Below are 57671 nucleotides of genomic sequence, written 5' to 3'. Positions count from 1 at the left end.
GCATCATCCAAAATAATAACATCATGATGGTCTTTTAACTGCTCAACGCCATCAACCCGCTTTTCGCAAACGGCCACATCAAGATCCGGGAATTTATGTTTGAACTGCGCAGGTTCGTCACCGATATCCGAGGCTTTGCTTTCGCCAGATGCCAGCAAAAAACCTTTGGTAATACGACCGTAGCCCCGGCTAAGCGTGGCAATTTTATAATTATCCTTCAACAGCCTGATCAGATATTCGGTCATGGGGCTTTTGCCGGCACCGCCAACATCCAGGTTGCCGACTACGATTAGCGGCATGTCAAAACCAGTGCTTTTGAAAATTCCCCGGTCATAACACCAGTTGCGAATAGCCGTAACCAGGCCATAGATCAGCGAAAATGGGATTAAAAGCCAGCGGAGAAATATCATATATAGCCTGTAAAGATATGTATATACGTATATAAATATAAACGTATATACGCAATTTGCTATACGCTGATAATAATTGGGCCAGGATTGAGCTTGTTCTTTTTAATTTGACTTTTTATCAGAGGGACAAGCTTTGATAATTCGGCATGGGTGTTAATTGGAGCTATTAACACGAAAACACTAATGGTGTACTTTTTAAAGTTTTGTTGATGTTGGAGGTTCTTATCAAAAGTCAACAAAGCATCAAAATTTTCCTGAAGCAAAAGTTTGAGCAACTCGCCATTTTTTATCCCGTTCCAGCTTTTATCTGTTACAGTATATACTTAGTGTTCAGGAAAATCAAGCTTTAGTTTTTTAGGTAGATTCTCATCAAGCAACAGCTTCATAAAGTTGTGTGACGTTTTTTGATGTTACAATCCTGCTGGCTATGTCTAAAAGTGCAATGGCCTGCTCTTTTTTTACAGATGGGAAATCATCCAAAAATTCGGCAAGTGATACACCCGCTTCCAGGTGATCAAAAAGTGTATCAATAGGTACGCGTGTTCCTTTAAACACTGGTTGGCCTCCCAAAATATCCTGATCTATATTAATCACTTCCTGGATTTCCATGGTTTGAAAATTATTGTTTTATAAGAGAGCCGGGTTTTACCCGCCATTTATTAATAGCTCTACGTGCTTTATTAAATAAGGCTATTTGTTCTTCAGAAAAAGTAGGAGCGTTTAATAAAACAATTCTACCTCTTTTAGCTCATCTTTACCAAGATCTTTCGCATGAACTTGCATACTCAAATTTACAAAATTTATTTAATTAGTATTCCAAGTGATGACAACGTTAGTCTATCACCCCAAACTGCTTTAAATGATGTGTAAAATGCTTTCCGTGCCATATGATCCACTCGTAATAATCCATAGGGCCAAAAGCGCCGTGGATCACTTTAAAATCGGGGGTGTTGAAATACCTGTCGAACGTGTCAAGCTCTTTCATTAGCTGATTAATAGCTGTTCCCAAATTGGGGTAGATTAAGATATCTGACAATTCTTCCAAAAAAATATTACGGGGTATTTCTGCATCGGTATAAACGGCGGCGTGTTTACGTGCATCTGTATTGTCATCCGGGCCATCCCAGGTTGGTATTTTTACACCGTTAGTATACTGAACCTGGTCAATAAGGTGTTCGATCATTTGCTGCGGTTTCATTTTGCCCCAAAGTGGCACTGCTTCGGGCTGAAGGTTGAGCATTAAGCGGTACAGCACTTTGCGGTTGGTAATATCAACAAAATGGTTCATGGGCTAACGGATGTTTTAGCAAATATAAACGAGTGATTGCCTGTTATATTAAAATTTGTATTTTCATTTTTTATATCGCCATTACATGAAACATAAACTTACCTTACTGTTGTTGACATTGTTAGCAGCACCGGCATTTGCACAAACCGACAGTAAACTCAGCGCTAAATTAAATGAAGCTATCAAAGGTTTTCAGGGCCAGGTTGGCATCTATGTACATAACCTAAAAAACGGCAAAACGGCGGAGATCAATGCAGATACGCTGTTCCCTACAGCCAGTATGATCAAAGTGAGCATTCAATGCGGGGTGATGGATAAGATAGAAAAAGGTGAGCTGAAGTATAATCAAAAATTAGTTTACCGCGATTCATTGCTTTATGCAGGTGAGGATTTGCTGGGCTCGTTCAAAGATAAAGACACTGTACAATTGAGTAAAGTGGCTATGCTCATGATCACCATGAGCGATAATACCGCAAGTTTGTGGCTGCAAAAGCTGGTGGGCGGCGAATATATCAACAACTGGCTCAATCAAAATGACTTTAAGGTAATGCGGGTAAATTCACGTGTGCCGGGCAGGGAAGCTATCCGCAGGATCTATGGTTGGGGAGTAAGTACCCCGCGCGAAATGTGCCGCCTGTTCGCCATGATCCGCGAAGGGAAGGCGGTAAGCCCGGCAGCCAGCGAGCGGATGTACCGTAACATGGGCCGCATTTACTGGGATGAACATGCGTTGTCGCAAATTCCGCCTTATGTACATACCATTTCCAAACAGGGGGCGGTTGATGAATCAAGGTCGGAAACTGTGCTGGTAAATGCCCCGCATGGAGATTATGTGTTTTCGATCATTACTAATCATAACAAGGATACCAGTTGGACCCCCGACAATGAAGCCGGATTGCTGATCAAAAAAGTATCGGCCCTGCTTTGGCATTATTTTGAACCTGGAGATAAATGGCAACCTGCACGAGGAGTTGACAAGTTTATGTTGAATGAGTAAATAAATTAAAAGGTCATTGCTGCTTCTCATAGCGTAAAGTCTTGAGAGAAAGCTGATAGATAGATGCAGGCCTCTATTGTGAATATACTGTTAAATTAAGGTGAAAAAAATATGAGATTTATATAAATGGATGTTATATGGTGCAAAAGAATTAAATTGTAACAAAGCCCATGAAATTATTAAAAATCATGTTTATATTTACAATTCAATTACGGGTATCCAAACCCGGATTTGTGATAAGGTTTAGGTTTAAAGCCCCATGCAGCGAGTGCTATGGGGCTTTTATTTTAGGGTATCATACTCAAAAACTTAAAAACTAAACTTCGTAAGTCTGCGCATTTGCACTGCTAACTGCCACTGTGCACTGCCGGCTTTCCTCATGGCGCTTCACTAAACTCTTCATCCACACTTTCGCGTAAATCATACAGTAACCATTGCTTACCGGCAATCGATCGTGTTTTTGACTGCAGTAGTTTAATGAAATCGTTAACGCCCACAGGTTCATTGCCGTTTCCATGTATCAATACAATGCTGCCATTTTGAGGCTGTTGGCCTTTAGCCAGCCATGCATCGGTGCCAACCGGGATCAAGCCGAAACCGGTAATCCGGTATACCAGTTGCTGATCAGATACCAGGCCGGGAAACCTGAAAAACACCGACGGCAACAGGCCATTACGCAGCATGACCTGTTCTGTTTCCAATACTTCATAACTAATATCTGTTCCTGGTTCAAGTAAAAAGTTTTCTTTAAGCGGAGCTTTCGGGCTAACCCGGTGATTGAAGGAATGATTAATCCAGGTGATGTAGATCTCACGGTTGGCCTGCATTTGTTTTAGCCAGGCCAGGTCCTGCGGGTGCTGGCGCATCCAGATGCCGGTTATGGAAAGCGCTATTGGTACAGGGCGCTCTACCTTTTTAAATTCAGTGAAAATATCAGTGAAAATGCGTTTATCCAGCGGGCGGTGCGATGGGCAAAGGTCGGCGGTAAGGCTGATGCCTGTTTGTTTGGGGATGCCGCTTTCGATGCCTGCGTCCTGAATGTTGACAGATTGTTTTTCGGCTTTACTGAGCGCCTTTTGATAAGGTGTACTTTTAAAAAACTCACGCGCCTGTTCCATCGTCATGGGTTTGATCTGATAAAAGCTGCTTTCGTTTATTTTGGTTTCCAGTGTTTGCGGGTTCACCATCAACAGATAATTGCGCCCTTCATTATCAAAGCGGCGAAGGATCATCCAGTCTTGCGGATAATTATGCGCCCAGCCATAGTAAACCTTGTAGTTCCCGATTTTGCGGTAAACGGTTTGTGCTGATGTTTGCTCAATAAAAATGGTAGAAGTGCAAAATAGCGCGAATATTAAATTACTGAATGTTTTGTTCATGAGGTTTTGCATCCCAGTTTTTGCCGGCAACAAAGGTACTGACAACTAATATCAGCATAAAAATGATAATAAAAGTCAGTACATAATGATCGAAATGCAGGCGTTCTGAAGGCAGTGGCCCCGGTTGTTGTCGGTCAAGCGCAGAAAGGGGAGGATAAACTGTCCATCCATCCCCGGTATGAGTTGTATGCTGTTCAAAAAACAGAACTGTTTTGTAAATATTAAAAGTTGAAATTATTAAAGACAAATTGCTTATTATCAGGATAATATTTATGTGTTGCTTTTTAAAACGACTGGTTAATGACCGGATCAAATAAACGATAGCTGTAAGCAATAGAAACGGAAATAAAGTAAAATCTATCCAGTTGAATGGAAGTGTGAAATAGGTGTCACGCAGCGCTATGTCGAAACTTGAATTTCCCCAAAAAATACCCAGCAAAAAGCGTATACCAAATGCAATAAATAAATACAGTATTATCAATACGATCAGCTCGGTGATAAATTGTTTAGGCTTCATGGTTTAAAGTTAAATATATCCGCCAATTTACCTAAATGATCTATAACTTTGAAGTATGACCCGTCTATCTGTCAACATCAACAAAATAGCCACTTTGCGTAATTCGCGGGGGGGCAATAATCCCGACCTGATCCAGGTTGCTAAAGACTGTGAACGTTTTGGCGCGCAGGGAATAACGGTGCACCCCCGGCCCGATGAGCGCCACATCCGTTATAACGATGTGTTTGAACTTAAGAAAATTGTTACTACCGAGTTTAATATTGAAGGCAATTGCCAGGAACAAAAATTTATCGACCTGGTGCTTGCCAATAAACCCGAGCAGGTTACCCTGGTACCTGATGTATTAGGGCAGATCACTTCAAATCATGGCTGGGATACCATCACTAACTATCATTATTTAAAAGATATGATAGCGGTATTTAAAGAAGCCGGCATCCGGGTATCTATTTTTGTTGACCCAATACCTGCAATGGTTGAGGGCGCCGCCAAAACCGGTACCGACCGTGTAGAACTTTATACCGAAGGCTATGCTACTCATTTTCCGCAGGGGAAAGAACTTGCTATTGCTCCATATATCGAGGCTGCAAAAGTTGCGCAACAGGCGGGATTAGGCCTTAACGCCGGGCACGATTTGGATTTACATAACCTGAAATATTTTGCAGAAAATATACCCGGCCTGCTCGAAGTAAGCATTGGCCACGCCCTGGTAAGCGATGCCTTGTATTATGGTTTGGAAAACACTATCCAAATGTACCTGAGGCAATTATCGCTAACGGATAATGCTTAAGCTGCCCGATAATAAGCCACAGCCCGAGCTGAGGTTAATGATATAATAATAGCTGCCCGCAGGTAATGGTTTGCCATTATAGGTGCCGTTAAACGGGTGGCTATATCCTATTGAGTTAAAAATATTTTTGCCATACCGGTTAAATATGTTTACGGTGGCCGCCGGATAGTTCTCCATGCCGGCTATTTGCCAGTAATCATTGATACCATCGTTATTGGGCGTAATGGTATTGGCGATATTAAGGTTTGAAAGGCCCACGCTTACATCAACCTTTGTGCGGGTGCTTTCACAAGCGTTGCTAAAATGGCTTATATAATAGCTTCGGTTGGCGGTAACGTTTACTTTAAATTTGCCATTAGGCTCTTCATCAAGCGGAGTAGTGCTGGTTTCACTATCATAAAGCCTGTAGGTTGACGTTGCTACGGGGTTTTTTACTGGTATTATTGTTTCGCCCGGGCCGCACAATTGAAAGCTGCTTATCACAGGCGGATCGATGACAAGCTCCTGGTTAAGCAGGGTAATGTGATAGGGCACAGCGCAGCCGTCCGGATCTATGGTTAGCGTATATGTTCCGCCGGGAAGCCCGTCGATATCCAGTGTGTTGCGTATTACATCTCCGGCTTCATTTGTCCACCTTAATGGTGGTGTACCGCCGTTTGTATTGATAAGCTTTAAATTACTGATGCTGCCATTTGCTGCATCGCAGGAAGCATTCACTTTTTGAAGCCCTGAATCATCAATGCCTGGATTTGAACTGGTTAAGGTGATGAGAATAGATTTGGCAAAACAATTTCCGTTATAGCATTTGGCGTAATAGGTGCCAACGCCAACGCCATCCAGTTTAGGGCCGCCGGACTGTACTAATTGATCCTGGTCATTATACCAGTCAACCCCGATAACGTTCTTTAAGTTTTGCAGGGTAATAGATCCGTTGTTTTTAAAACAAGTTGGATTAACCTTCACATAATCGGCGGCCGATGTCGAAATCACCGGTTGGGTAAATTCAGATGAGCTATTGTTAAGTGTAGCATTTGCCACCAGTTTTTTGTTATGCAGATCGCCGGTATACTTCCAATTACCCGCTGCATCTGCAACAACCGTAACCAGGTACTGTACCGGGTTACAAACCTGGCAATCAGTATTGTCATTATAAATATAAATAGCAGCTCCCGGCGATGCCGTTCCTGAAAATTCGGCGGCACTGTTTACAACTATATTAATGTTGGGAATGGCTGTGCCACTTGATATCAGGTATGGTGTTGTATTACATGAGATACTGTTTTTGGCTATAGTAATATTGGTTGATTCGACCGCATAGAAAGCGCCGCCGTCATTGCTAAAGATGTTGATATCGTTATCATTATCATCGCCAATAAAAGCATTATTGCATTTAAATAAGTACATACCCGAATTACCCGGTATACTGCTTTGCTTATTACGCATAAAAGTGAAGCTGTTTACCGATATAAACTGAAATTGTGTAGAACAAAAATCATTGTCGGCTACCTGCGTATTGTTTCCCTGAAACCGTACAAGTATGGATGCCCCGTTTACGCGGTTGTCCTGCCCGTTCACATCAAGTGAAAGCGAGTTGTTGATAAACTTATTATCAATTCCGTTCAGTGCTATCGCGGTAGCAAAATAGTTTCTTTCTTTGAAGATAGGGCCACCCACTAATGAGTTATCGGCGGTTATATCAAGTGCATACCCTAATTCAACAACATTTGTTCCCGATTCGTCATAACCAATAAAATTTGATTGGATATTGATATTATCATTATTCTTTGAGTCCGTTAGTGAGTTTGTGCCGCAATACACACCGTAGATGTTATCGCAAAAAACATTTCCTTTATCCGGTGCGCCTATGGTAATATTGGTACAATCATAAGCCGATATAGCGGTGAAAAGCAGGTTGCCGTTAAAGTTTGTGAGTTTGCTGCTGTAACCTTTTATGCATAAGCCATATATTTCCACATTGGTAACTTCGGTCATCAACAGGGCTGCTGCCTTAGTCCCCGGAAAAGTATAGCTTATATCGGGTATGATATAAACCCTGGCGTCACTTCTACCGAGTTTGGGTGTCGGCTGCGTGCTGCCGTCGATAATTAAATTAGAGGTAACCTCAGGGAGCTGCGTAAAAAGTGTGATGGTCACGCTGCCCGGCAGGTTAAATTTAATAATATCCTGCTGAATTGTGCCGTTGGCGGCTGCATTAGTAAGGGCCTCACGCAGTGTGCCTGTTCCCGCATCGGCATTACTCGTAACGGTAAATACCGTGGCCTCTGCATTTAAACAGGTCAGCAATAAAAATAGCGTAAACAGAAACAACTTGTGTTTCATGGCGGCAACACAATCTGGAATGTTAGTTTATAAATTGATTTGGGCAATAAACTGGTTCGTTAATATTGGTTGATATTGCCTGCCAGTAAGTTACGATTTTTGTTTAATATCCTTTATAAATAATATACCCGCCGCAAAAGGGAGCGGCAGGTTATTCATGATGTTGTTAAAAAATTACCTGATCAAGGTAAGGTTGCCCGATAGCAGCTTACAAGGAGTATTGAGGTTAATGATATAGTAATACACTCCCGAAGGCAGCAGCCAGCCATTAAACTGCCCTGAAAATGGTGTGGCGTATTCTTTTGACTCGAACACCCTTTTTCCGTAACGGTTAAAGATTTGAACTAAGGTGCCGGGGAATTTTTCAAGGCCTTCTATCTTCCAGTAATCATTTATACCATCGCCGTTGGGGGTTATGGTATTGGAGAATTTTACATCGACCAATACAACTTCAATATGTGTTTTGGTGCGCGGGCTTTCGCATGACCCAATGCTGTATGAGATATAATAATCACTGGTTTCGGTTATTAATACTTCAAAATTGCCGGTATTGCTGGTTTGAAGTGGCGTTGTTGATGTAGCATCGGCATATAAATTATACATGCCTGTAGTTTTGTTTAAAACAGACAGGCCCACCTTTCCGGGCAGGCAGATCCGTTGGTCGTTTAATACCGGTGCGTCTGGGATAAATTTTTGGTTGCCAACCTCCTTGCTGAATGGTAACGGAATTGCACAGGTAGTGTTATCGGTAACTGTCAATGAATAAGTGCCTTTGCCAACATTTATTAAATCTTTATCGTTCCCCACGGTATTGCCGGTGGCGTCGGTCCAGATAAATTTATATGGAGGTACACCGCCGGAAACATCAATGCCTGTAATGCTGCCCAATAGCTGGTCGCACTCATCGGGCTTGGCTACCGGGGCATTATTTGCCGAAAATTGTAGCAAAGGGGTTGCCTGTATTACCCAGGTGCCCAATACTGAAGCACATCCGTTTTTATCGGTTACATGAAGCGTATATGAACCGGGGGCGGCGTTTGGAACATCGGTACCATAACTTACCGTTGTACCGGCTGCATCAACCCATTGATAAGAACTTGGCTTTATAGTCCCCAAAAAATCAATATGCAAACTGCCATTATTGAGCCCGCAGGTAGTAGGTGTGTTAATAAGGTTTTTAATGGTAAATACCTCGGGTGCCAAACGGTTAACCGTAAAATAGGCGTCATTACTGCATTGCGTATGAGTATTTAATGCATTTAAACGGTATGTGCCGTCGGCGAGGGGAGAAATATCCAGGTTTGCAGGGTTGGTTGGTATTGGGTTACCTTGTGGGTCGTACCATTGAAATTTATCGGCGTTTGGTGCTGAAACCCCGGTTATAGCACCATTATTTTCACCGCATTTCGCGGGGGTTACAGCCCCGCCATAAAAGATTACCGAATTTGTTTCTGAAATAGGTATCGGCGGGGTAGAATAGGGACTGCACTCGCTTTGATCTGTCAGTACGAGGGTATAGGTACCGCCTTTAACTCCTATCAGATCTTTTGAAGTACTAACGGTTTTGCCCGTGGCATCCAGCCATTTGTAGGTAAGTGTACCTATCCCTGAGGGGATGGGTGTAATGTTTTTTATGCTGCCGTCGGCTACCCCGCATTGAGCAGATTTTACTGTCATGGTCGAGAGGTCATAATCAGGACCTGGTTTGGCTTTAATAGGTGGCGTAAGGGTTGATGTTGCCGAACAGCCGGCCTCGTCCTGAATAGTTACAGTAAATGAGCCTGCGGGTAGGTAGGGGGCCTGGGTATTGGCCACTACGTTGCCGTTCTTGTCCTTCCATGTAAAAGTGAGATTGCCTGCACCACCGGTAAAGTTTACATTAAAAGGGAACAGTTTTTGGCGGCATTCCGGAACCGGAACAATTACGTTTTGGATCTTGATCCGAAGATCTTTTATTTCAAAAAGTTGTGTTACCTTCTGGCAGCCACCCGGGTATTGAACCGTGAGCTGATAGGTGCCGGGTAAAAGGCCCGAAACATTCTGACCATCTTTTATTGCTGTAAGGCTGCCGTTCTGCTCCTTTTTATCCCAGTGAAATAATAACCCACTTCTGTCTTGCTTTATAGTGATGCTGCCGGGGGTACAGGTATAATGTTTAACAACTATATCATCATCACGTATTACTAATGATGAAAACGGAGAAGTGTTGTTACTGCCATCGGTAGCAGTGGCTATTACTGCTTTGGTGATACTCCCCGAATATGTCCATTTGCCGCTTGCATCCGACTGAACAGTGGTAATGTAGGTTTTGCCCTGACATATAGTTCCGCAATCGTCTGAGAAGAAAAGTTCGATAGCCGAGTTTGGTGTAGCTACTCCCGATACCGCTGTACTGCCAAAATTGAGCACCTGCACAAAAGGAACGGTGTAATAATTACTCATGACGCTTATGCCATAATCTTTATTACAAAAAATGCTGTTCCGGGTTATGAGTGTATGCCTGCTGTTAAGGGATTCAATGCCATACTGATTATAACCAATGTAGTTTTTATTTGCTGCATTCGGCCCTCCAATGGTGCCCGACGAACTTTCGCCAACCCTGATGCCTTCGCCGTTTCCCAGATCGGCCGTGCCGGTTATATCAGTACCTATCTTATTGCCTGTAATATTAAATGTAGCTTGCTCAATAGCAATCCCTGCAAAACGTTGCCCCGAAATAATATTGGCGCTGATATTCGCCGTAGTATTAGTAGCATTGATACTGATGCCATAAGCCTTCATAAACGCGTTCTGCTGAAATATCGGGATGTTTTTAAAATCTTTTTTGCCGGTATAATCAGTGCCTATTTTGTTATTTTGAATATTGATAGTCCCGGGCACCACAGTAAAATTGGACGTGTTGCCGATACCGATGTTTACAGCGTTGGCCGATATGATGTTGCCCATATTGGCATTTGCACCACCTATGTTAACAGTTTTGCTGATGAAAAGGTTCAATCCGTCAAAATTGCTGGCGGCTGTATAGCCGTCGTCAAGTAAACCGATTATATTGCTTTGAATGCTTGCATCGGCAAGGCCGTTAACGTTATAGTAGTTTGAATAATTAACAATACCATTAAGGTTTCCGCATATTACGTTGCCTTTGCCCGGCGCGCCTATTATGATATTTGAGGCATCACCTAAAATATAAATACCCGAACCCTGGTTAAAATCGGGATTGGAGAAATTGGTGATCTTGGCAAAGTTGCGGATATACAGGCCGTAGATCTCAATGCTTTTTGCTACCGCCCCTCCCGAGTTTGGATCGCCGTTAATAAAAAGACCGCTGAAATTTACAGGCGTTGTTTCAGGCTCAATGATAACCCGTGCATCAGATACGCCAAAAGCTATGCCAGCTTGACTTGTGCCATCAATAACAACGTTAGATGTAATGGCAGGCAACTGGCTTCTTAGCCTGATGGTTCTATCAGATACAAGCGTTCCCGGTAATTTAAACTGGATGATATCAGGCGTTGCAGCGCCATTAGCCGCGGCGTTGGTTAAAGCCTCGCGCAGCGTTCCCGGACCGGTATCGGCATTGCTGGTTACTATAAATGTAGCGCCTGAGGCTACATTGCAAAACAAGATCGATATTAGTAGTACTAAAAGTGATAATTTCTTAACAAACATTGATTTAGGTAATCAGCTGCAAAATACACTTTTTTGCTGTAAGTACACTGTGAATATTATATTGATCAGGTGGTGATTATACAATAAATAACATCAAAATGGTGAAATGCTGTATAGTTACCTGATGATTGACAAACTGCCTGAGAGCAAATTGCAGCTTTTACCGAGATTTAAAATATAATAGTACACTCCCGAAGGAAGTTTGGTGCCATTATAAGTCCCGTCAAATGGTACGCTATAACCTTTTGATTCAAATACTTTTTGCCCGTACCTGGTAAATATCTGGACTATTGCCTGCGGATAATTTTGAGCATTGTTTATTTTCCAGTAGTCATTTTTGCCGTCTCCATTAGGTGTGAACGCATTTGGGATATCAATAGCAGATAAGCTGATGGTTATTTGCGCCTGGGTTCGTTCGCTTTCGCACTGGCCGCTAACCTTGCTTATATAATAAGTGCTATTGGGATTTGCTTTGATTTTGAAGATGCCATTGGTTTGTTCATCCTGGTATTGAGTGCTTGTTTGCGAATCATAAAGACGATAGGTATTCCCGGCAGATGGAGAACTGACGGATAGCAAAGCTTCGCCCGGGGCGCATAATTGCAAGGGGGCAATTACCGGCGCATCTATGCTGCTGTTTTCATTTAAAACAGTATAAATGCGACTTGCCATAACGCCGCAACCACCGGCGTCCTGAACCTGCAGCGTGTAATCCCCGGCACCGACGTCTGTAAGATCTTGCGACGTAACCAAATGCTCACCGGCTACATTAAGCCATAAATAGGTGTAGGGTTGTGTGCCGCCTTTAACCTGAATGTTTTTTATACCCCCCGTATTTAATCCGCATTGATCATCGGTACGGGTTTCTGAGTTTGCCACTATTTGCAGGGGATCAATTTCGTTAACGGTAAAATCATGCGGATAAAGTGTTTCGCAGCCGCTGGCATCAGTAAAGTAAACTTTATAAGTGCCGGGTTTAAGGTTTGGGACATTTAACCCCGTACCTGCAGGTTGCCCTTCGGCGTCAATCCAGCGTGCTGTTTTAACAAGGTCATCTGTAGGTATTACGGTAATTGAGCCGTTGTTTTCACCTGTGCAACTGTTGTTAATATTAGTGTTATAATTTGGATAGACGGTTGCAGGAGTAGCATCAATAGTGTATTCCGGACTTTTCTCGCTACAGCTAAAATCATTGCTTGCAATCAGCTGATAAGTACCTGGTCCAACATCCCTAAGATCGCTTGAATTACTTGCAATTTGGTTGTTGATTTTATTTATCCACTGATAATGTGTTGCGTTTGATGCGGTTATGCCGGTAATTGAACCAGTAGATCCATTACAGCCCGCATTGGTTGTTTTTAAATTAGAAAGGTCAAGGTTGATAGTGAGTGATTGAAGCTGAATCGGTTTTGAAAATGCTGAGCCGCATCCACTTCCCTTAACCTCGAGCGTATAGGTGCCGCTTGGTACGCCGGTTAAATCAAGGTCGTGTCCTACCTCAGTGCCGCTTTCATTTGTCCAACTATAGCTATATGTATTGTTGGTATTAGCCAGGTCGTAAAGTTTTATATTTTTTATAGAACCATCAGACTGACCGCAATTCGCTGGGTTTTTAATAACCTCGCTGTCATCTACATTTAGAAAAAGGTATGGTTTAGTGAACTCGGAGGTGGATCCGTTAAATGTAGCTGATGCGATAACGCTCCCTTTAACTAAGCCGTTATAAGCCCAATTGCCGTTATTGTCTGTGTTTGCTGAAGCGAAATAAGTTTTTGGGGAGCAGGTATTGCAGTCATCGGTATAAAAAAGCTCAACCACCGAATTAGGCGTGGCTGTTCCAGTGATATTGCTGGCTGTTAAGTGCGTTATGTTGGCTACGGTTAAGGGTTGATAATCACTTTCGAAGTAAACAGGATAAATGTCATGTGTACAAAAAAAACTGTTTTTGTTGAATGAAACCTGGCCGCTGGTCGTGATTCTGAGAGGTTTACAATAGGCAATGACATTTGCATCTGCCGGATTATTGCTACCAATAAGCATTATGCCATGATCCTGAAAAATGGATATACCCCCTAAAGGACCCACTTCCAAAGGGTGAGACTTTGTTCTATCGACACCGATATAGTTTCTTAAAATTACCACTCGTTTTCCCGGACTGGTTATATCAAGAGGCGGATATGTTTTGCTTGATAATATATTGTCCTCTACATTATATGTATAATTATCATTGTTATCGCTGCTTGATAACATTAAACCGAATGCCGAATGGGTTGAGACTTGACTTGAATAATCAACTCCGATATTATTAAATTTGATATTGATAATAGCAGCAGGATTAATAACTCCTCCATTGCCCTCTCCAAATGCTAATCCCGTGGCAAATATATTGCGCTCAGCTTGGCTACCACCTATCGTTACAGCTCCTAAAACATTGCTAATTCCTACAAGATTTATTTTGAGCGGCGCTAAAGTCACACCGTCTGGCGCGATACCAAAAAAATTGCTTTTAATGACTAAATTTTCAATATGTTCGGTGTTGTCTTGAAGCGCATAGGTTCGCAATGGATTAAAAAAATTGTTGGCAACGTTACCCTTGCCTGCCTCTCCAATAGTAATATTATTGCTGTTTTCTATAAAAAAAGCAGACCAGTCATAAAACATAGAAGCACCTGATACATCAGTTAAATTGTTGAGATATAAACCCAATATGGTAATATCATGCTGCTGCGAGATTTTTAAACCTTGGAGATACTGTTCTACCGGGGTATGATAAAATAAGCCTACTTTAGCATCGCTCACTCCAAACTTGGCTCCCGGCTGCGTTGTTCCATCAATTACTAAATTTGATGAAACATCCGGCAATTGGGTTAACATTGTTATCGTCCTTCCCGCCTCGCTCAAATCCGGTAAATTAAAATAAATATAATCCTTCTCCGCACTGCCATTGGCTGCCGCCAGGGTGAGTGCTTCGCGCAAGGTACCCGGCCCCGAATCAGCATTACTGGTTACCGTGAAAACAGCCGAAAAGCTTTTAAAGCTGATGAAAAGAAAAATAGTGATAAAAAGTAAAACTCGCCTGCCCGTCATGTTTAGGTATTCAAGAGCCAAATTACATTTTTTTCCTGTAAATGCATTGTCAATATCATATTAGCTAATTGTTACTCATGTTGCAAAATCGTACCTTTGCGGTAAATTTAAGAGGGACGATTAATTCATGAAGTTGAATACAACCTATCAGGAGCAGTTTCAGTCGAGGCACATTGCTCCAAGCGCGGCCGACACGGCCAAAATGTTAAAAACCATCGGTGTAAGTACGCTTGATGAATTAATAGAGCAAACCATACCGCAAAAGATCAGGCTTGCCAAACCGCTTAACCTGCCCGCGGCAAAAAGCGAGTTCGATTACCTGAACACCTTAAAGCAAACAGCTTCAAAAAACAAAGTTTTCAAGTCATTCATCGGCAAAGGTTACTATGATGTGATTGTACCGGGCGTTATTCAGCGCAATATTCTTGAAAACCCCGGATGGTACACGCAGTACACCCCATACCAGGCCGAAATTGCACAGGGCCGCCTGCAGGCTTTGTTAAACTTCCAAACCATGGTTATTGACCTTACCGGTATGGAAATTGCCAATGCTTCATTGCTTGATGAAGGTACTGCCGCTGCCGAGGCTATGTTTATGCAATATACCTTGCGTAAAAACAACAGCGCCAACGTTTTCTTCGTTTCTGAAGAAGTGTTCCCGCAAACTATTGATATTTTAAAAACCCGTTCAGAGCCTTATGGCATTGAACTGAGAATAGGCGACCACCGTACCGTTGAATTAACCGACGATATGTTTGGCGCTATTGTACAATATCCTGCCGGCAATGGCGCGGTTTATAACTACGCCGATTTTGCTGCAAAAGGTCATGAAAAAGGTATTAAGCTTACCGTTGTTGCCGATATCATGAGTCTTGCGCTATTAACCCCTCCGGGCGAGTGGGGTGCCGATATCGTTGTTGGTTCATCGCAACGTTTTGGTGTACCGATGGGTTTTGGCGGCCCGCATGCTGCTTTCTTCGCTACTAAAGAAGAGTATAAACGTTCTATCCCGGGCCGTATCATCGGTGTTACTATCGACAGCGCCAATAATTATGCCCTGCGCATGGCCCTGCAAACCCGCGAGCAGCACATTCGCCGCGATAAAGCTACATCAAATATCTGCACCGCACAGGCACTGTTAGCTATTATGGCTGGTATGTATGCCGTATATCATGGTCCGGATGGTATTAAGCTTATAGCAGAGCGCATTCACGGCTTAGCAATATTATTAGCCAAAACCTTAGGGCAACTTGGCTATGAGCAATTGAACGATGCTTACTTTGATACCGTTAAGTTTGATGTGGGTAACCTTGTTGGTCCTATCCATTCGGAAGCATTAAATAACGAAATGAACCTTAACTACGAAGGTTCAATAGTAACTATAGCAATTGATGAAACCACTTCGGTTGAGGATATCAAAACCATGGTAAGGTTCTTTGCCAAAGTTAAGGGTAAAACATTTAACGATGTTGATTTCGATGGCGTTAATGCAAGCCTTGAAACGGTTATTCCTGCAGAACTTCAGCGTACCTCTGCATATTTAACGCACAGTCTGTTCAATACCCACCGGTCTGAACATGAAATGTTGCGTTATATCAAATCATTGGAGGCGAAAGATCTTTCGCTTTGCCACTCTATGATAGCTTTAGGCTCTTGTACCATGAAACTGAACGCTACCACCGAAATGGTACCTGTTACCTGGGCCGAGTTCAGTAAAATTCATCCATTTGCCCCAACCGACCAGGTTGGCGGTTATATGCAGCTGTTTGATGAGATCAACAATTGGCTAAGCGAAATCACCGGTTTTGCAGCCATGAGCCTGCAGCCAAATGCCGGTGCGCAAGGCGAATATGCCGGTTTAATGGTAATCCGCGCTTATCACAATGACAGGGGCGATAGCCACCGTAATATTGCTCTGATCCCTTCATCGGCACACGGTACCAACCCTGCATCTGCAGCTATGGCCGGTATGAAGATAGTGGTGGTTAAGTGCGATGATAACGGAAACATTGATGTTGCCGACATGCGCGCCAAAGCTGAGCAATACAAAAACGAGCTTTCATGCCTGATGGTTACTTACCCATCAACTCACGGCGTATTTGAAGAAAGCATCATTGAAATTTGCGAAATTATTCATGAAAACGGCGGCCAGGTTTATATGGACGGTGCTAACATGAACGCGCAGGTAGGTTTAACAAGTCCGGCCAATATCGGTGCCGACGTTTGTCACCTCAACCTGCATAAAACATTCTGTATCCCTCACGGTGGCGGTGGCCCCGGCATGGGCCCGATCGGTGTTGCAAAACATTTGGTTCCTTATTTGCCGGGTCATGCTGTGGTTGATATCGACAGAGGTAAATCAATCCATGCTGTTTCTGCAGCGCCATGGGGTTCTGCATCTATCCTCATCATATCACATGCTTACATTGCCATGATGGGTGCCGAAGGCTTGACTAACGCTACCCGTTATGCTATCCTGAATGCCAACTACATTAAAGCCAGGTTACAGGAACATTACCCTGTACTATATGCTGGTGCTAATGGCCGTTGCGCGCATGAAATGATCCTGGATTGCCGCTCATTTAAATCGGCAGGTATCGAGGTTACGGATATTGCTAAACGTTTAATGGATTATGGTTTCCATGCACCAACCGTATCATTCCCGGTTGCGGGTACGGTAATGGTTGAGCCGACTGAATCAGAGCCTAAGCATGAGCTCGACCGTTTTTGCGATGCCATGATCTCTATCCGTCATGAAATTGCCGATGTGGTTGATGGTTTATCTGATAAAACAAACAATCCGTTAAAAAATGCGCCACATACTGTAGCTGTAATTACCGGCAACGAGTGGGAGCATCCTTATACCCGTCAAAAAGCGGCATTCCCGCTGCCTTACGTGGCTGCCAATAAATTCTGGCCTTCGGTGGGCAGGGTTAATGACACTTATGGCGACAGAACGCTGATCTGCTCATGCCCCCCGCTGGAAGAGTATGAGTTTGAAGAAAGCGTGATTGAATAGCTTTTAAATCAACCCTCCCCTAAACAAGGAGGGTTTTTATTTTTCACACAAATATATATTATGAGTTCAGCTAATCACGAAGGTAATTCAAAAGTCTCTCCCTTCAAGGGAGATTTAGAGGGGCTTATCGCTCAAACACCACAGCCCCCTTATTATGCCGTAATATTCACATCGGTACGTACCGGTGTAGAGGAAGGCTATGGCGATATGGCTGTTGAAATGGTTGAACTCGCGCGGCAGCAGGAAGGTTTTCTGGGCGTTGAATCGGCGCGTAACAATGTTGGAATAACGGTGTCTTATTGGCAGTCGGTAGAAGCTATTAAGAATTGGAAAGCTAATGCCCGGCACATGTTTGCCCAGCAGCAAGGGCGCGATAAATGGTACCTGAATTATAAAGTACGCATTTGCCGGGTGGAGCATGACTACGCCTTTTAAATTCAATGGCTAATTCCTGTTCCGTGTTTTTTTGAACTTTATTTAATTGGCCAGATTAAATAAAATATTCACGTTGCGGAGCCGTTTTAATGTATTGTTTTTTATAATTTACAACTATAAGGAATATAACCTTTTGAATTGTGGTCTCGTATAAAACAACGCGCTTAAATTTTAGATATGAATGTTAACAATAAAGCCATAAGTGTATTGCTGGTTGATGATGATGAGATAAATAACTTTATCTCCATAAAACTGATAAAGAAAGCTTTACTTAATACAGAAATTATGGCCTGCCTGAACGGAAAATATGCGATTGAGCAACTTTCTGATATCCAGAGAAAAGACCCTAATAAACTACCCGATTATATTTTGCTTGATATTAATATGCCCATTATGAATGGCTGGGAATTTTTGGATGAGTATAAGCGCCTCAACCTTGATCCCCTGGGCAAAAGCAAGATCTATATTATTTCATCATCTGTTTTCAGCAACGATATTAACAAAGCGCGTTCATATCCGTTGGTGAGAGATTTTATCTCCAAGCCGCTCAACGTTGAAAAAATAAAAGAGCTTTTTGAGGTAACTGCCGAAAATTAAACCGGTTTAACCTTAAAATGGTCTCCTTCTGTTTCAACGGTTCCGATAGTGAATGATTTAGCATGGTAAAACAGGCATTTCCATCCTTCGGCGGCAGCTTTTTTACCATATTCTTCGCGCAGCATCATAGCCTTGCGGCCGTCCATATCGTATTTGGCTATGAATTTCCTCAACAGTTGCTCTGGTTCGGGAAGCTCATCACCGCCAAAAAATACTTTTTCGCTTTCTATATCAAACCAAAATACCTGATGCGCCGGGCAATGACCACCCGAATGTTCATACCTGATGCCTGGTTTAAACTCACCGCTGCCTTCAACGAAAGTTATCTTAGCTCCGGCCTGTAATGCTTCAAATATTTCAAGATGGTATGATGAGCCTTTCCCGCTGATCCCAAACTCCCATTCCTGTTTATTGATCACATGTTCGGCCTGCGGGAAGCTGGGTACTAATTTACCGTTCCGCTCAACTACCAAACCGCCAGAGTGGTCATAATGCAGGTGCGACATCATCACCAGGGTTACGTCATCCGGATCGAAACCCGCATTACGGATGTTTTGGTGCAGCATGAGCTCGTCGCGGGTATCTTTAAAGCCCAGACCGGTATCCAATACAATCAGATCGGTTTTTGTTTTGATGAGGAAGGGGTTAACGTGAATAAACAACGAAGCCGGGCGATCTTTGGGGTTATCGGTTTCGGGATTGAACGGGATAAATTTCTTGGTTGCATCAACCGAATATGAGCCCTCACCTAAAGCAAAAAATTCCATAGTAAACGTAGTATCAGATTTTGAATGTACCTTTGGCTCTTTAACAGAGCATAAGTATATTTACTGTTTCAAGCTGCAAAGATATGAATAAACGTTGGGCGCTAAAGGATAATACAAACCATGATGATGTAATAAAATTAGCCGCCCAACTCAACATTGATACCGTACTAAGCGCTATGCTTGTGCAGCGTGGTATTACCACCTTTGAAGATGCCCGCTATTTTTTTAGGCCCGATCACCGGCACCTGCATGACCCATTCCTGATGAAGGATATGGAAAAGGCCATCCTCCGTATAGAACGGGCCATGGCAGCAGGCGAAAAGATCATGATCTACGGTGATTACGATGTGGATGGCACCACAGCGGTGGCGCTAACCTACAGTTTTTTCAGAAAGTTGTATACCAATATTGAATATTATATCCCCGACCGTTATAAAGAAGGATATGGGATATCTACCCAGGGAATTGACTATGCTGCTGAGCACGGTATTACCCTGATCATAGCGCTGGACTGCGGCATTAAATCAGTTGATAAAATTGACTATGCCAATGAAAAAGGCATTGATTTTATCATCTGTGATCACCATTTACCCGGAGCATCTATCCCGAACGCGGTAGCGGTGCTTGACCCCAAACGCGAAGATTGCGAATATCCATATAAGGAATTATCCGGCTGCGGCATTGGCTTCAAGCTGATCCAGGCCTACGCCGAAAAGAATGATATCCCGGTTGAAGAAGTAAACTGCTATCTCGACCTGGTGGTGATCAGCATCTCATGTGATATAGTTCACATCACCGGCGAGAACAGGGTGCTGGCTCACTTCGGCCTGCAAAAAATAAATACCGATCCGTGTATAGGCGTTAAAGCTTTAATGGAGATAGCAGGCAAGACAGGGACATATACTATATCAGATGTAGTATTTTCGCTGGGTCCGCGCATTAATGCAGCCGGCAGGATAGACGACGCCAAACATGCGGTTGAATTGCTGATAGCTACCGATAAAGACGTTGCCAAAGAAAAAAGCGCCATGATCAACGTGCGCAATACCGAGCGAAAAGGGCACGATCTTAACATTACCGACGAAGCGCTTGGCATGATAGAAAGTGATGAGGTGTTGATTGCCCGTAAATCGACGGTGGTTTTTAATGAAGACTGGCACAAAGGTGTTATCGGTATTGTGGCTTCGCGACTAACCGAAAAATATTACCGACCAACCATTGTGCTTACCCGTTCAAACGGGCATGTAGCCGGGTCGGCTCGTTCTGTTTTAGGATATGATCTGTATGAAGCGCTTTGTGGCTGCAAGGACCTGCTGATCCAGTTTGGAGGGCATAAGTATGCGGCCGGCCTTACCATGGCCCCCGAAAACCTTGAAGCTTTTATTGAAAGGTTTGAAGAGGTGGTAAGCTCTACCATAAAACCCGAACAATTGATACAGCAAATACAAATTGACGCCGAATTACGTTTAAGCCAGATAGAACCAAAATTTTTCAGGATCCTGAGCCAATTTGCTCCTTTCGGGCCCGAAAATATGGCGCCGGTTTTCATAAGTAAAAATGTGTATGTTAGTGGTAACGCGGGTTTGGTTGGCGGCTCGCACATTAAAATGAGCGTAATGCAGGAAGGATCGGCAGCATTTGATTGCATAGCCTTTAACCACGGCCAGTACCTGGAACAATTAAGGCCGGGTGTTCCGTTCGAAATGTGCTATTCGATAGAAGAAAATGTTTGGCGCGAAAGAAGAACCATACAGTTGAATGTGAAGGGGATACGATTTGGAGATTAGAGGTTGGTGATTGGAGATTAGTTGGCTTGGTTCATGGTTGATAGATCATGGTTCATAGTCTGAAATTTTAATCAACAGAATCAGCAAAATCAAAATCATCAACGGTTAAATATCAGGGTAATCCATGAGTCCCATAAATCATGGTTCAGACAAAAAATGATACTAAGAGCAGATAATTTAGTTAAGAAATACAAGCAGCGTACCGTTGTTAACGACGTGTCTTTTGATGTGGCACAGGGCGAAATTGTTGGTTTACTTGGGCCTAACGGCGCGGGTAAAACCACATCATTTTATATGATAGTAGGTTTGATAAAACCTAACGAAGGCACTATTCACCTGGATAATGAAAACATAACCCAGGACCCCATGTACCGCCGTGCCCAAAAGGGCATAGGCTACCTGGCGCAGGAAGCGTCGGTATTCAGGAAGCTTTCGGTTGAGGATAACATCAAGGCCGTGCTGGAAATGGGCGATATGTCTAAAGAAAAGCAAAAAGATAAGCTGGAAGAACTGATCGATGAGTTTAGCTTGCACAAAGTGCGTAAAAACCGGGGCGACCTGCTATCGGGTGGTGAGCGCCGCCGTACAGAAATAGCCCGCGCGCTTGCTGCCGAGCCAAACTTTATCCTGTTGGATGAGCCTTTTGCCGGGGTTGACCCGATCGCGGTAGAGGAGATCCAGGCGATGGTGGCCAAACTGCGTACCCGCAACATCGGTATATTAATAACCGACCACAACGTGCAGGAAACGCTGTCGATTACCGACCGCGCATACCTGCTTTTTGAAGGTAAAATATTAGAATCAGGCGTGCCCGAGGTATTGGCTGAGAATGAAATGGTGAGGAAAGTGTATCTTGGGGCAAACTTTGTGCTTAAACGAAAGGTTTTTCCTCAATAATAACCCTATGACCCTCTTTAACTCCGTATTTACCTGGTTCATGAAAAAGCGTATCCACCAGATAGAGCTTTTTATGAAGTACCCTAATGAAGTGCAGGAAGAATGGTTTGAGCAACTGGTATCGGTTGCCGAAAATACAGAGTGGGGAAAAAAATACCAATATAAAAGTATCGAAAACCTGAACCAGTTCAAGGAACGGGTGCCTATACAAAATTACGATACGTTAAAGCCTTACATTGAGCGGATGCTTAAAGGTGAAAAAAATGTGCTGTGGCCTTCAGAGATCCGTTGGTTTGCCAAATCATCAGGTACTACCAGCGACAGGAGCAAATTTATCCCGGTAAGTGAAGAAGCGTTGGAAGAATGCCACTTTAAAGGCGGTAAGGACCTACTTACCATTTATTTCAATAATCAGCCTAACGCCCGTATGTTTACGGGGAAGATCCTAACACTTGGGGGCAGTCACCAGATCAGTCAGTTAAGTCCGGATACTTCCTTTGGAGATCTTTCGGCGGTGATCATGAAAAACCTGCCCATGTGGGCCGAATTTCACCGTACACCGCATTTAGACATCGCCCTGCTCGAAAACTTTGAGGAAAAAATTGAGAAGATAGCCCATGCTACCAAGGATGTTAATGTTACCAGTATCAGCGGCGTACCCACCTGGAACCTGGTGTTATTTAAACGCATCCTGGAGATCACCGGCAAAAATAACCTGCTTGAAATTTGGCCCAACCTGGAAATGTATTTCCATGGCGCGGTGAATTTTACACCTTACCGCGAGCAGTTTAAAAAGCTGATCCCTCATGAGGATATGTATTACCTCGAAAACTATAATGCATCTGAAGGTTTTTTTGGTATACAGGATACCAAAGAGCCCGGCGATATGCTGCTGATGCTTGATTACGGTGTTTTTTACGAGTTTTTACCGATCGAAAACCTTCACGATGAAAACCCTGAAACGCTTACTCTTGATGAGGTGGAACTGAACAAAAACTACGCGCTCATCATATCAACCAATGCAGGCCTGTGGCGCTACATGATAGGGGATACCATTAAGTTTTCGTCGCTTTCGCCATTCAGGATCCAGATCACCGGTCGTACAAAACATTTTATTAATGCTTTTGGCGAAGAAGTGATCATTGACAATGCCGAGCGCGCTTTGGAAGAGGCTTGTACACAAACCGGCGCCATTATCAGGGAATACACCGCTGCTCCCGTATATTTTAACGGCGATGAATGCGGTGCCCATGAGTGGATCATTGAGTTTGAAAAGAAGCCGGCCGAGTTTGAACGTTTTGTTGACCTGTTGGATGAAACCCTGCGCCGCATCAATTCAGACTACGATGCCAAGCGTTTTAAAGACCTTGCACTGCGCCGCCCGATAGTACGCCGCGCACCTGATGGTACTTTCTTTAACTGGATGAGAGAAAAAGGAAAATTGGGCGGTCAGCATAAGGTACCACGCCTGGCTAATGACAGGGAATATGTGGACGCTATTTTGAAAATGATGGAGGGGGCTTTTCAGAATCAGGACTTTAAGAATTAAGAAGCAAGAAAAATATAAAGTTGTTATAGTGAGTAGCAGGCCGGAGGCCTGGGGATAGTTACCACTCGGCTGGAGCCGAGCGGTGGCGGAATAATAAAAAAATATATAAAAAAAACACGCTGATGCTCGGCTCCAGCCGAGTATCGACTATCAAGCGGCCTCTGGCGGCCGTAGTCAAAGCCTAAAATCAAACCTAAATCATATCAGAATTCAGAAAAGCCAATACAGATCGCCCGTTTTTCGTAACCCTCACGATAGTTGGCTGGATAGATATTTTCACCCGGTCTGAATATTGCGAAGAGTTTTTAAATAACCTGGAATTTTGCAGAAAAAACAAGGGCTTAAAGGTGTATGCTTATTGTATAATGAGTAGCCATATTCATTTGATTATTGAATGGGAGGAAGCAAAACTTCCGCAAATTATAAGAGACCTCAAAAGTTATACAGCTAAGCGTATTATAGCATTGATAACTAATAGCTATACGGAAAGCAGAAAAGAATGGCTGCTTTACATGTTCAGGTACTTCGCGAACAGCACTCAACAAAACAGCGAATATCAATTTTGGCAAAAGACCATGCATCCTACTGAACTAATAACTGCCAAAGTATTTGACCAGAAGGCAGAGTATATCCATAATAACCCGGTTGAAGCGATGATCGTTAATGATCCGATAGCATATGTGTATAGTAGCGCTAATCCTGATTCTGTGTTTAAGGTTGATGAGTGACCTTTTGTTTTGGTTACTGCGGCCGGGAGGCCGCGAAATAGTCGACACTCGGCAGGAGCCGAGCGTCAGCGTGGTGTATGTTGGGGAATAAACAAAAGGCGCCGGCGCTCTACTCCTACCGAGTGCCAAACTATCAAGCGGCCTCCCGGCCGCCGTAGCTCAAATCTGGCAAGCCTCCCAAATCTTCACCGCCTCCACGGCCTCTTTCACATCATGTACCCTCAAAATATTGGTACCTTTCGTCAATGCAATAGTATTTAAAGCTGTAGTACCATTCAACGCCTCTTCCGCCGTATTCCCCAGTAAACCGTAGATCATCCTTTTACGGGAGATACCAGTAAGCACCGGTAAACCCAACATATTAAATTCATTCATCCGGCTCATCAGTTCATAGCTATGCTCCGCTTTTTTGGCAAAGCCAAAGCCCGGGTCGAGGATCACGTCATGTACCCCAAGGCGTTTTAATTCGCTGTATTTCGAGATAAAATAATCGAACACTTCGCTGAATACATCATCATATTCGGCCAGTTGGTTCATGGTTTGCGGGGTGCCTTTCATGTGCATCAAAATATAAGGCACATTTAGCCGGGCAACGGTATTAAACATATCAGCATCAAGCGTACCTCCCGAAATATCGTTGATAATATGTGCGCCCCCTTTAATGGCAGCTTCGGCAACGCCCGCGCGAAAAGTATCTATCGACATAACAGCTTCTGGAAATGCGGCGGCAATAGCTTCAACAATAGGCAATAACCTGTCCGTTTCTTCCTGTGCCGAAATATCAACCGCTCCGGGGCGTGATGAATACGCGCCAATGTCTAAAAACGTTGCACCATCGGTCAGCATTTTTTCTGCTTGTTTTAAGGCTTCATCAACGCCGGGTTTGCGGCTATCGGCAAAAAACGAATCGGGTGTAATATTGATAATGCCCATCACTTTTGGCGATGAAAGATCAATCAATCGGCCCCCGGCATTAAGTGTAACTTTTTTACGGAAAAATGTATTTTTAGTCACGGTTAGTTAAGTGTTGCAAAGTTATAATACGGCAAAGTTAACTAACTTTACAGGCGCAGGCTTCAAAACCTTCCAACATTTAAGCTTTACAACGTTACAACAAACAAAACATAGCATCTTTTGACTAATACAGCAGCAGAATACGAAGGCGTAATTAATATATGTAAAGGCCTTTTCATGAAAAAGACCCGCGACTACGGCACCGCATGGCGTATCCTCCGTCCGCAATCCATTACCGATCAGATTTTTATCAAGGCCCAGCGAATCCGCACTTTAGAAGAGAAAAAAATTTCAAAAGTGGGCGATGATATCACCGGCGAATACATCGGCATTGTTAACTATTGTGTGATAGCCATGATGCAGCTGGAATGCGGCCCCGAAATGTCGACCGAGCTTAACCCTGATCATGTGAGCCAGATGTTTGACGAGAAGGTGAATGAAACCAAAGAGCTGATGTTTGCCAAAAATCATGATTACGGCGAAGCATGGCGCGATATGCGCATAAGTTCATTGACAGATCTGATACTGATGAAACTGCTCCGCGTAAAACAGATAGAAGATAATCAGGGCCTTACAGAAGCTTCAGAAGGTGTAAAAGCCAATTACCAGGATATGCTGAACTATGCCGTTTTCGCGCTGATCAAGCTTAATATACATCTGGGCAAATAAAGCTTATGAAAAATACATCATCAAATAGCGCTGTAATATGGATCCCACGCTTATTGGTGGGCTTATTGTTTATATTTTCGGGAGCGATCAAAGCCAATGATCCGCTGGGCTTTTCGTATAAGCTGGTTGAGTATTTTGAGGTTTTTCATATGACTTTCCTCAATGGGCTTGCGCTTACGATGGCTATTGTGTTATGCGCGCTTGAAATGTTGCTGGGTTTCGCTTTGCTCATTGGTGCCCGCGCTGTTAAAGTTGCCTGGGGATTGTTATTGCTGATCATCTTTTTTGGCTTCCTTACATTTTATTCGGCTTTTTTTAAAGTGGTGCAAACCTGCGGCTGCTTTGGCGATGCCATTCCCTTAACACCATGGCAGTCTTTTAGTAAGGATATGGTTTTGCTTGCTTTGGTGCTGGTATTGTTTGTAAAGCGCAAAGAAATTAAGCCATTATTTAGCGCGAAGGTTGGCGATAAGTGGCTGATCTGCGCTGCCGTAGTTTCGGTTGGCATCGGCGTATACACCTACAACTTTTCGCCGGTCATTGATTTTTTGCCATATAAAATAGGTGCTAACCTACCCGATGAAATGAAGATTCCGCCCGGTGCGCCTCTTGACGAGTTTGAACTTACCTATCACCTCAAAAACAAAAAGACTGGCGCTACCAAGGTAATGAACGATAAGGAATATCTTAAAAGTAATATCTGGAAGGACGCCAGTTGGGAAGTTGTTGGTGACCCGGAAAACCGCCTGGTGGAAAAGGGATATGAGCCTAAAATTCGTGACCTGGCTATCCAGGATGAACAGCGGAACGATTATACCAAAGAATTACTTTCGAGCCCTTTTTATAGCCTGTTCATTGTAGCCTATGATTTGAGCGAAACAGATAAAGATGCGATCAACCGTCTCAACGCATTGGCAATCAATTTAACCGATAATTATAATATCCGTACTGTACTGCTCACCTCAAATTCCGCAGCCGATGCCAAAGCGTTTGCCAAAGAACATAAACTGATCAGCGAAATTTTTTATGCAGATGGTGTTCCGCTGAAATCAATGGTGCGTTCCAATCCGGGCGTTTTGTTAATTAAGAATGGCACCGTTATTAATAAGTGGCATTATCATTCGGTGCCTAAATACGAAGACATAGTAAAGGAATACTTACAGAAATAACCAAATGATCCCTTATCTGCTCCGCAAATTACTATATGGGCTGGCAGTAATGCTGGGGGTAGTGTTTGTTGTTTTTTTTCTGTTCAATATTTTACCTGTCGACCCGGCCCGTATGACCCAAGGGCAGCGTGCCGACGTACAATCGCTTCAGGCCGTACGCAAAGAGTTTGGGCTGGATAAACCAGTACCGGTGCAATTTGCCTATTATCTGAATGATCTTTCCCCATTAGGTATCCATCTTAATACGGCTGACGAGCAACAGCGCTACGGCTATGTAAAACTATTCCCGGTGAGCAAAAGCAAAGTGCTGGCGTTGAAATGGCCTTATTTAAGGCGTTCATACCAAACCCGTAAAGATGTAGCTTCATTATTGATGGAAGTGATCCCGAATACACTGGTGCTTGCCGCGGCTGCTATGATCTTCGCTATCATTATCGGTGTTTTTTTGGGCGTGGCAAGCGCGGTGAACAAAGATACCTGGATTGATAAGCTGGCTATTAGTTTTTCAACACTGGGCATTTCTGCGCCCTCTTTTTTTGCAGGGATCATTATTGCCTGGATCTTTGGTTTTGTGCTGAGTAATTACACGCATTTAAACATGTCGGGCAGTTTGTATAGCTATGATCCTTTTAAAGGGGAAGTGATCACACTGAAAAACCTTGTACTGCCGGTAATTACTTTGGGCTTGAGGCCGCTGGCCATTATTGTACAGCTTACCCGTAACGCCATGCTCGATGTTTTGGGGCAGGATTATATCCGAACTGCAAAAGCTAAAGGATTAAGCAATCGGACGATCATTTATCGTCACGCGCTTAAAAATGCCATGAACCCGGTAATTACCGCCATTGCCAACTGGTTTGCATCGTTGCTGGCAGGTTCGTTTTTTGTGGAATACATTTTTGGTTATAACGGATTAGGCAAAGCTACTGTTGATGCTTTGGAAATGTCGGATTTTCCGGTGGTGATGGGCTCTATATTGTTTATCGCGTTTATATTTGTGGTGATCAGTATACTGGTGGATGTTATCTATGTTTGGATTGACCCTCGGGTAAAATTAAGCTGAAGGAATTTTTATGAAATATTTTATTGTGGGCTTTATGGGATGTGGCAAAACAACCTGGAGCCGCAAACTTGCCGCCAAATGGGGCTACGAATTTATTGATCTGGATCATGTGCTCGAAGCCAAAGCAGGCATGAGCATAGCCGAATATTTTTCCTCATTTGGCGAAGATGCATTCCGTAAACTGGAATCGCAGGTATTGAAAGAAACTGAATATGCCGAAAATACGGTGGTATCAACCGGTGGAGGATTGCCTTGTTTTTTTGATAACATGGATTGGATGAATGCCAACGGTAAAACTCTCTACATAAAACTATCTCCCAAAACCCTGGCCGACAGGTTGGAGAACAGCAAAACCATTCGTCCGGTATTGCAAGGGAAAAAAGGCGATGAACTGGTAGAATTTATCACCGGCAAACTGGCCGAGCGTGAAGGTTTCTACCTGCAGGCAACAAATATTGTTGAAGGGATTGATATGTCGGTTGAGAAGCTGGAAGAGGCGTTGGGGGCGAGTATTTAAAGAGCCTTCTTTTTGCGTTAGGGATTGAAACGGATACCGGCCAAGTGGCTAATGCCTGTGCAGTATGAGTGCAAAGCCCGGCCGAAGGAACGCCCAAAATTAAGAATATAAATCTTCATTTTGTCCTTTTAATTTATCCCAGAACTCTTCTGCAGAAACAGTTCTGCCATTTTCGGCATCGGCTATACCTGCATCAATATGCCGTTTTTCAGCTTCAGATAAATTTTCCCACCAGTCTCTTGTATAATTAATCTTTTCTGCCATTTTTAAATTATAAAAACCAAGAAGAGGAAAGTGTCATAACCTTTGTGTTGCTGCTCTGCTTATGCCGGATTGCTTCGTATTTCTTACAGCAATGACGATCTCTATAAAATGATTTATTGAATAAAAACCAGTTGAATAAGACAGAATTCATCCTACCTCAAATAAACCGCATCCTCTTCGCCATCTTCTTCATCAAGCACTACATCAACATGCTCTTTGATAACGGTTGAAAGGGCTACACCGGCAAAATCCGTAGTGATAGGGAAACTTTTATGATTGCGGTCAACCAATACCGCGGTACGGAGCTTTTTCAGCGGAACATCCAAAAATACACCAAAGCCGTAAGCAAGGGTTTTACCGCTGTTCAGCACATCATCAACCAGTATCACCACTTTATTACTGCATTCTTCTACCTCAAAATCAATATTGGCGCTTAAGCTGCTGCTTTGTTTTTCAAGTTCGATAGTAAGCAGGCGGCTTTTGAAAGGCGCAATGCCATCGAGGATGGTTTTCAGGCGCTCGGCAATGTGGTTGCCACGCGGCAGGATACCGGCTATCAATATTTCATCCTCGTCAAAGTTGTCCTCCAGTATCTGGTAGGCCATCCTGTCGAGCTTTTGCTGGATCTGTTGCTTATTTAATATGAGAAGCTTTTTTTCAGGCATTTTTATCAGCATTATTTATTGCTCTTTTTAAAGGAGCTTTTATGCGGAAGCAGGATTCAACTAAAATAGTCCATTCCATATTGCGTCTTCGGGAGAAGGGGCCGCACGTCTCAAATTTATATAAATAAAACTTACTTAGCGTAAGGGAAAAACACAAAGTTTGCGCCTTCGGGAACCACTACAAATACGCACATAAATTGGTACGGATCTTTGTAGCTGTTAATAAAGCGTTCTTTCAGTACAGGCTTTATAACGTCTCGTTCTACAAATTCTTCCAATGTAGAAGCATGAATGCTCCATTCCGAGTTTAAATCATGACGATCAAGGATTAATTCGCCTAAACTAAGTTCGTGCTGATGAGCTATGAAAATAGGGTAGGAAGAGAGTCCTTCGTTAATGATCTCTTCGGCTATCTCTTTAATGGAGTCGTTAAAATATTTCAGGTCACGCTCCAAACTTATCAGCGGACTATCAGCCGCCGGTTTGTTGCGTTCATTTCCTTCGTTAAGCAGTTCTTCAGGGTTCATGACCGTTGATTTTTTTGATTACGCTGATTTCGTTGATTTTTTTGGGATTACACCGATTATTAGATGATTACACCGATTTGTTTTTGTGATCGTACCGATTCTTAAACATCATAGCTATGAACTATCAACAATGAACCATACGCTAAGAAAAACTAATCTCTCAAAACAAGTAACACCACATTCTCCACGTGTTGCGTATGCGGAAACATATCTACAGGCTGAATTTTAACCGTATCATATTTTTCTTTTAGCACCAGCAGGTCACGGGCCTGGGTGGCGGCATTGCAGCTTACGTAAACAATTTTAGGGGCTTCAATTTCCATGAGGCGGGCTACTACATCAGGGTGCATGCCTGCACGTGGCGGGTCGGTAATGATCACATCCGGCTTGCCATGCTCAGCTACGAAATCGGCCACCAATACATCTTTCATATCACCCGCATAAAACTTGGTGTTGGTGATATTGTTAATGGCCGAATTTACCTTAGCATCTTCAATGGCAGTAGGTACATACTCAACACCAACAACCTCGCGCACGTGACCGGCAACAAAGTTGGCAATGGTGCCGGCGCCCGTGTAAAGGTCATAAACCAGTTCATCGCCTTTAAAACCCGCAAAATCGCGGGTTATTTCATACAGACGAAGTGCCTGGATGGAGTTGGTCTGGTAAAATGACTTAGGCCCTATACGGAACTTGATGCCATTCATTTCCTCGTGGATATATTCGGGGCCTTTAAAGGCTACAACATCCTGGTCAAAAATAGTATCGTTCTTTTTCTGGTTTACGATATATAACAATGAAGTTATTTCCGGGAAACGGGCGTCAATATGGCTCATCAGGTTATCGATCTCGCTTTGCTCTGCGTATGCAAAAACTACAATCACCATGATCTCGCCGGTTGATGAGGTACGTACAACCAAATTGCGGAGCATACCGCTGTGGTTACGCAGATCGTAATACGTATAACCCTGTTGAATGGTAAAATCACGGATCTCGTTACGCAGACTGTTGGAGGGCTCGGCCTGCAGATAGCAATGGTTTACATCTAATATTTTATCAAACCTGCCCGGAATGTGGAAACCCAGGGCGTTCATATTTAACGTGCCGTCTTCTTTGTTTTCGCCATCGTAAAGCCAGCGTTTGTTGGAGAAGGTAAATTCAAGCTTGTTGCGGTAATATCTGTCGGCCGGCGAAGGCACGATAGGCATGATACCTTCAACGTTGATCTTAGCCAGGCGACTTAAGGCATCTACAACTGACTTTTGTTTAAATTTAAGCTGGGCCTCGTAGGTCATGTGTTGCCATTTGCAGCCACCACAGGTGCCGAAATGCTCGCAAAAAGCTTGCGTTCGGTATTCAGAAGCTTGTTTTAATTCGGTGATCTTGCCTTCGCCGAAGTTTTTCTTACTACGGTATACCTGTACATCGGCAATGTCGCCGGGCACGGCCTTATCTACAAAAAGTACAAAGTCATCGGCTTTGCCTACGCCTTTGCCTTCTTCGGCAATGTCAATGATCTGTACGTTTTCAAAAAACTTTGGTTTGTTAGCTTTACTCATCAGGCTGCAAAGTTAACCCTATTTATTTAATCCTGAAAATGGGAGAGGAGGGACAAAAGAAAGCCGGTCGCCTTTAAAAGACGTTACGATCTTAAGCAGGATCTCTAAGCAAATAAACTTAGCAGATAGTTAACCATATTATCGTCAACGGTAATATCTTCTATCTCAAATTGCTCATCAATCAGGTCGGAAAGTTCTGTTAGTTCGCGGCTCATAAAATAAAAAATTACTATGCTAACATAGTAATTTTTAAACTAAAAACCAAATCGGTATAAGGTTTAATTTATAATCAGCAAAGATTTCTGAAACCTTTGCTGATTGGTATATGCAATGCTTAATTTTTATCCCAGTTTATCTTGCGCGAAAAATACATTAGTACAGCTATTATAATAAACAATGCGATACTGCCAACCATTAAGGCAAGATCTTCCAGTTGAATGATGACAAAGATGAAGGCATAAAAGACAGCCAAAATAAAGGCGAACAGTAACGCCGCCTTGCCGTTTTTGAGCAGGGATGATATAAATACGGATATAAGTGCTATGGTTGACACAGAAGCAATAAGATAAGCCATGTTGTAGCCAACCTGCTCTGAAAACGATAATAGCAGTGTGTAGTAAATAACCATAGCCGCACCAATCAGTATGTAATTGAACATATGTATCGGTTGCTTGCGGATAACCTCGGTTAAAAACAAGGAGATAAAGGTGAGCAGGATAATGAATATCGCATACTTACTGGTACGCATGGTTTTCTGGTACTGGTCAACCGGGAGACGAAGTTTTACACCAAAAGTGGCCTCTTCCAGTTTTTTGTCGTTATCCAACGTTTTTTGCTGACCGGTCCACTGTTGAGGGAATGGCCGGTTGTAATACATCATACGCCAGCTGGCGCTAAAGCTGCCGGTATCAACTTTAGCATCATCGGGGAGGAAATTGCCATCAAAGCTCGGGCTGCTCCAGTTGCCATTTACCCGCACATCGGTAGTTTTACCCATTTGTAAAAAGCTTAATCCTTCACTGCCTTTCAAATCAAGCGTGAAATCAAATGGAATTTCGTTATTGTTTATTGCTGAAAGATCAACACCGGCTTGCAAACCATTGCCAAATACGGATTCAAATGAAGGTTGGGCGCCAAGTATGGGTTGAGTTGTTTTTATAACCGGGTTGCTTTTCAAACCTTTCAGGTCGCTCACACTAAATTCAAACCTGGCTTTGCTTAAAAGAAGCTGGTTTATATTTATACCGAGTGAGGAGAGATCAAGCCTGGCAAAATTACCGCTTACTTTTACCTGCGTATTGTACACCGCCACGTCAAAAATGCCCCGGTGCCTAAGCTGTGTTGTAAGGCCTGCCTTAATGTGAAGGTTGTCGGGCAAAATGTACAGGTTTTCTATAGGCGTCTGCTTAGCGGTATCGGTCATATTTAATCCTTTTTTATAAGGGATAACCAATATCGGGCCTTTGATGATCTGGCTGGCCGACCAGCTATCTGATACCTCTTTGGCCGTTTCATTTTGCCTGACTGCACGTTCGGTTACCAGGTTTTGGACGAAGACTGATGGAATTAAGAGTAAAAGCGCCAATAGCCCGATAAAGATCAATTTAAATGTTGCCGACTCCCTGAGCCAGCCCAATGTTGTTTGTTTTGGTGATTGTTCCTCTATCATGATTGTTTAGATATAAAGTACTTTGTATTTCAAAGTTTATAATTAAAAAGAAAGGGCTCTTTGTTTAAGCCTATGACAAATATAATGTAAAGTACTTTGTATTTCAAAGTAAATAATGGAAATTTTTACTCAAATAGTTAAAAACTGTTTGAAGGCCGGTCAGATAGCTATCAAATAAAATCATTGCCGTGACTTTAGTCGACGGAATTATTGCCGAAAGACAGAAAGCTTTAGCCGAAATACAGCTTGGATTTGGGCTGAAGCCCGGCTGTCTACTCCTTTAATCCGTTGACTAAAATCAACGGCAATAAGTAGGTCTTCCTTTAGGTAGTTTTTAATTGAAAGGTATTCTTACACCGAAACCGCAGCCTTAACCAAATAAGGCAAAATCTCTTTCTGAAAAGAAACAAAATTTTTCCGCACATCCGAATCGCTTACCGAGGTAAAGGCGAAACTGAACACAATGCTTTTACTGCACTTGATCAGGAAGCGCAGGCGTTGCTGGTAAGTTTCGTGCTTGCGGATGCCTGGCAACTGGATAAACGAAGCCATCAGTAGTTCCTCAAGTTCGTTAGAAAGGTTCTTTAAAAAATCCTGGGAATTGGTTGATTCACGGATGAAATCCCAGCCGATAAACTCATTACAAACAGTATAGGAGAGGCGGCAGGTTTTCATGATGAGGTTATTGAGATAAACTTCTTCATCAATATCGTTCCAATTGCTTTGTACCAGGTCATCAACGCTGGCTTTGATGTAGTCCATCAGCAAAACGTGTAATATGGCCTCTTTGCTGTCGAAGTATTTATATATGGTTGCCTTGGCAATTTTTGCCTTTTTGGCAATCTCATTAACACTGGTTTTATGGTACCCGAATTTGCGGAAAAGTTCCTGTGCCGCCCGCTTAATACTATCTTTTATTTTGTCGGCTTCCATTAATTAGTTACTTGAATTTCAAACTGGGTAACAGCTACCCTGTAGGTTCTTAATGCCTTTGTTGCCGGGGCTTTTACCGGTGTGCCATCTTCCAGGCTAAACTTTGAACCGCTGCAGGGATCGGTTACCGTAAAGCCTGTATTGTCAATTGTTACGGCGCATTTTTTTTCGGGCTGATAACTGCTACACCGGTCGTAGGCTGCATAAGTGCCGTTCACTTTACGGTAAATGATCAATCCGGACACACCATAACCATTAATGGCCACCGCGCCGCCCGCAACGTTAAGGGGGCTCAATGCCGGTGTGCCCAATGCGGCCTGGAAATTAACAGGTACGCTCGGTACATTATCGGTTGCTTTTCCGCACGAAAAGCAACCGATAACTACCAATAATATTATAGTGAGTTTCCTCATAACATTTCAGTTTGGAACTGTTTGAGGAAACGTACGTCGTTTTCTGAAAACAGGCGCAGGTCGCGGATCACATATTTAAGATTGGCAATACGCTCCATGCCCATCCCAAAGGCAAAGCCTGTATATTTTTTACTGTCGATACCGCAGTTTTCCAAAACGTTAGGGTCAACCATGCCGCAGCCTAAAATCTCTACCCAACCACTGTGCTTACACATGTTACAACCGGCACCACCGCAAATGGTACACGAAATATCCATCTCGGCTGATGGCTCCGTGAACGGGAAGTATGACGGACGGAAACGTACCCTTGTACCTTCGCCATAAAGCTCCTGTACAAAGTGGTAAAGGGTTTGTTTCAGATCAGAGAAAGATACATTCTCATCAACATATAAACCTTCAACCTGGTGGAAGAAGCAATGCGCGCGGGCCGAAATAGCCTCGTTACGGTAAACCCTGCCCGGCATAATTGCACGGAACGGTGGTTTGCCGGCTTCCATCATCCGTACCTGTACCGATGAGGTGTGGGTACGCAGCGCAATATCATCTTTACCGTTATTCTTTTTAATAAAGAAAGTATCCTGCATATCACGTGCCGGGTGTTCATCCGGAAAGTTCAGGGCCGAGAAGTTGTGCCAGTCGTCTTCAATTTCCGGACCTTCGGCAACAACGAAACCTAAGCGCTTAAAAATGTCGATGATCTCGTTACGAACCAATGATAACGGATGCCGCGAGCCAACAGTAAAACCATCGCCGGGTAAAGTAAGATCACGATCGTTGCCTTTACTTTGAGCTCCTGAGCCAATGTTTTCCTTCAGCTCGTTATACTTAGCCTCGGCCAGTTGTTTAAACTCGTTAAGTACTTTACCGAAAGTGCGTTTTTCTTCCGGGCTAACACTTTTAAACTGCTCAAAAAGGTCTTTAATAATACCCTTGGTGCCTAAAAATTTAATACGGAACGCTTCCAGTTCATCAGCATTAGCTGGCGAAAAAGCATTGATCTCGGCGGTATATTGGTCTATCTGAGCTTGCATTATAATGTATTTAAAAATTGTTCGGCTGTTAAAACCGGTATTGTTGAGTTTTTATAGTCTTTTATATTTCGGGTGATGATGGCGTCGCAATTATCTTTTTGGGCAATGTGAAATTGAATGGCATCTTCAAAATCTGTGATATCACTTAATATTGCTGTTTCTATTGCATCGAATTCGAAAGGCAACACTTTTGCAGAATTAAACAGATTCTTTAAATTCTGCTTGGCTTTCAATACCCCAATCTGTTTCCTCAACACGTAAACTATGTTTGCTATCACCAATGAGGAAGTTCGCAATTCGATATTTCTTTTTATGCACTCAATTAGCAGTATTTGAGTGTGAAAGAAAAAAGGTTCCCTTTTCAAAAACATGTCCAGTAAAACATCGCTATCCAGAAAGAGGCGTTTATATGCCATATTTCTCTTTGAAATATTCGTTTTTCATATCATGGTAGCTCATATCCGGATTAGGATCCTTCACTATACCTGTAAGTTGTTTGATCCATTCAGGTATTTCCACATTTTTATACTTCTCTTTTATCGGATCGTCCTTTTTTTCCTGCTCTGCTATGCCATCAAGAAACTCCTGCACCAGTTTGGATACACTGGTGTGTTGCCGTTTTGCATACTCCTTAACAAGAGACAGCGAATCGGCCTTGACACTCAAAGTTAACTTTGTACTTTCCATAAAAAGGAATTATATCTACAAATATAAAAAAACTACGCGTGTTATTTAAGCACTCCCAGTTCCTTACCCACCTTAGTAAACGCTGCGATAGCTTTATCAAGGTGGTGCATATCATGCGCTGCCGAGATCTGTACCCTGATCCTCGCTTTACCCTGCGGTACTACCGGGTAGTAAAAACCGATTACATAAATGCCTTCATCAAGCATTTTGGCTGCAAATTCCTGGGCCAGCTTGGCATCATATAACATAACCGGGACTATAGGATGCACGCCGGGTTTAATGTCAAAACCAGCTTCGGTCATTTTTTGACGGAAGTATTGCGTATTGCTTTCCAGTTTGTCGCGAAGCTCTGTGGTTTCGCTTAACATATCCAGTACCGCAATTGAAGCACCGGTAATTGCTGGTGCCAAAGTATTTGAGAACAAATACGGGCGCGAGCGCTGACGTAGCATATCAATAATTTCTTTACGACCAGATGTAAAACCACCCGATGCGCCACCCAAAGCCTTACCTAATGTACCGGTGATGATATCAATCCTGCCCATAACGTTATGGTGCTCATGCGTACCGCGGCCGTTTTTACCCATAAAGCCCGAGCAATGGCTCTCATCGATCATGACCAGCGCGTTGTACTTATCGGCCAGATCGCAGATCTTATCTAACTGGGCAATGGTGCCGTCCATGCTGAAAGCGCCATCGGTAACGATGATTCGATGACGCAGTTCCTGCGTAGCTTTTAATTTTTCTTCCAGGTCGGTCATATCATCGTGCTTGTAACGGTAGCGCTGGGCCTTGCAAAGGCGCACACCGTCAATGATCGAAGCATGGTTCAGTTCGTCAGAAATTATGGCATCCTGATCATTAAATAACGGTTCAAACACACCGCCGTTGGCGTCAAACGCTGCCGCATACAGAATGGTATCTTCAGTGCCCAAAAATTCAGCTATCTTTTTTTCAAGCTCTTTGTGTATGTCCTGTGTACCACATATAAACCGTACAGACGATAAGCCGTAACCATGCGTATCCATTGCATCTTTGGCGGCCTGTACCACTTTGGCATTACCCGATAGGCCGAGGTAGTTATTGGCGCAAAAGTTAATTACTTCGGCACCGCCCTGAACAGTAATATCGGCGCCCTGGGGCGAAGTAATGATCCGTTCCTTTTTGTATAAACCGGCGTTTTCAATTTCGGTTAACTCCTGTTGTAAAACCGGCTTTAGTGTGTTGTACATAGCATGCGTGTTTTAAAGAGGGCAAAATTAAGCATTCGCGGGCATTTGATAAGGTTTATTAAACCTTAAATAATTATTAAGTAGATAATAAAACATTTTTAAGCTCTAAAGTATTACGCATAAGTAACATATGAGAAAATATATACTACTATTGGCCATTGCTTTAAGCGTAATAACGGCCTCCGCGCAGCAATCGCTTTTGACAGGAAAAATAACCGATAAGGATGGACAGGCAATTCCTTTTGTTTCTATTTATATCCGTAATTCCACCTATGGTACTACCGCCAACGAAAACGGAATTTACCAGTTTAAACTTGCTCCCGGTACCTATAATGTCATATATCGCTATGTTGGATATACTGAAAAGATAGAGCAGGTCACCATAACAGATCAGGACCAGGAACATAATGTACAAATGGCCGATGAAGTATTTGCCACCAACAGGGTAGCCGAAACCTATCGTAAAAACCGGGATGCTGCCGATACCATCATGAAGCAAGTGCTGAAAAAACGCAAATACTATATTGAGGAGGCCGCTTCATACTCCTGCGCTGTTTATATCAAAGGTGTACAAAAATTACTGAGCGTACCTAAATCATTGTTGGGCCAGGAGGTAAGGAAAACGCTCGATTTGGATACAAACGGTAGAGGGATACTCTACCAGTCCGAATCAATATCTGAATACAATTTTCAAAAGCCCAACAAGGTACGGGAGATTACTATCGCCAACCGGATGGCTGGCCAGAATACAGCATTTGGCTACAAAAAGGCATCTGATCTACAGGCTAATTTTTACCAGAATGTATTTACTATAAACGGGTTAGCTACCCGTGGCTTTGTTTCTCCGGTTGCTTCATATGGTCCCAGGTTTTATAATTACAAATTGCTTGGAACCTCAGTTGAAAATGGCCATACCATCCACAAAATCCAGGTGATTCCGAAACGCGGGCATGGTCAGTATTTTCAGGGCGATATTTATATTGTTGACGGCGACTGGCGCATTTACAGCGTTGACCTGTTTGTTGAAAATAAAACGAGCAACCTCAACCTGGTTGATACTTTAAAGATCAGGCAGCAATACGTAGCCATAACCGATAGCGTATGGATGCCTGCATCAACCCAATACAGTTTTAAAGGGGCCGTTTTCGGATTTAAATTTGGCGGATATTACGCCGCTGTTTATAATAACTACAAAATCAACCCGACATTTCCTGATAACTTTTTTACCGGTGAGATCCTGAAAATTGATACGGTAGCTAATAGTAAAAAGCCGGGCTACTGGGCCGATGCAAGGCCCATACCTTTAACCGCTTTTGAGGATCGTGATTACAAAAAAAAGGATGCCTTTGAAGAATATAAAAAGACGGATGCCTACCTGGATTCGCTTCAGCATCATAAAAATCATATTAATTACCCGGGTTACCTGATTTTTGGTTATGCCGCCAGCAATAAAAGCAACAGGGATTCATTATACATATTCCCATTTATACAAACCTTTTACTACAATACGGTTGAGGGCTTTGGCATTAATGCAAAGGTAAGCTATATCCGTACCATTGATGATTTTCATTCATTGACAATTACACCCGCCTTGCGTTATGGTTTCTCTAACAAAATCTTCAGCGCCAACATAGGTTTTGAGTATAAGAACGATCCTTTCCATAACGCTAAGTTTTATGCTGATTTTGGCAGCGATGTGCTTGATCTTAACAATGTAGGCACGCGTTCGTTATATTTCAACACGCTGAGTACGCTTCTGAGCGAAAATAACTATGTTAAATATTACCGAAGCCATTATGGCGATTTCGGCTATCAGCGCGAAGTGTTAAACGGCGTGTTTTTAAAAGGAGGTTTGTCGTATTCAAGCCGCTCGCAGCTTTACAATACGTCTTTTAGCAAGATAAAGGATATTAAGGATCGCCAGTTTACATCAAATAATCCATTAGCCCCTCCGGGTACTCCGGCTGATGACCATTCCTTTTTGTTTCCTGACAATCAGGCGCTTGTATTTAACGCGTCGGCTACTTTTACTTTTGATCAGCGGTACGAGACCCGGCCCACCGGCAAGTTCAACCTGCCTTCAAAATATCCAACCTTAACGGTAAACTACCGTAAAGGGTTTAAAAATATCATTGGCTCGGATGTAGATTACGATTTTGCTTCTGTCGATCTCTCGCAGGACCATATCCGCGTAGGCCTTTCGGGCTATTCATCATTTAAAGTATCGGGCGGAGGCTTTTTTAATAACAACAACCTGTACTACATGGATTATAACCACTTTTTAGGTAACCAGGGCACCACTTTCGACCCTACCTATGTGGGCAGCTTTCACTTCCTGCCGTTTTATACCTACAGTACCAACGGCGCATTTTTAGAAGCACATTACCAGCATAATTTTGCAGGTTCACTATTTAATCATATCCCGTTGTTAAGAAAGTGGAAGCTTGAAGAAATTATCGGCGCCAACTACCTCACCACGAAAAATAACCGCAATTACCGCGAGTTTTACGTAGGCGTACAGCGCCTAATTTTCCGTGTTGACTACGGTATCTCCTACGCCGGCGATAAAAAATACATCCAGGGCTTCAGGATCTTTTACGGGATAAGGTAGGGGAGTCCGGAAGTCGGAAAGTCCGCTTAAGTCCGAAAGTTTTGCTCTTGATTTAATGGTTGACTTCTTACTTACGGACTTTCTGACTTCAGACTTTCGGACTACGAACAAAGTTCGTATCTTTGCGCCGCTCATTTAACACTGTTTGCAGCAGTATCAATGATTTTATGAAAATGTATAATACCCTACTATACTATTGTTATTCGACAATAGCCAATGCGGAGCAATTTGCTGCCGATCATTTAAAATTTTGTAAAAGCTTAGGTTTAACCGGGCGCATTATTGTGGCCGATGAAGGGCTTAACGGTACAGTATCAGGTACTGCCGAAGCTTGCAAAACCTATATGGATACCGTACATGCCGACGAACGTTTTGCCGGTATCGACTTTAAAATTGATGAAGTAGATACGCCATCCTTTGTAAAAATGCATGTGCGTTATAAGTCAGAAATTGTGCACTCAGGTCTCCGTGACCCTAATGTCATCGACCCGAAACAAAAAACCGGCAAACACCTGGAGCCAAAAGAGTTTTTGGCTATGAAAGACAGGGACGATGTTGTTGTTTTGGATGTGCGCTCAAACTATGAACACTCGTTAGGCAAGTTCAAAAATGCGGTAACCCTTGATATTGAAAACTTCCGTGATTTTCCGGCAATGATCAATGAGCTGGCCAAGTACAAGGATAAAAAGATCCTGACTTATTGCACCGGTGGCATCAAATGCGAAAAAGCATCGGCCTTGTTGTTGCACGAAGGTTTCCCCGAAGTGTACCAGTTGCATGGCGGCATCATTAAATATGGTAAAGAAGCGGGCGGCGAGGATTTTGAAGGTAAATGCTATGTGTTTGATAACCGCCTTTCGGTTGATGTGAACAGCGTTAACCCTGTTGTTATTTCAACCTGCTTCAATTGCGGCAAAACCACACCAAAAATGATCAATTGCGCCAACCCCGAGTGCAACGAACATTTTACCCAGTGTGATGAATGCGGAACCGCTATGGACGGCTGCTGCAGCGAAGAATGTAAGTCTCATCCACGCAAACGGGTTTATGATGGTACCGGGTATTATGTAAAAGTACCTCAACCGGTAAATGTGAGTAAAAACAAACTGCAGCCAATAGCATAACAGCTGTGGCACAATTAATTATATAAGGCTTACCCTCAAGGGTAGGCTTTTTTATTTTGTCGGGTACAAACACTACTTTAGCAAATTGAGCCGCTACATCCTATGCGTAAAACCTTGTGTATTATTATCGTTCTTGCTTTTATATCGGTTTGGCCCGCGTGGTCGGTAGATATTAAGAGCGTAGGTGTTCCGTATGTGCAAAATTATACAAAGGCCCTTTACCAGTTTGGTAACCAAAACTGGTCGGTAACGCGCGATGAGCACGATATCATGTACTTTGGTAATGCCGAAGGCCTGCTCACCTTTGATGGTAAATACTGGCAGCAGTACCACATGCCCAACGGCTTAATTGTACGCTCAGTTAGTGCTGATGGCAGGGGCAGGGTGTATGCCGGCGGATATGGTGAATTTGGCTATTGGCATAACGATGGTAAGGGCATTTTAAAATACACCTCGCTGATTAGCCTGGTACCGAAAAACTTTTTACCGGTAACCGAAGAGATCTGGAAAATATATTGCGATAACAACAGGGTGCTTTTCCAATCATTTGGTGCTATCTATATTTATTCGGCTGGTAAAATTGAAGTGGTAAAAACACATGAGCCGTATTTGTTCCTTTTTAAATGTGGCAGCCGCTTTTTTGTAGAGCAATTAACAAAAGGGCTTTTTGAGCTTAAAGGTTCAAAGACTGAATATATTGAAGGCAGCAATATTTTAGGCGCAAGTGGTGTGTTATCTATTTTGCCATTTCAACAGGGTAAATATCTCATTGGTACGGCAAAAAATGGTTTATTTATCTACGATGGTAAAACGGTTAAGCCATGGGTGAGCCAGGCAAATGATTTTTTAAAAACCTACCAGCTGAATAATGGCGCGGCCATCGCCGATAAGTATTTCGCCTATGGTACTATCCTGAATGGTATTGTGATAGTTGATACTGCCGGGCGTGTAGTGCAGCATATCAATAAAGCCAGCGGTATGCAAAACAATACGGTGTTAAGCCTTTATACTGATGCCAGCCAAAACCTTTGGGCCGGACTGGATAATGGTATCGATAGAATTGAGGTTAACTCGCCTTTGTATTTTTATTTCGACAAAACCGGCAAATTCGGTACGGTTTATTCAAGTATCATTTTTGATAAAAAGATCTATCTCGGCACTAACCAGGGGCTGTTTTATAGCGATTGGCTGCCCGATAATCATAACAGCCCCTTTCAAACATTCGACTTTAAACTGATTCCCGGTTCGCAGGGGCAGGTGTGGGATTTGTCGTTACAGGATAACAGGTTGCTTTGCGGCCATAACGACGGAACTTACCAGGTAAACGGAGCTTCCATAAAAAAGATCTCGGATGTGACGGGCGGATGGACTATTAAGAAAATGGCCCCCGATATGCTCATGCAGGGCACTTATACCGGCTTGGTGATCTACCGGAAAGATGCCGCGGGCAATTGGCAATTCAGCCATAAATTAGCCGGTTTCAGTGAGCCTTCACGCTATGTTGAACGTGATGCCAAAGGTCAAATTTGGGTAAGCCATGCTTATAAGGGTATTTATAAGCTCACTTTGAGCGCCGATCAGCGCACTGTGGTATCGCACGTTTATTACGACCAAAAACATGGTTTGCCGGGTAGTTACAACATTAATGTATTTGATCTCGATAACCGCACGGTTTTCTCGTCAGATTTGGGTTTTTATGTGTATGACGATATTACCGACAGGTTTTATAAATATCAGCAGCTTAACAGCAAACTGGGCACATTTGCCACCTCAAGTAAGATCATTAAGGCTATAGGTAAAAAATACTGGTTCATTAACCAGGGCAGGGTTGGTTTGGCCGATATGTCTGTTACCGGGAAGCTAACCATCGATACCAACAGGTTTTCTATCCTGAACGGACAGATGGTACAGCATTATGAAACCATTAACCGTATCAACAACTCAACCTATTTGATAAGTGTTGATGACGGGTTTGTGATATTAAACGATGCAGATGCTCAACTGCCCAATAGGATCAAAATACCTGATGTTTTGATCAGGAGGATAGAGAATGTTACCGATAAGGTATCGTTGATAACTGAAGCAGCAGAACAGAGTAACAATATTGAGGTTCCTTACGCCGAAAACAACATTCGCATAAGTTATTCTTTGCCCTATTATACGCAAGCCAAAATAAGGTTTCAGTATTATCTGGAAGGCTATTCGCATCAATGGAGCGAATGGACGCCGCAAAGCCAAAAAGAGTTTACCAACCTTAACCAGGGTACCTATAGTTTTAAGGTGAGGGCTAAGGTGAATGATCAGTACCAATCTGCTGTCTCAACAATAACTTTTACAGTATTGCCGCCATGGTATGCCGGAAAAATAGCGCTGGTGTTTTATGTGTTGCTGGCTGTATTGCTATTTTATGTGATCAGGTATTACTACGGGCTTAAATTGAAAAAACATCAGCAGCAGATTCAACAAAAGCTGCAGAAAGAGAAGGAAGAATTTTTGAAGCAGGAAGCTATTGCAAATGAGCAGCACATCATCAATATAAAGAACGAGCAGCTGCAAGCCGACCTGGCCAGTAAAAGCCGTGAACTCGCAAATTCGGCCATGAACATAGTTTACAAAAATGAGCTGCTGCAAAAGATAAGCGACGAGCTAACTCACCTCAAAGGAGAAGATGGTAAAAAGCTGGCCGACGAACAATTGCGCCGCATCCAGAAAGTGATTGATGAAGGTATGAGCGACGAGCGTGACTGGAACATATTTGAAACCAGTTTTAACGAAGCGCACGAAAACTTCTTTAAAAAACTAAAAGCCGGTCACCCCGACCTGGTGCCAAATGACCTTAAGCTATGCGCGTACCTGCGCATGAATATGAATAGCAAGGAGATAGCGTCACTGCTCAACATCTCTTTGCGCGGGGTCGAAATTCGTCGTTACCGGCTGCGTAAAAAGCTAAATCTGGAGCATGACAAGAATCTCACCGAGTTTCTCATCGAGCTTTAACACTACATCATTACCTCTCATTGTGTCAATTTGGGGTATTAACTGCTTTGCACATTGTGTAGTAGTGTTGATGCTTTTAACTCGTTGTTAAATAGTTTGTTACGCTTGGTAAAAACATTTCTTGAGAAAGTATTCTTATATAGATGTATTAATGTTGAGTTACAATATTTGTTAAAGGCTGATTATCTGTACAGCTTTGCAAATCAATAAACCAATTATTTTTTCAATCCGTATTATTTATTAACCACTATGAAAAGAATATTTACTATTTCAGGGTTGATGTTGTTACTGTTGTTTTGCTATGACGCGGCGTTTGCACAAAACGTTACATTAAAAGGTAAAATAACTGACGGAAAAACAGGCGAAGCTTTAATAGGTGTGTCTGTTTCAGTTAAAGGAACAACTATAGGTACCCAAACAGATGTAAGCGGAGCTTTTACGCTCAAGGTCCCTGGCAATGCAACTTTATCAATTGCTTATATAGGTTATGCCACCCAAGAGGTTGCTGTTAACGGGCAAACAACCATAAACGTAGCCTTGCAGCCGCAAACCAACGAATTGCAACAGGTAGTTGTTATCGGTTATGGTACGCAGCGAAAGCTTGACGTAACCGGTTCGATAGCTACGGTTAAAGGTGCGGATGTTGCCAAACAAGCTTCACCTAACGCATTGAGCGGTTTACAGGGTAAAGTATCAGGTGTACAAATCACCAACAGCGGTACACCGGGTAAATCACCAGACATTACTATTCGCGGTTTAGGTACTATTTATGGTAATACCAAACCACTGTTTGTTGTTGACGGCGTTTGGTATGATGATATCAGCTTCCTTAACCCGCAGGATATCGAAAGTTTCAGCATTTTGAAAGACGCGTCAAGTACAGCTATCTACGGTATCCGTGCAGCTAACGGCGTAGTTTTGATAGGTACTAAACGTGGTACAAAAGGTAAGCCGGTTATTAATTATAATGGCTATGTAGGTTTGCAGGCTGTTACCAACCAGGTAAAAATGGCAAATGCCAATGAATATGCCACTGCGGTAAATGAGCTTTCGGCATTAAATAGTGGCGATCCGATATTCAGCAATCCTTCGTCATACGGTAAAGGAACCGACTGGTATAAACAAATATTGCGCAAGGCATTTACTACAAACCATGAGGCTTCAATAAGCGGTGGTACCGATAAGTATACTTACAACTATTCGTTCGGTTACCTTAACCAGGATGGATTAGCCAAAACCAACAATTATCAGCGTTACACCGTTCACTTGTCAAATGATTTTAAGCCAACTAAAAACTTAAAATTCGGTTACACTGCAAGTGGCCTGTCTGATGTATCGCGCGATGTAAATGGCGATATCTTTCACCAGTTATTTGGCGCGGCCCCTACACTGCCTGTACGCAAAGCGGATGGCAGTTATGGCGACCCTAACGATTATGGCACCGGTGATGGCAACAATTATAACCCGCAGGCCACTATTGATTTCTTTAACCAGAGAACAAAAAACAAGCGTTTTACTTACAATGCTTACGGCGAGGTTACCTTCCTTAAAAACTTCAAATTTAAATCAAGCTTTGGTGGCGATATCAGCCAGAATGAAGTAAGGGCATTTACACCTGAGTATACGGCCACCCTGCGTCAGCAAAGCAATAAAACCAATCTGGATATCAACCACACCGATGTTCGTAACTGGATTTGGGAAAACACCCTTACCTATGATGTTAAAATAAAAGATCATAAAATGACAGCTTTGGTAGGTTACAGTGCGCAGAACAACCGCACCAGGCAAATAGATGGTAAGGCCGATTATGTTCCGTATGTGAAAAACGGCAGCATCAGAAGCTCATTCCCTGACACCACTAACGTAAATTTCTTTGCAACTCCGGGCAGTCAGATCCACACCCGTGCGTTATCACAATTTGCACGTGTTAACTATTCGTTCAGAGATAAATATTTATTGAATGCCTCTATTCGTCGTGATGGTGCTTCACAGTTTTATGGCGATCACACTTATGGTTACTTCCCTTCGGTTGGTGCCGGTTGGGTAATTACCAACGAGGAGTTCATGAAAGATCAGAAGGTATTCAGCAACCTGAAACTACGCGGAAGCTGGGGTAAAGTTGGTAACTCAGGCGTACCAATTAACCCTACCGTACAAGTTATCGCAACTGATCCTTACCTCACAGGTTTATTCGGCAATCCGCTTACTGTTTACCCGGGTGCAAGTATTAACTCTATTGTGCCGCCGTCTATTGTTTGGGAAAAAACAGTATCATCTGATTTTGGTATCGAAGGTGGCTTGCTTGATAACAAGTTAACTTTTGAAGCAGATTATTATAACAGGGAAACCCAGGATGCTATTTTCGCAATCCCGGTGGCTGGCTCATTGGGTACAAATAACAGCTCACTGATAGGTAACCAGGCAAGTATCCAAAACAGGGGATGGGAATTTTCATTAGGTTGGAGAGATAACCCATCTAAAGATTTCAATTACAGTATTAGCGGTAATATTGGTATCAATAATAATAAAGTACTTAATGTAGTAACCGGTCAAAACCCAATTTATGATGGTGGCGAAGGCATTGCCAACGGCGCATTAGCTACCCGCACCGTGGTTGGCCAGCCGATAGGACAGTTTTATGGCTACAAAGTAACAGGCATTTTCCAAACCGCACAGCAGGTTGCTGCTTCAAAACAACCGGGCGCGGCCCCTGGCGATTTCATTTACCAGGATACCAATAACGACGGCATATTGGATAGTCGTGACCGCGTAGCCTTAGGTAGCCCGCTGCCAAAATATAACTACGGTATAAACACATCATTCACCTACAAAAACTTCGACCTGGCGTTAGATTTTCAGGGTGTTGCGGGTGTAAGTGTTTATAACGCCAATATCGCTTACCGTTTTGGTAACGAAAACTTCACTCAGGACTTTTATGATCATCGCTGGCACGGGGCTGGTACTTCAAATACCTACCCTTCAGTAAACGTTGGTAAAAACAGCAATGCCGCCCCTAACTCATTTTATGTTGAAAGCGGTGCATACTTCAGGATGAGGAACGCGCAGCTGGGCTATACCATTCCGGGCGACTTCCTGAAGAAACTGAATATTTCAAAAGTCAGGATCTATGCAAACGCACAAAACGCCATCAACCTGTTTGGTTACAAAGGCTTCTCGCCAGAGATTGGTGGTGCTGTAGGCAGCCGTGGTATTGATGCAAGTGTGTATCCGTTATTTGCTACCTATAATTTTGGTGTTAACGTTACTTTTTAATCAATATAAAGATGAAAAATAGTACAAAATATTCGCGTAAGGTCGTTGCTTTAGGTCTTATCGCTTCAATTATATCGTTTCAAAGCTGTAAAAAAAGCTTCTTAAATGTGGACCCGGCTCAAAATACCGCGGCAACCCAATTTTTCAAAACGCAAGAAGATGCTACTAAAGCGGTTAGCGCCATGTATGCTAACCTGCGCGAGTGGAACAACATCGCCTTTGCACCTATTGCTGTAGAGAGCATGGGTTCTGACGATGTAGAAAAAGGCAGTACCGCAAGTGATGCTACCTTCTTTAATGACTATCACAAATTTACCATTACTGCGGGCGATGCCCAATTGGGTGGTTTCTGGAAAGGTCAGTACCAAAACATCAACTTTGCTAACCAGATCTTGACCAACGTGCCAGGTATTACCATGGACGAAACTTTAAAGGCAAGGTATCTGGCCGAAGCTAAGTTTATCAGGGCTTATTCATATTTCAGGCTGGTTAGGGCTTTTGGCGATGTGCCATTACGTTTAAGCCTGCCTAAGGATGCATCAGAATATAACTTACCGCGTACAGCAAAAGCACAGGTATGGGCTGCCATTGAAACAGATTTAACTGATGCCGCTAATGTGTTGCCGCAAACTTATAGCTCTGCTGATATCGGTCACGCTACTAAAGGCGCCGCTATTGCATTGCATGCAAAAGTTGCCATGTACCTGAAAAAGTGGAGCGATGTATTGAATTATACCAACCAGGTAATGGGCATGGGCTATTCGTTGTTTCCAAATTACGAACAAATGTTCCGTACCAATCATAAAAACAATCAGGAATCGGTATTTGAAATCCAGTGCGCATTGATCCCTAATAATCCGGATGCGTCAAACTCACAATACTCGCAGGTACAGGGTGTACGTGGCGTAACCGGTGGTGGCTGGGGCTTTAATGTGCCAAGTCCGGAGCTGGCGGCAGCTTATGAAAGCGGTGACCCGCGCCGTGATGCCACCATCATTTTCAGGGGCGAAACTACGCCAGAGGGTGATAAGATCCCGGCCAGCGGAGATAACCCGATGTATAACCAAAAATCATACGTTCCTTTTAGCCTGTATGTATCAGGCTTTAATGAAGGTTGCCAGCAAAATAAAATTGTTTTACGCTATGCCGATGTATTGCTGATGAACGCTGAAGCTAATAATGAGCTTGGTAATTCTGCAGCTGCCTTAATTCCGTTAGAGCAGGTTCGCGCCCGTGCCCGTGCCGGTAACGCCGCTATCTTACCAAAGATAACCACAACTGATCAGGCTACGCTTCGTAAAGCTATATACCAGGAAAGAAGGGTTGAACTGGCTATGGAATTTGAACGTTATTTCGACGTAATCCGTCAGGGTAGGGGTACCGAGGTTTTTGGCTCACGCGGTTGGAAAGCCGGCAAAAACGAAGTATGGCCTGTGCCACAAAACGAAATTGACCTGAGCGGTGGCGCATTAACACAAAACCCTGGTTATTAATTAGCCAATAAAATACACACAGTTGATTGATGATGAGGTTGCCTTGTTGGGTTTAACGGGCGACCTCTCTTTTTTAATGAAAACCCTGTTTTTCATATCCAAATGCAAATAGCTTTATGAAAAAACTATTTATTACTCCGGTATTTATATTGGCTGCCATTTGCGCCTTTGCCCAAAAGCAAACAAAAAAATCAGAAAACGGTATTAAGCCCGTAGGTATTATCAAAAATCTTACGGATAGTGCTTTGCTTGATGTGGTGCAGCGCCAAACGTTCCGTTATTTCTGGGATTTTGGCCACCCGGTTAGCGGCCTGGCCCGTGAGCGCAGTAATACTTCTTTTGATTACGGTAACGAGGTGGTAACTACCGGTGGTTCGGGCTTCGGTATTATGTCGCTTATTGTGGCTGATAGCCGCAAATGGATCAGCCATGAGCAGGCGGTTGACCGTATGGTGAAGATCGTTAACTTTTTATACAAGGCCGATGCTTTTCATGGCGCTTTCCCGCACTGGTTAAACGGCGAAACTGGTAAAGTGATCCGCTTTGGCCGTAAAGATGATGGGGCTGATATTGTGGAATCGGCTTATCTTTTTCAGGGTTTATTGTGTGCAAGACAGTATTTTACTGCCGATGATCCGAAAGAACGCCGAATCCGGGATGTGATTAACTGGATGTGGGGCGAAATGGAATGGAGCTGGTTTACCCGTGATGGCCGCGACTACCTTTACTGGCACTGGAGCCCGAACAATGGATGGGCTATGAATTTTCCTATTCATGGTTTTAACGAGTGCCTGATCACTTATGTGCTTGCAGCATCGGCAGAGCGTTACCCGGTTAGTGCCGATGTGTATCACCGCGGCTGGGCTCAAAGTGATTTCTTTAAAAACGGAAGGACTTTTTATGGATTTAAATTGCCGTTGGGTTTTGATTACGGCGGTCCGCTATTCTTCTCTCAATATTCTTTCCTGGGCCTTAATCCTAAAGGTTTGAAGGACGAGTATGCCGACTACTGGGAACAAAACAAAAATCACACCCTGATCAATCATGCTTACTGTGTTGATAATCCTAAAAAATTTAAGGGCTACGGCGAAAATTGCTGGGGACTAACTGCCAGCGATAACTTTGAGGGCTACAATGCGCATTCGCCAACCAACGACCTCGGCGTAATTACCCCAACTGCCGCGCTATCGGCATTCCCTTATACGCCGGAATATTCGATGAAAGCCTTGCGTCATTTTTATTACGACCTGGGCGATAAGATCTGGGGTGAGTATGGCTTTACCGATGCCTTCAGCGAATCGCATAACTGGTACGCCAACTCTTATTTGGCCATCGACCAGGGCCCGATCATTGTGATGATTGAAAACTACCGGACCGGTTTGCTCTGGAAACTTTTCATGAGCTGCCCCGAGGTTCAGGGTGGTTTGAAAAAACTGGGTTTTGAAAGCCCCGCTATCGTGAAAAATTAATTCGGCATAAAAAATAAACAAAAGGCCGTTAAAGAGGTTAAATTTGTTTTAAAGCAACGGCGGTAATTACGTCGGTTGCAAAACAAAGAAGCATTTTAACCCATGATCAAAACAATACGAATTACAGGAATGCTAAGCTTACTCTTAGCATTCTCTTTTTTAGCCAAGTCCCAAAATTTGACCTCGTTTGACAGGGGCAGCTTTATTTTTAAAGTAGACACACTACCATACCGAATTTTATTTCCGAAGCATTTTAATCCGGGTCAAAAGTACCCTTTATTGTTTGTATTACACGGTTCGGGCGAGCGGGGAAACAATAATGAATCGCAACTGGCTTATGGGGCACAACGGTTCTTACAGGACAGCTGCAGGGAGTTATACGAGTCTATCGTTGTTTTTCCGCAATGCCCGGCAAAAAGTTATTGGAGCAATGTAAAACAGGTTACCGATTCGGCGACCAATAAACGCAAATTTATTTTCCAGGAAAATGCGCCGCCAACAATGGCGATGATCATGCTGATGGGACTGGTTGACCAGTTTTTAGATAAGCCATTTGTTGATAAGCACAAAGTTTATGTGGGAGGCCTTAGCATGGGTGGTATGGGGACATTTGAAATCATTGGCCGCGAACCTAATGTATTTGCAGCAGCCTTTGCCATTTGCGGCGGCGATAATACGCTGAACGCGAAGAAATACGCTAAAAAAGTTCCGCTCTGGATCTTTCACGGTAATAATGACCCGGTAGTACCTGCCGATCACTCGCAGGTAATGGTTGATGCTATTAAAGAGGCGGGAGGCAAGCCGCGGTTTACGCTATATCCAGGTGTAGGACACAACAGCTGGGATAATGCGTTCAACGAGCCTGATCTGTTGCATTGGTTGTTTTCGCATAGTAAGTAGGAGACGGGTAATACAAAAAACATGTCATTACGAGGAGGAACGACGAAGCAATCGCATGCTATACAGGGCGGTCACGCTTCCGTGCGGTTGCCACGCTACGCTCGCAATGACATGAATTTTTAGCTTGATTGGAAAAGCTATTAACCTATTCTTCCCCTTCTGATTTCTTGGGAAGATTTTTGGCGTTAAAACGTGGCTTGAATCCCAATTTAGGTGCGGGAGTTTCTTTAGCCGGCGACTGAGGTTCTTCAGTTGGCGTATCCTCTTTTTTATCTTCTGCGGGTGCTTCGGCTTCAGGAACTGTCGGCTTCATTGCAGCTGCATTAAAGCGTGGTTTAAACCCAAGTTTGGGCGCGGGTGCTTCAGTTGCCGGTTTTACCTCTTCAATCGTTGGTTGCGGAACCTCGGCTGATGGTTTTACCTCTTCAACGGGATGTTCCGATTCAGCCTGTTTAGGTTTCATCAGGGCCGCGTTAAAACGAGGTTTGAACCCCATTTTAGGAGCAGATGCTTCGGTCACCGGCGTTTGAGGCTCTTCAGACGGAGCATCCTCTTTTTTCTCTTCAGCAGGCGCTTCATTTTCTACCGGTTTGGGTTTTACCATACCGGCATTAAAGCGTGGTTTAAAGCCCATTTTAGGTGCCGGTGCATCCGCAGGTGGAGTTGTCGGAGTTTCTTCCTTTTTGTCTTCTGCCTGTGTTTCTGTTTCAGCTGGTTTCGGTTTTACCATGGCAGCGTTGAAACGTGGTTTAAAGCCAGGCTTGGCAGGTGTTGCAGGGGTTTCTGTAGCAGGAGCCCCAGCTTGTTGTTCCTTTTCGTTTTCAGGTGATGCTTCGCTCACTGCTGGTTTAGCTTTTGCCATAGCCGGGTTAAAGCGAGGCTTGAACGTTGGTTTGGGGGCAGTTTCAGGGGATGAAGGTTCTGACGTTGGGGGTTCAACTGCCCGTTGTATAGATTCTTCGGCTGGAGCTGTAGGTTTTGGTGCAGCCGGACGGAACTTCGGCGTAAAGCCAACTTTGGCCGGCGTAGCGGGTTCTGTTAAACTTTCGGTTATGGTTTGTTCGGCAAGCGGGTTTTTGATATGTGCTTTTTCGGTTTTAACTTCAAGCGGAACCGGGAACCGCCGCCTTAGTTTATTAAACCAGTATTTTTTGGTATGGTCGAAGCTTTTTTCGCCCATTTGTTCAAAATGGTCTTTAAATTCAGAAAACAAAGCAGGTTCACCCCGTTGCAGGGCGGCAAGATCAATTCTTTTCTTCTTTAAAAATTCTTCAAAAACCATTTTGTTTAGATATGAGATTTGAGATATAAGATTTGAGATAATTGAAGGTTTAGAGCCTTGTCTCATATCTCACGTCTCATATCTCAAATCTTATAATGTTACATCTACACCCAGCTTGTTAAAACGGATGCCTTTTTCGGTTTGGCTCCAGTCTTCACGTTCCTCATCGGTAGCGTTTAATAACTGTGGAAACCATTCCAACGGGAAAGCCTGCGGCTTGCCACCATCAGTTTCCACAAAAAGAAGGCCGTTAGCAAAGGTAACCTTTACTTTTTTTTCTCCTTTACGTGTGTTGAATAGTGGCATGATGTTTCTTCTTTATGTCATTGCGAGGAGGAACGACGAAGCAATCGCATGCTGTACAGAGCGATGATGCTTCTGTGCGATTGCCACGCTGCCGCTCGCAATGACATGGTGTTTATTGTTTGAGTGGAACTAAATCCGAAATCGAAATTCCGATACCAGGATTACTCGGCCATGTTATGGTAAACAGCCTGCACGTCGTCGTCTTCTTCCAAACGGTCAATCAGTTTCATAATTTCAGGAACCTGATCTTCGCTAACAGCGTGGAATGATTGCGGGATACGCTCCAGCTTGGCCGATTTTACTTCGATACCCATCTCTTCTAACGCTTTTTGCATTTTACCAAAATCTTCAAAAGCTGTATGGATTACCGCAATATCGTTGCCATTTTCATCGGCTTCAACAAATATTTCTTCCAAACCTGCGTCTATCAATTCAAATTCAAGCTCTTCCAGGTCGCGGTTGCCCGGTTCAAAAGTAAAAACTGATTTACGGGTGAAGATAAAATCAAGAGATCCAGTTTTACCTAAGGAACCTCCATATTTGGTAAAGTAGCTGCGCACGTTAGCTACGGTACGATTTGTATTATCTGTAGCGGTTTCAACCAACACAGCAACACCATAAGGTGCGTAACCTTCGTAAACAAGCTCTTCATAATCTTTTTCGTCGCGGCTGCTGGCGCGTTTAATGGCGGCTTCAACACGGTCTTTAGGCATGTTTACAGCCTTGGCGTTTTGTACCGCGGTACGTAAGCGTGAGTTGGTGTTAACATCGCCGCCGCCGGCTTTTACAGCCATTACAATTTCCTTACCCAAGCGGGTAAACTGCACTGCCATTTTGGCCCAGCGCTTAAACTTTCTTTCTTTGCGGAATTCAAATGCTCTTCCCATGTTTTTTTAGTTCATTGTTCATGGTTGATAGTGATAGATCAACCTTGTTGTATTACAAAGCTTTGCCTTATAAAGACAAGGCGGTAAATATAATATTTGTTTATATAACGACGGATAAAAACCTTTATCCTTTCGCCTTTAACCTTAAATTATCGTTTTCAAATTGGTCAACATGTCGGCCACCATTTTAGGCAGGTCATATTCCAGTTTCCAGCCCCAGTCGTTTTGCGCGTAGCTGTCGTCTATTGACTTTGGCCAGCTATCGGCGATGGCTTGCCGCGGATCGTTATTACTGTAACTGATTTCAAATTTGGGGATCAGTTTTTTGATTTCAGCCGCCAGTTGTTCGGGCGTAAAGCTAATGCCAGCCAGGTTATATGATGAGCGGATGCTGATCTGTTCGGCAGGTGCATCCATCAAACTGATGGTAGCTCTGATGGCATCATCCATATACATCATGGGCAGGGCGGTACCTTCGGCCAGAAAGCTTTCATAGCTGCCGGTTTTTAATGCCTGGTGAAATATATGTACGGCATAATCGGTAGTGCCGCCGCCTGGGTTTGCTTTCCAGCCTATCAGGCCCGGGTAACGGATACTGCGTATATCAAGGCCGTATTTATTAAAATAATATTCGCACCAGCGCTCGCCGGCCAATTTACTAAAACCATAAACCGTGTTAGGATCCATTACACAATACTGCGGCGTATTATGCTGCGGCGAATGCGGACCGAAAACCGCTATTGAGCTTGGCCAAAAAACTTTACTTACCTTAAACTCAACTGCAAAATCAAGCACATGCAGCAAACCGGTCATATTCAGGTCCCAGGCCATTTTTGGTTTTTGCTCGCCTACTGCCGAAAGAATGGCAGCTAACAGGTAAACTTGTGTTGGGCGGTGCTTATCAAATATGTGGTGCAGGTTGTCTTTATCAAGTACATTGATCAATTCAAATGGTCCGCTGCTTCCGCGCATGGCATAGGTAGGGCTGTTAATATCCGAAGCTATAACCGTTTCGGCCCCGTGGATATTTCTCAAAGCCATTACCAGTTCGGTACCGATCTGGCCGTTGGCGCCTATCACTAAGATCTTTTCGCTCATGCAATATTGAGTTTACCGCGCAAAGGTAGGAAATTGGTTTATTAAGTGAGTGGAAGTGAGTCCGAAAGTCAGATGTCCGTAAGTCTGGAAGTCCAAGCCAATTTTAATCTTTCGGACTTACGGACATCAGACTTCAGACTTTTTCCGCGTTAGCGATAGGAGCGGATACCGGCCTGTGGCTAATGCCTTGTGTAGTATGAGCGGATAGCGCGGGCCGCAGGTAACGCTATTATAGAGATTAGTGATTGGAGGTTAGTGATTAGTTTTTGTCTGAACTCGAATTAAACTAACTATCTGAATTTCTGAAATTTGCCTGGAATTCTATTAATTCTAAAAATTTCGGTTCAGACAAACTAATCGCAGAAGTCACAAGTCTGCCACCCGCTGGCCTTCGCTCAAGACTTGCGCCAGTATCGGGATTTCATGCTGTTAATTCTCAAATCCTGAAAATTCTGATTCAGACAAACAAACCAATCACCTAATCAACCACTCCCTAATCCCCACAATAACCATAGACTTAATATTTCTCCGATACCAAAAAAATGTGCATATTTGAGGGTTTAACTTTTAAAATACATAATTAATTAAAAACAGGCGCTGTGAAGCAGCCTGATACATTTCAAAAACAATTTAAAAAATGAAAGTCGCAGTAGTAGGTGCTACAGGATTAGTAGGCACCAAAATGTTGCAGGTTCTTGCAGAACGCAACTTCCCCGTTACAGAATTAATTCCCGTAGCTTCAGAAAAAAGTATTGGTAAAGAAATTACTTTTAAGGGTAAGCAGTTTAAGGTGGTTTCTGTTGAGGATGCGATTAAGATGAAGCCGGACGTAGCAATTTTCTCGGCCGGCGGAAGCACTTCATTACAGCAAGCTCCTTTATTTGCAGCTGCTGGTACAACTGTTATTGATAACTCATCGGCATGGCGTATGGACCCAACCAAAAAACTGGTTGTGCCTGAAGTAAATGCTGATGTACTTACCGCCGAAGATAAGATCATCGCCAATCCAAATTGTTCAACCATACAAATGGTAGTGGCGTTAAAACCATTGCACGATAAATATAAAATTAAAAGGGTGGTAGTTTCAACCTACCAATCTGTTACCGGTACCGGTGTTAAAGCTGTTGATCAGTTATTTAACGAGCGTAAAGGTATCGACGGACCGAAAGTTTACCCTTATACTATCGATTTAAACGTAATCCCGCAGATTGATGTATTTACCGAAAACGGTTATACTAAAGAGGAGATGAAAATGATCCTCGAAACCAAAAAGATCATGGGTGATGACAGCATCAAAGTAACTGCTACAACAGTGCGGATCCCGGTTATGGGTGGTCACTCTGAGTCGGTTAACATTGAGTTTGCTAACGATTTTGACCTGGCCGAAGTTCGTGAGTTGTTAGCTAAGGCGCCGGGTATTGTGGTGGTTGACGATACTGCTAACCTGAAATACCCTATGCCGCTTGACGCGCATGATAAAGATGAGGTATTTGTAGGCCGCATCCGTCGTGACGAAACTCAGGACAATACGCTTAACTGCTGGATTGTATCTGACAACCTGCGTAAAGGTGCAGCTACCAATGCGGTACAAATTGCCGAGTACCTTGCTGCTCAGCACCTGATCGGTCAGCCGGTTGAGGCGTAAACAGAATATTTCTTTTCAAATAAATAGGATAGGGATAGTCGTTTGATTATCCCTATTTTTATGCAGTAAATTTTTGTCATGAAAGCCTTGAACCTGATTGCTCTATTCTGTTTTATCACAGTTACTAAACTCGTTGCGCAAACACCGCAGGCCGTTGAGGCGGATCTGCTTAAATCATTTAAAAAGATTGAATACTGGCATCAAAAACAAGATACAGGCGACGACGGCGCGAGCGATGCCTTAGGAGATGCTAACGATGAATTTGGAAACAAGTTAAAAAAGTACGCGGAAACCTACCCAGCTTCCATCGGTATGCCTTTTAACTCGCTAAAAAAAGCGCAACTTGATATTTTCACTTCGGCAGATGGCTTGTTTAGGATCTACTCGTGGGAGACCTGGCAGGGAGGTACCATGCGCGATTTTGCTAATGTGCTGCAGTATAAAGTTGGCGCTAAAACAAAATCAGTGCTGCTTACCGGCAGCCAGGAAACTTATATACCGTTTTACAGCAACCTTTACACTTTTAAAACGGGCGATAAAACTTACTACCTGGGCATTTACGGCACGATATATTCAAGCAAAGATGCCGGCACCGGTATCAAGGTTTTTGATATAGAAAACGGGAAGCTTAATGATGATGCGAAGGTGATTAAAACAAGCTCGGGATTGAAAAGCAAGATCTATTATGATTATGATTTCTTTTCGGTAGTTGATATCCCGTTTGAAAAACGTCCTACCATTACTTTTGATCAAACAACGCAAACTATACATGTACCGTTGGTAAATGCCAAAGCACAAGTTACAGCAAAATTTATCACCTACAAATTCAACGGGCAGTACTTTGAAAAAATAAAAAGCTAAAAAACAGCTAACTGGCAATCATCGTAACAGAATGTCTGCCGGATTTGCTTTTTTTGTGTA

47 protein-coding genes (1 of these 47 only partly in view) are annotated in these 57671 nt (G+C 43.2%); 22 read left to right on the top strand and 25 right to left on the bottom strand.

Annotated features, from left to right (window positions below):
• The 3 genes from lpxK to ACEN82_RS20130 form a co-directional block, all read right to left on the bottom strand.
• On the bottom strand, nt 1-410 hold the start of the coding sequence (lpxK, locus tag ACEN82_RS20140; protein WP_413320758.1) for a tetraacyldisaccharide 4'-kinase. 634 nt of this gene lie to the left of the window's left edge; the window shows 410 of its 1044 coding nt (coding positions 1-410); its start codon is at nt 408-410; its stop codon lies off the left edge, out of view.
• A 369-nt stretch (nt 411-779) separates the two neighbouring features.
• Nucleotides 780-1019, bottom strand: a complete 240-nt coding sequence (locus tag ACEN82_RS20135; RefSeq protein ID WP_090534195.1) for a DUF433 domain-containing protein — start codon at nt 1017-1019, stop codon at nt 780-782.
• Between the two features lie 223 nt (nt 1020-1242).
• Nucleotides 1243-1698, bottom strand: coding sequence for a hypothetical protein (locus ACEN82_RS20130; RefSeq protein ID WP_413320756.1), 456 nt, complete (start codon nt 1696-1698; stop codon nt 1243-1245).
• A gap of 85 nt (nt 1699-1783) precedes the next feature.
• Between ACEN82_RS20130 and ACEN82_RS20125 the strand changes: the two genes are divergently transcribed.
• Nucleotides 1784-2695, top strand: coding sequence for a serine hydrolase (locus ACEN82_RS20125; protein ID WP_413320755.1), 912 nt, complete (start codon nt 1784-1786; stop codon nt 2693-2695).
• 377 nt (nt 2696-3072) lie between these two features.
• On the opposite strand, the gene ACEN82_RS20120 is transcribed toward ACEN82_RS20125, so the two are convergent.
• Nucleotides 3073-4074, bottom strand: coding sequence for a polysaccharide deacetylase family protein (locus tag ACEN82_RS20120; protein WP_413320753.1), 1002 nt, complete (start codon nt 4072-4074; stop codon nt 3073-3075).
• Nucleotides 4055-4591, bottom strand: a complete 537-nt coding sequence (locus ACEN82_RS20115; protein ID WP_413320751.1) for a hypothetical protein — start codon at nt 4589-4591, stop codon at nt 4055-4057. Before ACEN82_RS20115 ends, ACEN82_RS20120 begins: the two co-directional genes overlap by 20 nt.
• A 55-nt stretch (nt 4592-4646) precedes the next feature.
• On the opposite strand from ACEN82_RS20115, the gene ACEN82_RS20110 reads away from it, so the two are divergent.
• Nucleotides 4647-5378: a pyridoxine 5'-phosphate synthase gene (locus ACEN82_RS20110; protein ID WP_176622280.1), complete on the top strand. Its 732-nt coding sequence runs from the start codon at nt 4647-4649 to the stop codon at nt 5376-5378.
• On the opposite strand, the gene ACEN82_RS20105 is transcribed toward ACEN82_RS20110, so the two are convergent.
• The 3 genes from ACEN82_RS20105 to ACEN82_RS20095 all read right to left on the bottom strand — a co-directional run bounded on the left by ACEN82_RS20105 (nt 5361) and on the right by ACEN82_RS20095 (nt 14474).
• The gene (locus ACEN82_RS20105) at nt 5361-7718 is read right to left on the bottom strand and encodes a T9SS type B sorting domain-containing protein (RefSeq protein ID WP_413320749.1); all 2358 of its coding nucleotides are present in this window, start codon (nt 7716-7718) and stop codon (nt 5361-5363) included. The genes ACEN82_RS20110 and ACEN82_RS20105 overlap by 18 nt on opposite strands.
• Nucleotides 7719-7892: 174 nt before the next feature.
• Nucleotides 7893-11387: a T9SS type B sorting domain-containing protein gene (locus ACEN82_RS20100; protein WP_413320747.1), complete on the bottom strand. Its 3495-nt coding sequence runs from the start codon at nt 11385-11387 to the stop codon at nt 7893-7895.
• 117 nt (nt 11388-11504) lie between these two features.
• Nucleotides 11505-14474, bottom strand: coding sequence for a T9SS type B sorting domain-containing protein (locus tag ACEN82_RS20095; protein ID WP_413320745.1), 2970 nt, complete (start codon nt 14472-14474; stop codon nt 11505-11507).
• A gap of 127 nt (nt 14475-14601) precedes the next feature.
• Between ACEN82_RS20095 and gcvP the strand changes: the two genes are divergently transcribed.
• The 3 genes from gcvP to ACEN82_RS20080 all read left to right on the top strand — a co-directional run bounded on the left by gcvP (nt 14602) and on the right by ACEN82_RS20080 (nt 18525).
• Nucleotides 14602-17493, top strand: a complete 2892-nt coding sequence (gene gcvP / locus ACEN82_RS20090; RefSeq protein ID WP_413320743.1) for an aminomethyl-transferring glycine dehydrogenase — start codon at nt 14602-14604, stop codon at nt 17491-17493.
• 60 nt (nt 17494-17553) lie between these two features.
• The gene (locus ACEN82_RS20085) at nt 17554-17928 is read left to right on the top strand and encodes an antibiotic biosynthesis monooxygenase family protein (protein WP_413320741.1); all 375 of its coding nucleotides are present in this window, start codon (nt 17554-17556) and stop codon (nt 17926-17928) included.
• A gap of 177 nt (nt 17929-18105) precedes the next feature.
• Complete coding sequence (locus tag ACEN82_RS20080; RefSeq protein ID WP_413320739.1) at nt 18106-18525, top strand: response regulator; 420 nt, start codon at nt 18106-18108, stop codon at nt 18523-18525.
• Here ACEN82_RS20080 and ACEN82_RS20075 read toward each other — a convergent pair.
• Complete coding sequence (locus ACEN82_RS20075) at nt 18522-19292, bottom strand: MBL fold metallo-hydrolase (protein WP_413320738.1); 771 nt, start codon at nt 19290-19292, stop codon at nt 18522-18524. The two genes, ACEN82_RS20080 and ACEN82_RS20075, sit on opposite strands and share 4 nt — an antisense overlap.
• Nucleotides 19293-19375: 83 nt before the next feature.
• On the opposite strand from ACEN82_RS20075, the gene recJ reads away from it, so the two are divergent.
• From recJ to ACEN82_RS20055, 4 genes are all read left to right on the top strand, one after another.
• Nucleotides 19376-21079, top strand: a complete 1704-nt coding sequence (gene recJ / locus ACEN82_RS20070; RefSeq protein ID WP_373615007.1) for a single-stranded-DNA-specific exonuclease RecJ — start codon at nt 19376-19378, stop codon at nt 21077-21079.
• A 156-nt stretch (nt 21080-21235) separates the two neighbouring features.
• Complete coding sequence (lptB, locus tag ACEN82_RS20065) at nt 21236-21976, top strand: LPS export ABC transporter ATP-binding protein (protein WP_090534174.1); 741 nt, start codon at nt 21236-21238, stop codon at nt 21974-21976.
• Between the two features lie 7 nt (nt 21977-21983).
• Nucleotides 21984-23525 (top strand): GH3 auxin-responsive promoter family protein, encoded by a 1542-nt coding sequence (locus ACEN82_RS20060; RefSeq protein WP_354486474.1) that lies wholly within the window; start codon nt 21984-21986, stop codon nt 23523-23525.
• 197 nt (nt 23526-23722) lie between these two features.
• A complete protein-coding gene (locus ACEN82_RS20055) occupies nt 23723-24253 on the top strand; it encodes an REP-associated tyrosine transposase (RefSeq protein WP_308421711.1) in 531 nt (176 codons plus the stop codon).
• Nucleotides 24254-24412: 159 nt separating this feature from the next.
• Here the strand turns inward: ACEN82_RS20055 and folP are convergent, their stop codons facing one another.
• Nucleotides 24413-25267: a dihydropteroate synthase gene (gene folP / locus ACEN82_RS20050; RefSeq protein ID WP_413320735.1), complete on the bottom strand. Its 855-nt coding sequence runs from the start codon at nt 25265-25267 to the stop codon at nt 24413-24415.
• 177 nt (nt 25268-25444) lie between these two features.
• Here folP and ACEN82_RS20045 point away from each other — a divergent pair, with 177 nt between their 5' ends.
• The 4 genes from ACEN82_RS20045 to ACEN82_RS20030 are packed head-to-tail and all read left to right on the top strand — an operon-like array spanning nt 25445 to nt 28685.
• Nucleotides 25445-25936, top strand: a complete 492-nt coding sequence (locus ACEN82_RS20045) for a DUF1599 domain-containing protein (protein ID WP_090534301.1) — start codon at nt 25445-25447, stop codon at nt 25934-25936.
• 5 nt (nt 25937-25941) lie between these two features.
• A complete protein-coding gene (locus ACEN82_RS20040; protein ID WP_413320733.1) occupies nt 25942-27105 on the top strand; it encodes a BT_3928 family protein in 1164 nt (387 codons plus the stop codon).
• A 4-nt stretch (nt 27106-27109) separates the two neighbouring features.
• Nucleotides 27110-28168 carry an ABC transporter permease gene (locus ACEN82_RS20035; protein WP_413320731.1) on the top strand — a complete coding sequence of 353 codons (1059 nt, stop codon included), beginning with the start codon at nt 27110-27112 and terminating at the stop codon, nt 28166-28168.
• A gap of 10 nt (nt 28169-28178) precedes the next feature.
• Nucleotides 28179-28685, top strand: coding sequence for a shikimate kinase (locus tag ACEN82_RS20030; RefSeq protein ID WP_188834613.1), 507 nt, complete (start codon nt 28179-28181; stop codon nt 28683-28685).
• Between the two features lie 99 nt (nt 28686-28784).
• Here the strand turns inward: ACEN82_RS20030 and ACEN82_RS20025 are convergent, their stop codons facing one another.
• From ACEN82_RS20025 to kbl, 11 genes are all read right to left on the bottom strand, one after another.
• A complete protein-coding gene (locus ACEN82_RS20025) occupies nt 28785-28949 on the bottom strand; it encodes a hypothetical protein (protein WP_188834612.1) in 165 nt (54 codons plus the stop codon).
• Between the two features lie 152 nt (nt 28950-29101).
• On the bottom strand, nt 29102-29614 hold the full coding sequence (locus ACEN82_RS20020) for a phosphoribosyltransferase family protein (protein WP_090534299.1): 513 nt from the start codon (nt 29612-29614) through the stop codon (nt 29102-29104).
• A 131-nt stretch (nt 29615-29745) separates the two neighbouring features.
• The gene (locus ACEN82_RS20015; protein ID WP_373615002.1) at nt 29746-30141 is read right to left on the bottom strand and encodes a hypothetical protein; all 396 of its coding nucleotides are present in this window, start codon (nt 30139-30141) and stop codon (nt 29746-29748) included.
• 152 nt (nt 30142-30293) lie between these two features.
• Nucleotides 30294-31700, bottom strand: coding sequence for a 23S rRNA (uracil(1939)-C(5))-methyltransferase RlmD (rlmD, locus tag ACEN82_RS20010; protein ID WP_413320728.1), 1407 nt, complete (start codon nt 31698-31700; stop codon nt 30294-30296).
• A gap of 334 nt (nt 31701-32034) precedes the next feature.
• The gene (creD, locus tag ACEN82_RS20005) at nt 32035-33369 is read right to left on the bottom strand and encodes a cell envelope integrity protein CreD (RefSeq protein WP_413320726.1); all 1335 of its coding nucleotides are present in this window, start codon (nt 33367-33369) and stop codon (nt 32035-32037) included.
• Nucleotides 33370-33720: 351 nt separating this feature from the next.
• Nucleotides 33721-34302 (bottom strand): TetR/AcrR family transcriptional regulator, encoded by a 582-nt coding sequence (locus tag ACEN82_RS20000; RefSeq protein ID WP_274986816.1) that lies wholly within the window; start codon nt 34300-34302, stop codon nt 33721-33723.
• Entirely contained in the window at nt 34302-34715 is a 414-nt protein-coding gene (locus ACEN82_RS19995) for a Rieske (2Fe-2S) protein (RefSeq protein ID WP_091172165.1), read from the bottom strand. Before ACEN82_RS19995 ends, ACEN82_RS20000 begins: the two co-directional genes overlap by 1 nt.
• Nucleotides 34712-35746: a phenylalanine--tRNA ligase subunit alpha gene (gene pheS / locus ACEN82_RS19990; RefSeq protein WP_413320724.1), complete on the bottom strand. Its 1035-nt coding sequence runs from the start codon at nt 35744-35746 to the stop codon at nt 34712-34714. Before pheS ends, ACEN82_RS19995 begins: the two co-directional genes overlap by 4 nt.
• Entirely contained in the window at nt 35746-36162 is a 417-nt protein-coding gene (locus ACEN82_RS19985; protein ID WP_413320722.1) for a type II toxin-antitoxin system VapC family toxin, read from the bottom strand. The genes pheS and ACEN82_RS19985 overlap by 1 nt, the downstream gene beginning before the upstream one ends.
• On the bottom strand, nt 36152-36433 hold the full coding sequence (locus ACEN82_RS19980; RefSeq protein ID WP_413320720.1) for a DUF6364 family protein: 282 nt from the start codon (nt 36431-36433) through the stop codon (nt 36152-36154). Before ACEN82_RS19980 ends, ACEN82_RS19985 begins: the two co-directional genes overlap by 11 nt.
• Before the next feature lie 41 nt (nt 36434-36474).
• Nucleotides 36475-37665, bottom strand: a complete 1191-nt coding sequence (gene kbl, locus ACEN82_RS19975; RefSeq protein WP_413320718.1) for a glycine C-acetyltransferase — start codon at nt 37663-37665, stop codon at nt 36475-36477.
• 130 nt (nt 37666-37795) lie between these two features.
• Between kbl and ACEN82_RS19970 the strand changes: the two genes are divergently transcribed.
• The 7 genes from ACEN82_RS19970 to ACEN82_RS19940 all read left to right on the top strand — a co-directional run bounded on the left by ACEN82_RS19970 (nt 37796) and on the right by ACEN82_RS19940 (nt 51532).
• The gene (locus tag ACEN82_RS19970) at nt 37796-40276 is read left to right on the top strand and encodes a DUF5686 and carboxypeptidase regulatory-like domain-containing protein (protein WP_413320717.1); all 2481 of its coding nucleotides are present in this window, start codon (nt 37796-37798) and stop codon (nt 40274-40276) included.
• Between the two features lie 167 nt (nt 40277-40443).
• Entirely contained in the window at nt 40444-41400 is a 957-nt protein-coding gene (gene trhO / locus ACEN82_RS19965; RefSeq protein WP_413320715.1) for an oxygen-dependent tRNA uridine(34) hydroxylase TrhO, read from the top strand.
• A gap of 102 nt (nt 41401-41502) precedes the next feature.
• Complete coding sequence (locus ACEN82_RS19960; RefSeq protein WP_413320713.1) at nt 41503-44397, top strand: triple tyrosine motif-containing protein; 2895 nt, start codon at nt 41503-41505, stop codon at nt 44395-44397.
• Nucleotides 44398-44646: 249 nt separating this feature from the next.
• Nucleotides 44647-47670, top strand: a complete 3024-nt coding sequence (locus ACEN82_RS19955; protein ID WP_413320711.1) for a SusC/RagA family TonB-linked outer membrane protein — start codon at nt 44647-44649, stop codon at nt 47668-47670.
• Between the two features lie 11 nt (nt 47671-47681).
• Complete coding sequence (locus ACEN82_RS19950; protein ID WP_413320709.1) at nt 47682-49163, top strand: RagB/SusD family nutrient uptake outer membrane protein; 1482 nt, start codon at nt 47682-47684, stop codon at nt 49161-49163.
• A 116-nt stretch (nt 49164-49279) separates the two neighbouring features.
• Complete coding sequence (locus ACEN82_RS19945) at nt 49280-50632, top strand: glucoamylase family protein (protein ID WP_413320707.1); 1353 nt, start codon at nt 49280-49282, stop codon at nt 50630-50632.
• A gap of 102 nt (nt 50633-50734) precedes the next feature.
• A complete protein-coding gene (locus ACEN82_RS19940; protein ID WP_090534138.1) occupies nt 50735-51532 on the top strand; it encodes a carboxylesterase family protein in 798 nt (265 codons plus the stop codon).
• 145 nt (nt 51533-51677) lie between these two features.
• Here the strand turns inward: ACEN82_RS19940 and ACEN82_RS19935 are convergent, their stop codons facing one another.
• From ACEN82_RS19935 to ACEN82_RS19920, 4 genes are all read right to left on the bottom strand, one after another.
• The gene (locus tag ACEN82_RS19935) at nt 51678-52814 is read right to left on the bottom strand and encodes a hypothetical protein (protein WP_413320705.1); all 1137 of its coding nucleotides are present in this window, start codon (nt 52812-52814) and stop codon (nt 51678-51680) included.
• Nucleotides 52815-52904: 90 nt separating this feature from the next.
• Nucleotides 52905-53120, bottom strand: coding sequence for a DUF2442 domain-containing protein (locus ACEN82_RS19930; RefSeq protein ID WP_112652665.1), 216 nt, complete (start codon nt 53118-53120; stop codon nt 52905-52907).
• A gap of 161 nt (nt 53121-53281) precedes the next feature.
• Nucleotides 53282-54007, bottom strand: coding sequence for a YebC/PmpR family DNA-binding transcriptional regulator (locus ACEN82_RS19925; RefSeq protein WP_413320703.1), 726 nt, complete (start codon nt 54005-54007; stop codon nt 53282-53284).
• A 144-nt stretch (nt 54008-54151) separates the two neighbouring features.
• Nucleotides 54152-55105 carry an NAD-dependent epimerase/dehydratase family protein gene (locus ACEN82_RS19920; RefSeq protein WP_413320701.1) on the bottom strand — a complete coding sequence of 318 codons (954 nt, stop codon included), beginning with the start codon at nt 55103-55105 and terminating at the stop codon, nt 54152-54154.
• A gap of 637 nt (nt 55106-55742) precedes the next feature.
• On the opposite strand from ACEN82_RS19920, the gene ACEN82_RS19915 reads away from it, so the two are divergent.
• A complete protein-coding gene (locus ACEN82_RS19915; protein ID WP_413320699.1) occupies nt 55743-56750 on the top strand; it encodes an aspartate-semialdehyde dehydrogenase in 1008 nt (335 codons plus the stop codon).
• 78 nt (nt 56751-56828) lie between these two features.
• Complete coding sequence (locus ACEN82_RS19910) at nt 56829-57611, top strand: hypothetical protein (protein WP_413320697.1); 783 nt, start codon at nt 56829-56831, stop codon at nt 57609-57611.
• The last annotated feature ends 60 nt before the right edge of the window (nt 57612-57671 follow it).

It is taken from the genome of Mucilaginibacter sp. Mucisp73 (genome assembly GCF_059491465.1).
Note: the sequence above shows the minus strand (reverse complement) of the source record. Positions and strands in the feature narration are given on the sequence as shown.

Coding starts and splice junctions, on each gene's coding strand:
- ACEN82_RS20120 (WP_413320753.1), bottom strand. CDS start 4,074: ATGAACAAAACATTCAGTAATTTAATATTCGCGCTATTTTGCACTTCT.
- ACEN82_RS20115 (WP_413320751.1), bottom strand. CDS start 4,591: ATGAAGCCTAAACAATTTATCACCGAGCTGATCGTATTGATAATACTG.
- ACEN82_RS19955 (WP_413320711.1), top strand. CDS start 44,647: ATGAAAAGAATATTTACTATTTCAGGGTTGATGTTGTTACTGTTGTTT.
- ACEN82_RS19920 (WP_413320701.1), bottom strand. CDS start 55,105: ATGAGCGAAAAGATCTTAGTGATAGGCGCCAACGGCCAGATCGGTACC.
- ACEN82_RS20080 (WP_413320739.1), top strand. CDS start 18,106: ATGAATGTTAACAATAAAGCCATAAGTGTATTGCTGGTTGATGATGAT.
- ACEN82_RS19995 (WP_091172165.1), bottom strand. CDS start 34,715: ATGAGGAAACTCACTATAATATTATTGGTAGTTATCGGTTGCTTTTCG.
- ACEN82_RS20060 (WP_354486474.1), top strand. CDS start 21,984: ATGACCCTCTTTAACTCCGTATTTACCTGGTTCATGAAAAAGCGTATC.
- ACEN82_RS19910 (WP_413320697.1), top strand. CDS start 56,829: ATGAAAGCCTTGAACCTGATTGCTCTATTCTGTTTTATCACAGTTACT.
- ACEN82_RS20110 (WP_176622280.1), top strand. CDS start 4,647: ATGACCCGTCTATCTGTCAACATCAACAAAATAGCCACTTTGCGTAAT.
- ACEN82_RS20015 (WP_373615002.1), bottom strand. CDS start 30,141: ATGAACCCTGAAGAACTGCTTAACGAAGGAAATGAACGCAACAAACCG.
- ACEN82_RS20105 (WP_413320749.1), bottom strand. CDS start 7,718: ATGAAACACAAGTTGTTTCTGTTTACGCTATTTTTATTGCTGACCTGT.
- ACEN82_RS19925 (WP_413320703.1), bottom strand. CDS start 54,007: ATGGGAAGAGCATTTGAATTCCGCAAAGAAAGAAAGTTTAAGCGCTGG.
- ACEN82_RS20045 (WP_090534301.1), top strand. CDS start 25,445: ATGAAAAAGACCCGCGACTACGGCACCGCATGGCGTATCCTCCGTCCG.
- ACEN82_RS19960 (WP_413320713.1), top strand. CDS start 41,503: ATGCGTAAAACCTTGTGTATTATTATCGTTCTTGCTTTTATATCGGTT.
- ACEN82_RS19970 (WP_413320717.1), top strand. CDS start 37,796: ATGAGAAAATATATACTACTATTGGCCATTGCTTTAAGCGTAATAACG.
- ACEN82_RS19950 (WP_413320709.1), top strand. CDS start 47,682: ATGAAAAATAGTACAAAATATTCGCGTAAGGTCGTTGCTTTAGGTCTT.
- recJ (WP_373615007.1), top strand. CDS start 19,376: ATGAATAAACGTTGGGCGCTAAAGGATAATACAAACCATGATGATGTA.
- gcvP (WP_413320743.1), top strand. CDS start 14,602: ATGAAGTTGAATACAACCTATCAGGAGCAGTTTCAGTCGAGGCACATT.
- ACEN82_RS20000 (WP_274986816.1), bottom strand. CDS start 34,302: ATGGAAGCCGACAAAATAAAAGATAGTATTAAGCGGGCGGCACAGGAA.
- ACEN82_RS19915 (WP_413320699.1), top strand. CDS start 55,743: ATGAAAGTCGCAGTAGTAGGTGCTACAGGATTAGTAGGCACCAAAATG.
- pheS (WP_413320724.1), bottom strand. CDS start 35,746: ATGCAAGCTCAGATAGACCAATATACCGCCGAGATCAATGCTTTTTCG.
- ACEN82_RS20020 (WP_090534299.1), bottom strand. CDS start 29,614: ATGCCTGAAAAAAAGCTTCTCATATTAAATAAGCAACAGATCCAGCAA.
- rlmD (WP_413320728.1), bottom strand. CDS start 31,700: ATGAGTAAAGCTAACAAACCAAAGTTTTTTGAAAACGTACAGATCATT.
- ACEN82_RS20085 (WP_413320741.1), top strand. CDS start 17,554: ATGAGTTCAGCTAATCACGAAGGTAATTCAAAAGTCTCTCCCTTCAAG.
- trhO (WP_413320715.1), top strand. CDS start 40,444: ATGAAAATGTATAATACCCTACTATACTATTGTTATTCGACAATAGCC.
- creD (WP_413320726.1), bottom strand. CDS start 33,369: ATGATAGAGGAACAATCACCAAAACAAACAACATTGGGCTGGCTCAGG.
- ACEN82_RS19935 (WP_413320705.1), bottom strand. CDS start 52,814: ATGGTTTTTGAAGAATTTTTAAAGAAGAAAAGAATTGATCTTGCCGCC.
- kbl (WP_413320718.1), bottom strand. CDS start 37,665: ATGTACAACACACTAAAGCCGGTTTTACAACAGGAGTTAACCGAAATT.
- ACEN82_RS19945 (WP_413320707.1), top strand. CDS start 49,280: ATGAAAAAACTATTTATTACTCCGGTATTTATATTGGCTGCCATTTGC.
- ACEN82_RS20095 (WP_413320745.1), bottom strand. CDS start 14,474: ATGACGGGCAGGCGAGTTTTACTTTTTATCACTATTTTTCTTTTCATC.
- ACEN82_RS20125 (WP_413320755.1), top strand. CDS start 1,784: ATGAAACATAAACTTACCTTACTGTTGTTGACATTGTTAGCAGCACCG.
- ACEN82_RS19980 (WP_413320720.1), bottom strand. CDS start 36,433: ATGGAAAGTACAAAGTTAACTTTGAGTGTCAAGGCCGATTCGCTGTCT.
- ACEN82_RS20130 (WP_413320756.1), bottom strand. CDS start 1,698: ATGAACCATTTTGTTGATATTACCAACCGCAAAGTGCTGTACCGCTTA.
- ACEN82_RS19985 (WP_413320722.1), bottom strand. CDS start 36,162: ATGGCATATAAACGCCTCTTTCTGGATAGCGATGTTTTACTGGACATG.
- lptB (WP_090534174.1), top strand. CDS start 21,236: ATGATACTAAGAGCAGATAATTTAGTTAAGAAATACAAGCAGCGTACC.
- ACEN82_RS20030 (WP_188834613.1), top strand. CDS start 28,179: ATGAAATATTTTATTGTGGGCTTTATGGGATGTGGCAAAACAACCTGG.
- ACEN82_RS19930 (WP_112652665.1), bottom strand. CDS start 53,120: ATGCCACTATTCAACACACGTAAAGGAGAAAAAAAAGTAAAGGTTACC.
- ACEN82_RS20035 (WP_413320731.1), top strand. CDS start 27,110: ATGATCCCTTATCTGCTCCGCAAATTACTATATGGGCTGGCAGTAATG.
- ACEN82_RS19940 (WP_090534138.1), top strand. CDS start 50,735: ATGATCAAAACAATACGAATTACAGGAATGCTAAGCTTACTCTTAGCA.
- ACEN82_RS20135 (WP_090534195.1), bottom strand. CDS start 1,019: ATGGAAATCCAGGAAGTGATTAATATAGATCAGGATATTTTGGGAGGC.
- ACEN82_RS20040 (WP_413320733.1), top strand. CDS start 25,942: ATGAAAAATACATCATCAAATAGCGCTGTAATATGGATCCCACGCTTA.
- ACEN82_RS20025 (WP_188834612.1), bottom strand. CDS start 28,949: ATGGCAGAAAAGATTAATTATACAAGAGACTGGTGGGAAAATTTATCT.
- ACEN82_RS20075 (WP_413320738.1), bottom strand. CDS start 19,292: ATGGAATTTTTTGCTTTAGGTGAGGGCTCATATTCGGTTGATGCAACC.
- ACEN82_RS20100 (WP_413320747.1), bottom strand. CDS start 11,387: ATGTTTGTTAAGAAATTATCACTTTTAGTACTACTAATATCGATCTTG.